A 57,671-nucleotide genomic window follows, 5' to 3' on the forward strand; every position below is an offset into this window, starting at 1 on the left:
GTCGTGGGTGCCTTCGTAGGTGTTCACCACCTCCAGGTTCACGAGATGACGAGCGATGCCAAACTCGTCGGAGATACCGTTGCCGCCCAGCATGTCCCGGGCCATACGCGCGATATCCAGGGATTTGCCGCAGGAGTTGCGCTTCATGATCGAGGTAATTTCAACCGCGGCCGTGCCCTCATCTTTCATACGCCCCAGACGCAGGCATCCTTGCAAGGCCAGGGTGATTTCAGTCTGCATGTCAGCCAGTTTCTTTTGGATCAACTGGGTGGCAGCCAAAGGACGACCGAACTGCTGCCGGTCCAGCGTGTATTGGCGAGCGGTATGCCAGCAGAACTCGGCGGCCCCCAAGGCGCCCCAGGAGATGCCGTAGCGCGCCGAGTTCAGACAAGTAAACGGTCCCTTCAGGCCACGTACATCCGGGAAGATGTTTTCTTCCGGAACGAACACGTTGTCCATGACGATCTCGCCCGTGATCGAAGCACGCAGGCCGACCTTGCCGTGAATGGCCGGCGCACTCAGGCCTTTCCAGCCTTTCTCGAGTACGAAGCCGCGGATATCACCCGCGTCGTCTTTGCCCCAGACGACAAATACATCGGCAATCGGACTGTTGGTGATCCACATCTTGCTGCCCGTCAGGCTGTAGCCGCCTTCCACCTTGCGGGCACGAGTAATCATCGCGCCAGGATCGGAACCATGGTTCGGCTCGGTCAGACCGAAGCAGCCGATCCATTCACCGGAAGCCAGCTTCGGCAGGTACTTCTGTTTTTGCGCCTCGGTGCCAAATTCATTGATCGGCACCATGACCAGCGAGGATTGCACGCTCATCATCGAGCGATAGCCGGAGTCGACGCGCTCCACTTCGCGGGCGATCAGGCCATAGCTGACATAGTTCAGCCCACTGCCGCCGTATTCTTCAGGGATGGTTGCTCCCAGCAACCCTACCTCACCCATCTCACGGAAGATCGCCGGGTCGGTTTTCTCATGGCGGAACGCTTCCAGTACCCGCGGTGCGAGCTTTTGCTGGGCGAACTGCTCGGCAGTGTCGCGAATCATGCGTTCTTCTTCGGTGAGCTGCTGGTCCAGCAACAATGGATCGATCCAGTTGAAGCTCGCTTTACCGGCCATGAAAGAGTCCTCGCCATTTAGATGAAAAATCGTGGGTTGATCCTAGGCGCGGTTTCCTACAAGGGCAAACGAGGATTCCGCATGGTCTTGTGCTAATTTCTCACTCCGTAAATGCCATAAACCCCGTTTACGCCCATCTTGAGTGAGGCTTGTGTATATGCGCCGTAAAATCCCCAGCACCGCCGCCCTGGTCAGTTTTGAGGCCGCCGCGCGCCACGAGAGCTTCACCAAGGCCGCGCAAGAGCTTTCTCTGACGCAAGGGGCTATTTGCCGACAGATTGCCAGCCTGGAAGATTTCCTCAGCGTGGAGCTGTTCCGACGCTCAAGACGCGGAGTCAAACTGACCGAAGCGGGCCTTTCCTATAGCCGTCGGATTGCCACCCAACTGGACGCCGTGGAGCGCGATACGCTTTCGGTGATGGGGCACACCGGCGCGAATGTGATCGAACTGGCCGTGGTGCCCACGTTCGGCACGCAATGGCTGTTACCACGCCTCAAGGATTTCCAGCAGCAGCACCCGGAAGTCACCGTAAACCTGACCAACCGCACACGCCCCTTTCTTTTTGCGGATACGGAGTTTGATGCTGCCATCTATTTCGGTGATGCGGACTGGTCCGGTACCGAATCCCACAAGCTGATGGGCGAAAATCCAATGCCGGTATGCAGCCCCGCCCTACTTGGCAACCAGAACAGTCTGACAGCGCAAACCATCGCCGAACTGCCCTTGCTACAACAAACCACTCGCCCGTATGCCTGGCGTCAATGGTTCAACTCACAGAACCTGAACATCGCACGCGACCTGACAGGCCCGCGTTATGAACTATTCTCCATGCTTGCCCAAGCGGCCATGCATGACATGGGGATTGCGTTGATCCCGCCCTTTTTGATTCAGCGGGAGCTGGCAGAGAAGCGTCTGGTCGTTGCCAACCGCAACGCACTGTCGAGTCTCAAGGCCTATTACCTGATGATTCCCGAGCGAAAGGTGGAATCCGCCTCTCTTCGGGCTTTTCGTGACTGGCTTGTGAGCGAAGCAATGAGCTATCACATTGATTAATAAGGGAAAAGCTAAAACCAACTTAGGTAGTAAACTAAGCAAAGTCGCTACAGATATAACTATATGTCGCATTCAGTCATTCTGTTATGAAGTCAGTGCAGTAGGCTCTAAAGCGTTTAAATACATGGCTTTGAGCCATATCACGCAACGTATCAAGGCTTATTCATCTGGCCGATTGGAAAATTTGACACTTTGAGCTGGAGTCCTTGAAAAGCGCGGCCTACAAGGGATGCGACTCAATAATTGCGACATTCGGTCACAGGGTGACTTGTAGTTAATTTTCCGTCACACGCCATAATCCCTTGAAGGGCTGAATTTTCGCCTGCAAAATGCCGCGCCCCGCCTGGTTTGGCGGGATCGTGCTGATCGGCCGCCCCAACCGCACCATCCGAAGTGCCTGGGTTTACTCAATAAGATCACGCAGGAGATTTGACGTGCACATTGGTGTTCCCCTCGAAACCCAAACGGGTGAAACACGGGTTGCTGCTACCCCGGAAACCATCAAGAAACTGATCGGCCAAGGCCATAAAGTCACTGTTCAAAGCGGCGCCGGCATCAAGGCCAGCGTTATCGACAGTGCTTATGAAGCGGCGGGCGCAACCATTGGCAGTGCCAGTGAAGCGTTCGGTGCCGAACTGATCCTCAAGGTGGTTGCCCCCAGCGACAGCGAACTGACGTTGATCAAGAGCGGCACCGTTCTGGTGGGCATGCTCAACCCGTTCAACAACGAAACCATCGCCAAGCTGGCCGAATGTGGGATTACCGCTTTCGCCCTTGAGGCCGCGCCACGTACCTCCCGCGCCCAGAGCCTGGATGTGCTGTCGTCTCAAGCGAACATCGCCGGCTATAAAGCCGTGTTGTTGGCCGCTCATTACTATCCACGCTTCATGCCGATGCTGATGACCGCTGCGGGTACCGTGAAAGCGGCGCGCGTGCTGATTCTCGGTGCCGGCGTGGCCGGGCTGCAGGCGATTGCCACGGCCAAGCGCCTGGGTGCGGTGATCGAGGCTTCGGACGTGCGTCCGGCGGTGAAGGAACAAATCGAATCCCTCGGCGCCAAGTTCGTCGACGTGCCTTACGAAACCGACGAGGAGCGTGAGTGCGCCGTTGGCGTCGGCGGTTACGCCCGGCCCATGCCCGCGAGCTGGATGCAGCGTCAGGCCCAAGCCGTGCACGAGCGCGCCAAACAGGCCGACATTGTCATCACCACGGCGTTGATCCCGGGCCGCAAGGCGCCGACGTTGCTGAGCGCCGAAACCGTTGCGCAGATGAAGCCTGGCTCGGTGGTCATCGACCTCGCGGCAGCCCAGGGCGGTAACTGTCCGCTGACCGTGGCCGATCAGGTGGTGATCGAGAATGGCGTGACCATTTGCGGCCCGACCAACCTGGCCGGTGAAGTCGCGGCTGACGCTTCGGCGCTGTACGCGCGCAACCTGCTGGACTTCCTGAAGCTGGTCTTCACCAAGGAAGGTCAGTTCGACGTGAACCTGGAAGACGACATCGTCGCCGCGTGCCTGATGTGCCGCGACGGCCAAGTCATCCGTAAAAACGCCTAAGCAGGGATTCAGACAATGGAAGAGCTTATCTCCCCCGGTATCTACAACCTGATCATCTTCGTGCTGGCGATTTATGTCGGTTACCACGTGGTCTGGAACGTGACACCAGCATTGCACACGCCGTTGATGGCGGTGACCAACGCCATTTCGGCGATCGTGATCGTCGGCGCCATGCTCGCCGCCGCGCTGACCGTGACGCCACTGGGCAAGACCATGGGCACCCTCGCCGTAGCCCTGGCCGCCGTAAACGTGTTCGGCGGCTTCCTGGTGACGCGCCGCATGCTTGAAATGTTCAAGAAAAAAGCCCCGAAAGCCGTAAAAGAAGAGGCGCCCAAGTAATGAGCATGAACCTGGTAACGACGCTCTACCTGATCGCGTCGATCTGCTTCATCCAGGCCCTCAAAGGCCTGTCGCACCCCACCACGTCGCGCCGTGGCAACCTGTTCGGCATGCTCGGCATGGCGCTGGCGGTGCTCACTACCGTGGGTCTCATCTATAAGCTGGGCGCTGAGCTTGCGACCGCCGGTATCGGCTACGTCATCGTCGGCCTGCTGGTCGGCGGCACCGCCGGTTCGATCATGGCCAAGCGTGTCGAGATGACCAAGATGCCGGAGCTGGTCGCATTCATGCACAGCATGATCGGCCTGGCTGCGGTGTTCATCGCCATTGCCGCCGTCGTCGAGCCACAGTCCCTGGGTATCGTCAAGCAGCTGGGTGATTCGATCCCGGCCGGTAACCGCCTGGAGCTGTTCCTCGGGGCAGCCATTGGTGCAATCACCTTCTCCGGTTCGGTTATCGCGTTCGGCAAACTCTCGGGCAAGTACAAGTTCCGCCTGTTCCAAGGCGCACCGGTACAGTTTGGCGGCCAGCACAAGCTCAACCTGATCCTGGGCCTTGCCACGCTGGGCTTGGGCCTGACCTTCATGTTCACGGGCAATCTAGGCGCGTTCGCCTTGATGCTGGCCCTGGCCTTTGTGCTGGGCGTGCTGATCATCATCCCAATCGGCGGCGCGGACATGCCGGTAGTAGTGTCGATGCTCAACAGTTATTCCGGTTGGGCCGCAGCGGGTATCGGCTTCTCGCTGAACAACTCGATGCTGATCATTGCCGGTTCGCTGGTGGGTTCGAGCGGTGCGATCCTGTCGTACATCATGTGCAAGGCGATGAACCGTTCGTTCTTCAACGTACTGCTCGGCGGTTTCGGTAACACGCCAGATGCCGCTGGCCCAGCTGGCTCAAAAGAAGCCCGTCCGGTGAAATCCGGCTCTGCAGACGACGCGACGTTCCTGCTGACCAACGCCGACACGGTGATCATCGTCCCAGGCTATGGCCTTGCGGTGGCCCGCGCGCAACACGCACTGAAAGAGCTGACAGAGAAGCTGACCCATCGCGGGGTGACCGTTAAATACGCGATCCACCCGGTAGCGGGTCGCATGCCTGGACACATGAACGTGCTGCTGGCCGAGGCCGAAGTGCCTTACGACCAGGTGTTCGAGATGGAAGACATCAACTCCGAATTCGGTCAGGCCGACGTGGTGCTGGTGCTAGGCGCCAACGACGTGGTCAACCCGGCGGCGAAGAACGATCCGAAGTCGCCGATTGCCGGCATGCCGATCCTCGAGGCCTTCAAGGCCAAGACCATCATCGTCAACAAGCGCTCGATGGCCAGCGGCTATGCCGGTCTGGACAACGAGCTGTTCTATCTCGACAAGACCATGATGGTGTTCGGTGACGCCAAGAAGGTCATCGAAGACATGGTCAAAGCAGTGGAATAATCCCGCCCGCTTCACCCTAACGCCCCGACTTGTCGGGGCGTTTTGATTTGTATCAAGGGCCAATGTTACCGATCTGGTAATAATGTTTTGCCTGAAGCGCCCGTAATAGACGCCCAAAATGCGACTTTTGTAGCGGGTCGGGCACAGTGCGAATTCACTAGACTGCGCATCCTGCATCCAGCCCGAGATAACCTCCCATGTACCGTGACCGCATCCGCTTGCCTTCGTTGTTGGATAAAGTGATGAGCGCTGCCGAAGCAGCCTTGTTGATTCAGGACGGCATGACCGTCGGCATGAGCGGCTTTACCCGCGCCGGTGAAGCGAAAGCGGTCCCCCACGCCCTGGCCGAGCGCGCCAAGGTCACTCCGCTGAAAATCAGCCTGATGACCGGCGCAAGTCTGGGTAACGATCTGGACAAGGAGCTCACCGAAGCCGGCGTGCTGGCGCGACGCATGCCCTTTCAGGTCGACAGCACGCTGCGCAAGGCGATCAACGCAGGCGAGGTGATGTTCATTGACCAGCATCTCTCGGAAACCGTCGAGCAAATGCGCAACGCCCAGCTCAAGCTGCCCGACATTGCTGTAATCGAAGCAGTGGCCATCACCGAGCAGGGTCATATCGTGCCGACCACCTCAGTGGGTAATTCGGCCAGTTTTGCTATCTTCGCCAGGCAGGTGATCGTAGAAATCAATCTGGCGCATAACCCAAACCTGGAAGGGTTGCACGACATCTATATCCCGACCTACCGCCCGACCCGCACGCCGATTCCCCTGGTAAAGGTCGACGACCGTATTGGCAGCTCCGCAATCCCGATTCCGCCGGAAAAAATAGCCGCTATCGTCATTACCAACCAAACCGACTCGCCTTCGACAGTCTTGCCACCGGACAGCGATACCCAGGCCATCGCCGATCATTTGATCGAATTCTTCAAGCAGGAAGTCGCGGCTGGGCGCATGACCAACAAGCTCGGACCGCTGCAGGCCGGTATCGGCAATATCGCCAACGCCGTGATGTGCGGGCTGATCGACTCCCCCTTCGAAGACCTGACCATGTACTCCGAGGTACTGCAAGACTCCACGTTCGATCTGATCGACGCTGGCAAACTGAGCTTTGCCTCGGGCAGCTCCATCACGCTGTCAGCTCGACGCAATACCGATGTCTTTGGAAATCTGGAAAAGTACAAAGACAAACTGGTCCTGCGTCCGCAGGAGATCTCAAACCATCCCGAGGTGGTACGCCGCCTGGGCATCATTGCCATCAACACGGCTCTGGAGTTCGACCTGTATGGCAACGTCAACTCCACCCATGTCTGCGGCACGCGGATGATGAACGGCATTGGCGGTTCGGGAGATTTCGCCCGAAATGCGCACTTGGCGATTTTTGTTACCAAGTCGATCGCCAAGGGCGGTGCGATTTCCAGTGTCGTGCCGATGGTCAGCCACGTGGACCATACCGAGCACGATGTCGACATCTTGGTGACCGAGATCGGCCTGGCCGATTTGCGCGGCCTGGCACCGCGGGAGCGGGCTCGCGTGGTCATTGATAACTGCGTACATCCTTCCTACCGCCAGGCATTGAATGAGTACTTTGAAGCGGCGTGCCTTTTGGGTGGACATACACCGCACATCCTGCGCGATGCACTGAGTTGGCACCTGAACCTGGAAGAAACCGGGCGCATGTTGGCCGTCTGATACAGCTGGTTCACCGCTATGGCAAATACAGTTTCAGCCGCCCTCTGCAATTCTGGCCGATAGTTGCAAAAACTGTACTGCTGTACCGGTGTTTTCTTACAGTCTTTTCCCAGAAAATGCGACTCGATCACCTAAAATGCACCATTATCGTGCGCATAGGTACAGTTGCCTCAATATCGACCAGTACACCGCTCTTAAACAGTTAACTGGTCTCTTACAATACAAGTGAACTGTATCTACAGAGACTCGCCAAACGAGAGGAATATGGGCACCAGTAAACCACTACCTAATCCCGCCATAAGCGGAAGGATGTTCACCATGGAACGTACACTCAGTTCCGAGCTGTTTTTCGAAGACAAAGCTGAAAAAAACCAGGCTTCCCTGCCTCTTCGCGTTATCGCTAACCTGATGCTGTGGCAGCGCCGCATCGCCAGCCGCCACCAATTGGCTCGTCTGGATTCGCGCCTGCTGGCTGACGCCGGTATCAGCGAAGCACAACGCTACGAAGAGCTGAGCAAGCCGTTCTGGCGCTAACTCAGCGTCGCTGGCCCTGACCCACCGGGTCCACCGCCAGCACCGAATTGAACAAACAAGACCCGTCGTGGGAAACCACGACGGGTTTTGTCGTTTCGGGGGCTTGGTTTTGATGCCCACAGCAAAAAATAACAGTTTCAATAGCTCGATAATTTAACCGGTACAGTTTTGTTCCAGCGCCGCTATCAAGTCGCGTCCGGGTATTCAGAGGCTGTCAGCAAGCGCGTTCTGACCTAATATCGAACCTAACGTGGCGAAGCGAGTCGAGCATGCGTCTCCTCTTTCAGCTATACGCACCGGCCTCCCTCATTATCCAAGGAGTTTCATCATGAACCGTCTTCGTCTGCTCAGCGCCGCCGCCCTGCTGGCCGTAGCCTCCCAGTCCAATGCCAGCAGCTTCATCGTCACCACCGACTCCATCGTGGGCGCACTCAAGGCCACATCCGATGTCACCTCCGATGCCACCTCGTCGTTGCGGGACAATAAAATCGTCCAGGCCGCCCGTGATGACGCCGCCAGCTTCGTGGCCAGCGAAGGCGCCATCCGTGGTGTGAAACTGGAAAGCGCCCTGGATTACATCCGCCAGCAAGCGCCGCAGCTCAATGCCACCGACGCGCAGTTGGCCCAGGCCATCCTGGTTATTTGATCCCCACATGAAACATCGGGCCGCCAATGGTGTTCCGATGTTTCAGAGCTGGCTCTGGGCCGGGCGTTTGCGCTAGCCTTCGGACTCGCCATCAAACCTCGAGTCCTATGCGTTTTTACTCAAATCTGTTCATCGCATCTTTCTTTAGCGTTTTCTGCTGGTCTGTCCCGGCCCGTGCCTTCGATGTGTCCACCCAGCAAGTGGTGGTCAGCGGCTATGCCACGAGCATGGTGACCTCCGCGCCCTTCGACCATAAACTGATCGTCGCCGCTCACGATGACGCGGCGGCATTCATCGCCAGTGACGGGCAGCTACGAGGGGCACAACTGGAGTCGGCCCTGGATTACCTACGCCGGACCCGGCCAAAACTTCACGTCAGCGACCTTGAACTGGCACAAGCAATTCTCGTCCAATAGTTATCTTTATTCTCCGGAGTCGTTCCATGCGTAGCCCGCTGATTGCTGCCACCCTAGGCCTGCTGGTGTTGGCCGATGTGGCCCAGGCACATACCCTGGTAGCCACCAGTAACATCATCGTCCGTGCCTCCCAGCGCACGATCGATTTCACGTCCGACACCAGCACATCCATCCGTGATTCGAAAGTCGTCCGTGAAGCCCATGACGATGCCGCCAGTTTTGTCGCCAGCAATGGTGAAATTCGTGGCGCTCATCTCGAGGCTGCCTTCGACACCTTGCGCACTCGCGTGCCGGAAGCGCGCGACGCCAGTGACCAGGTTCTCGCCGAAGCCATCCTCGCATTGTGAGGCGGCTCGCCGCCTGGCTGACGGCCGGGGCGTTGCTGCTCATGGGCAGCACCGTCCAGGCCGGCCTGCAACTGCACCTCAACGGCGAAGGCTTGAGCCCGGCGCAACAGCAGGCCAGCCAGGCCCTACTCGATGAAGCCATGCGGGCCCTGCCGCCGCGCTTCATCGAGCGGCTGGACCGGCGCATCGATGTCGGCTGGACCGACCAAATGCCCGCCAACGCCTACGGCCAGGCCTCGCTGGTGTCGCAGCTGGACCTCAACAGCAATTTGCTCGACAGCCTCACCGACGGCAGCGCCGCGACGCAAAAGACCCATCGTCCCCACGGCACGGTGCGGCGAGAAATGCTCGCCACGGTCCTGCATGAACTCACCCACATCTACGACCGCTCGCGCCTATGGCCGGACGCCGAACGGGCACTGATCCAGCGCTGTACCCGACGCAACAGCAGCGCCGGGCTGATCGGTCTTCCCGATGAATGCCGAGGGCAGAACGACCGCCGCTTCACCCTCAGCGATGATCCCCGTTTGCTGGACCTCGCCGGTTGGCCGCAATACGTCGGCCGTCGCGGTGAACGGGAACAGCACAACCGCCAGGTTGCCCGCAGCCCGGACCTCTACGAGACGAGCAGCCCCAAGGAGTTTGTCGCGGTCAACATGGAGTACTTTCTCCTGGATCCCAGCTACGCCTGTCGACGGCCCGCTCTGTATCGCTATTATCAGGAACACTTCGGCTGGGCGCCTGCCGCCAAGGATACCTGCGCCAAGTCATTCGCTTTTCTGAACGCTGGCAACGATTTCGCCAAGACGCCCCTGGGCAAAGTCGATCCTGAGCGGGTCTATGCCGTCGATTATCTGTTGGCCGAAGCCAACCAGAATTGGGTCAGCCGCTGGGGCCATAGCATGCTGCGGTTGGTGATCTGCGCGCCAGGTCGCCCGCGTGGCCCGGATTGCCGATTGGATCTGGATCAACACTTGGTGCTGTCGTATCGCGCCTTCGTGGGCGATGTGCAATTGTCGAGCTGGGACGGGCTGGTGGGCAAATACCCGTCGCGCCTGTTCGTACTGCCGCTGGCCCAGGTGATTGATGAATATACCAAGACTGAACTGCGCAGCCTGGCGTCGGTGCCGCTGAACCTGTCGCGGACCGAAATCGAGGAAACCGTCGAGCATGCCGCCGAAATGCACTGGAGCTACGACGGTAACTATTACTTCCTGTCCAATAACTGCGCGGTGGAAAGTCTGAAACTGCTGCGCAGCGGCAGCAATAACCAGCAGCTCAAGGGCCTGGACAGCATCATGCCCAACGGCTTGCTGGAAGTGCTCAAGGGGCGAGGCCTGGCCGATACTAGCGTACTCGATGATCCCAAGGAAGCCTTGCGCCTGGGCTACCGCTTCGACTCATTCCGCGATCGGTATCAGGCCATGTTCAACGTGCTGAAGAAGTACCTGCCGATCAAGCAACAGACTGTGGAGGACTGGCTGGCCCTGGACGCGGCCGAACGCCGCGTCTGGTTTGAGCAAGCTGACTTGCGCACCAGCGCGGCGTTGTTGCTTCTGGAACAGGCCAGTTATCGTCGGCAGTTGCTGCTGGCTCAAGATGAAGTCAAGCAGCGTTACCTCGGCGCCCGTGAACTGCAGAACGGGGGCATGGAAAGGGCCAACGCGACGCTGCAGCAGATCCTTGCCAACAGTGGTTTCCTGAGCCGTCCCGCCGAGTTGCTGGGCAGCAGCGGTTACGGGCTGCCGCAACCTAGCGAGTGGCAACGACTGGAATCGGAAAGCAGCTTGCGCCAGAAACAGCTTCAGACGCTGACAGGCGATTTGGATAAGGAAGTCAGGGCCTTGCTTGAGCCAAGCCGCGCGGCTGAAATTGCCGCGAGTGAGGCCAACGTCAAGGAGATCGGCGAGCATTTACGCAAACTGCACAAGGCCGGCGGAGGGCTGGAGTTGCCCTGACAGGCCGCTCCCTCGCCACAAGAGCCGCGCTTTAAGCACACACATAAAAAAGGACACCCGACTTCATCGACGTGTCCTTTTTGGCTATCGCTCCTCCCTCATCTGCGAGGAGCTCGCAGCAATTACGGGTTAACACTGTCCTTCAAAGATTTACCCGGCTTGAAAGCCACAGTGTTGCTCGCCTTGATTTTCACAGGTTCGCCGGTTTGTGGGTTTTTGCCGGTGCGGGCGCCGCGGTGGCGCTGCAGGAAAGTGCCGAAGCCTACCAAGGTGACGCTGTCCTTGCGGTGCAGGGCGCCGGTGATTTCTTCGAGAACCGCGTTGAGCACGCGGTTGGCTTGTTCTTTGGTGAGGTCTGCTTTTTCCGCGATGGCGGCGGCGAGGTCTGGTTTACGCATGAATGAAGCCCCTTTGACGGTTTTTTTGTTGTTATGTCCGTGCTGTTCTCTTTGGAACAGCCCCTAAGGCGCCGCAGGCTCTACTCTGCGGCAGACGGGAGTGAGGATGGCACGGGGCCGCAGGCGGCGCCAGTGTCCCAACGACCTTTGTGGCACCAAAAGTAGGGTTTTTGCGACAGAACGACCAGTATTTACGCCAGCAGGGGCGGAAGCTCTTTGTTCAGCGCCAGTTTTTCCATCACCGCGGCACCTGTCAGGGCGTAGCCCAGCAGGTTGCCTTGGGCGTCCCGACACAGAGCCTTGATGTCGGCACCCTGCCCTTCGACGCTCCACTCGCCTTCGCTACCGCGCGGTGGCGGCGACACCACCAGCGGGCACACCGGGGTTTTTACCGTAATCGGCATGGCGCCGTAGCTGACGGCGGTCGGGTTGCCAGCCAGGGTTTGAGCCAGAGCGCGGGCGCAGCTCATCAGCGGCATGACGTATAGCAGGTTCAAGCCATCGACCTCGGCGCAGTCGCCCAGGGCGTAGATGTTGGCGTGGGAGGTTTTCAGGTGACGGTCGACCACCACGCCTCGATTGACCACCAGGCCAGCGGCGGCGGCCAGGTCAATGCGGGGGCGCAGACCGATGGCCGAGACGACCAGGTCGCAGGCAATCACCTGGCCGTCGGACAGGTGGGCTTCCAACCCGTCGGCTACCCGTTGCAGGCGGTTGAGAACGGGCCCCAGGTGGAAGCGCGCACCGAGGCTTTCCAGCCCGGCTTGCACGGCAGCAGCGGCAGCCGGGTGCAGCAGGGTCGGCATGATTTGCTCGCACGGCGCCACCAGTTGCACTTCGTAGCCGCCGAGGATCAGGTCATTGGCGAATTCGCAGCCAATCAGGCCGGCGCCAAGCAGCAGAACCCGGCGCTTGCCAGCCGCCGCCGCGCGAAAGCGTGCGTAGTCTTCCAGGTCGTTGATGGGGAAGATCAGGTCCGAGGCATCGCCCTGCACCGGCACGCGCACGGTTTCTGCGCCCCAGGCCAAGACCAGATCGCGGTAGTTCACCGCTTCTTCGCCGATCCACAGCCGTTTGTGGCCCGGGTCGATGCCGCTGATGCGAGTGTGGGTGCGCACTTCGGCCTTCAGTTGCTCGGCCATGGCCCCAGGCTCGGCCATGCTCAAGCCGTCGGCATCCTTGTTTTTGCCAAAGCCGGTGGAGAGCATGGGTTTGGAGTACGAGCGGCCGTCATCGGCGGTGATCAGCAGCAAAGGGGTTTCGCTATCGAGTTTGCGAAACTCCCGGGCCAGGTTGTAACCGGCAAGGCCAGTCCCGACGATGATGACAGGTGCGCTCATGCTGCTCTCCATGTGGTGCTTTCCATGCGTGTGGGAAACGATCAGTTGATTTCGATCATTTCGAAATCCATTTTGCCGACGCCGCAGTCCGGGCACAGCCAATCTGCCGGTACGTCTTCCCAGCGGGTGCCGGGGGCGATGCCATCATCCGGCCAACCATCGGCTTCGTTGTAGATCAGGCCGCAGACGATACATTGCCACTTCTTCATTCAGGTACTTCCTCAGGTGTCAGGCATTTGCCGGTATGGGGTCGCTCAAGGCTCTTTTCCGGCTCAGGGCGTTTTGTACTGATCGGTCGCCGTAGATGCAAGCATGATCGGCAGTGCAGCAGGCCGGCGCCGTCAAAATCGGCGACCGTCATGATAAGCTCGCGACCTCATTTGTTGCCTATCAAGACCCTCGTGCCGCAGACAAATTCGATATTTCCTACACTCCAATGGCTGCCTCAGCAACTGCTCGCACCACGCCCCGATGCCTGTGTGCTCGACTGGCTGTTTGACGAAGGCTCGTTGACCCGTCGTCTGACACGCTTGTCGGACGACCACTTCAGTGTGACGCCGTTGTTCGAGGGCTGGCAGCCGTTGCGCGCTGACGAATGTGCCGCGCTGGATCTGGCCGAAGGCAGCGAGGGATGGGTACGCGAGGTGTACCTGCGCGGCCACGGCCAGCCTTGGGTGTTTGCTCGCAGTGTGGCGGCGCGTAGCGCGTTGCAGGGCGATGGATTGCAGATGGATGAGCTGGGTAGCCGTTCCCTGGGGGAGCTGCTGTTTTGCGACCAGGCGTTCCAGCGCCGGGCCATCGAGGTTTGCCATTACCCAGCGCCATGGTTGCCGGACGAGGTTCGCGCCACGCAACTATGGGGTCGCCGTTCACGTTTCGATCGCGGCGCATTGAGCGTGCTGGTGGCGGAAATCTTCCTGCCGCGCTTGTGGACCGTCGCCCGCGCCTATTCGGAGAATTGCTGATGTACACGCAACTGCTCAAGTCCTTGAACCGCCTGAACCCGAGGGCCTGGGACTTCGTACAACTGACTCGCATGGACAAGCCCATCGGCATTTACCTGCTGCTGTGGCCGACCCTGTGGGCATTGTGGGTTGCCGGTGAAGGTTCGCCGTCTCTGGCCAACGTCGTGATTTTTGTCCTCGGCGTGGTGCTGACCCGTGCTGGCGGTTGCGTGATCAACGATTGGGCCGACCGCAAGGTGGACGGCCACGTCAAACGCACCGAACAGCGCCCGCTGGTAAGCGGGAAGATCAGTTCGAAAGAGGCGCTGGTGTTCTTCGCCGTGCTGATGGGCGTGAGTTTCCTGCTGGTGCTGTGCACCAATGCGCCGACCATTTTGCTGTCCCTTGGCGGGCTGGCGCTGGCGCTCAGTTATCCGTTCATGAAGCGCTACACCTACTACCCGCAAGTGGTGCTGGGGGCGGCGTTTTCCTGGGGCATGCCGATGGCGTTCACCGCCGAAACCGGTCATCTGCCGGCAGCTGCATGGCTGCTGTACATCGCCAATCTGCTGTGGACGGTCGCCTACGACACCTATTACGCGATGACCGACCGGGACGATGATTTGAGGATCGGCGTGAAGTCCACGGCGATTCTGTTTGGCGATGCCGACCGGGTGATCATCCTGACACTGCAAGGCCTGGCCCTGGCCTGCCTGCTGCTGGCCGGGTCGAAGTTCCAGTTGGGCGGCTGGTTCCACCTCGGGCTGGTGGCCGCTGCCGCGTGCTTTGCCTGGGAGTTCTGGTACACCCGCAGCAAGGACCGGATGCGTTGCTTCCAAGCGTTTTTGCACAACCATTGGGCCGGATTGGCGATTTTCGTCGGGATTGTGCTGGATTACGCGTTGCGGTGAGGCCGCTGACCCAGCACTAAGCTGGGATCAAGAACAGAACCCTGTGGCGAGGGAGCTTGCTCCCGCTCGGTTGCGCAGCGACCGCAAGATCTTGGGGCCGCTGCGCAGCCCAGCGGGAGCAAGCTCCCTCGCCACAAGAGCACCCGCTCGGCGCCGTGCCCGTCAGTCGGGCTTGGCGATCTTCCAGGCGCCGTCCATTTTGCCGTCACCGGTCACATCTCCGGCTTTTTTGTCCATGATGAAGGTGTACAACGGCTTGCCATCGTAGGCCCACTGCTTCTTGCCGTCGTCACGGGTGATCACGGTCCATTTGCCCATGGGCTTGTCGCTTTCTTCGGCCATGAGCGGCGGCCAGTTGACCGCGCATTTGTCGTTGCACATCGACTTGCTGCCCGAGTCTTTGGCAAACGTATACAGCGTCATCTCCTTGTGGTCAGTCAGCACCCCCTTGTCTGAGACCATCGCCGGCTCAGCCGCGAATGCCCATGTCGGCAGCGCCAGGGCAGCCGTGATCGCCAGCGCCTTGATGGATTGGGTAAGGTAAGTCATGGAAACCTTCTTGTGTGGTTGTCAGGATTCGGACTAAAAAGCGTAGCCCAGGATCCCCTTCGCTGCCGGCTCAGGAAATAACTGTCACACGACTGCAATAATTCCGTTATCTAATGCGGCGCAAGACAGTTAAATGACAAGAGGATTACCCCATGGTTGGCAGGAGCATTCTGATCGTCGACGACGAGGCGCCCATCCGCGAGATGATTGCCGTTGCGTTGGAGATGGCCGGCTATGACTGCATGGAAGCAGAAAACTCTCAGCAGGCCCATGCCATCATCGTCGACCGCAAGCCCGACCTGATCCTGCTGGACTGGATGCTTCCCGGCACGTCAGGCATCGAGTTGGCGCGACGCCTCAAGCGCGATGAGTTGACCGGCGATATTCCGATCATCATGCTCACCGCCAAAGGTGAAGAGGACAACAAGATTCAGGGCCTGGAAGTGGGCGCTGACGACTACATCACCAAGCCGTTCTCCCCACGCGAGCTGGTAGCGCGCCTGAAGGCCGTGCTGCGCCGCGCCGGCCCAACCGATGGCGAAGCGCCGATCGAGGTCGGCGGCCTGCTGCTGGACCCCATCAGCCACCGCGTGACCATCGACGGCAAGCCCGCCGAGATGGGCCCGACCGAATACCGCCTGCTGCAATTTTTCATGACCCACCAAGAGCGCGCCTACACGCGCGGCCAGCTGCTGGACCAAGTCTGGGGCGGTAACGTCTACGTGGAAGAGCGTACCGTGGATGTGCACATCCGGCGCCTACGCAAGGCCCTCGGCGAGGCCTATGAGAATCTGGTACAAACCGTGCGCGGCACCGGTTATCGTTTTTCGACCAAGGCCTGATCCGAGCCCTCACCGCCCGACAAGCTGACAAGGACGCGCGTCACGTGAATCAAAACTGGCATGGCACCCTGATTCGCCACATGTTGTTGCTGGTGACCGGCTGCCTGGTGATCGGCCTGATCAGCGGTTACTACGGCTGGAGCCTGGCGGCTGGCCTGGGGCTTTACCTGGCCTGGACCCTCAAGCAACTGCTGCGCCTGCATGAATGGCTACGCCTGCACCAACCCGACGAAGCCCCGCCCGACGGCTATGGATTGTGGGGTGAGGTGTTCGACAGCATTTACCACCTGCAACGGCGCGACCAGCGCGTTCGCGGACGCCTGCAAGCGGTGATCGACCGGGTCCAGGAGTCCACTGCAGCGCTGAAAGACGCCGTGATCATGCTCGACAGCGATGGCAACCTGGAATGGTGGAACCGCGCCGCCGAAACCCTGCTGGGCCTCAAGACGCCACAGGACAGCGGTCAACCGGTGACCAACCTGGTGCGCCATCCGCGCTTCAAGGAATATTTCGAGCAGGACAATTACGCCGAACCCCTGGAGATTCCTTCGCCCACCAATGATCGGCTGCGCATCCAGCTGTACATCACCCGCTATGGCAACAACGAGCACTTGATGCTGGTGCGGGACGTAACGCGTATCCATCAGCTGGAGCAGATGCGCAAAGACTTCATCGCCAACGTTTCCCACGAACTGCGCACACCGTTGACAGTGATCTGCGGTTACCTGGAAACCCTGCTCGACAACGTCGAGGAAGTGAACCCGCGCTGGAGTCGGGCGTTGCAGCAGATGCAGCAACAAGGTGGGCGCATGCAGACCTTGCTCAATGACTTGCTGTTGCTGGCGAAGCTGGAAGCCACCGACTACCCGTCGGACAATCAGCCGGTGCACATCGACGACCTGCTGCAAACCATCGCTGAAGATGCACAGGAGCTGTCCGGCGCCAAGCAGCAGAGCATCACGCTTGACGCCGACCCGACCGTGCAACTCAAAGGCAGCGAAGCGGAACTGCGCAGTGCCTTCTCCAATCTGGTGTTCAACGCGGTCAAATACACTCCCGAGCAGGGCCAGATCCGCGTGCGCTGGTGGGGCGATGAGCAAGGCGCGCACCTGAGCGTGCAGGATTCCGGCATCGGCATCGACAGCAAACACCTGCCACGCCTGACCGAACGTTTCTACCGCGTCGACTCCAGCCGCAACTCCAACACCGGCGGTACAGGGTTGGGCCTGGCGATCGTGAAACACGTGTTGTTGCGTCATCGCGCACGCATGGAAATCAGCAGCGTGCCCGGCCACGGCAGCACGTTTACCTGCCATTTCGCCCCGGCGCAGGTGGTTCGCGCGCGCCTGGCCAATCGCGCCGATTGATACCGACCAGCACTCGCCACTAGGCAACCGTCGAGTCAGCCGCTACATTGGCTGACTTGTGCCTGCCTTTTCAGGCACTCATCTCTAACTTCTACGAACATACGGAACCCGCAAAACTCCATCATGGACCCTTCCCCTGGCTTGTCCCTCGCAACACTCTTCGCCGAATTCGGCATGATCCTTTTTGCTCTGATCCTGGTTTTGCTCAACGGTTTTTTCGTTGCAGCCGAATTTGCCATGGTCAAGCTGCGCTCGACCCGCGTCGAAGCCATCGCCGAACAGAACGGCTGGCGCGGGCATATCCTGCGCACCGTCCACAGCCAGCTCGACGCTTATCTGTCGGCCTGCCAGCTGGGTATCACCCTCGCCTCCCTCGGCCTGGGCTGGGTCGGAGAGCCGGCGTTCGCCCATGTCCTCGAACCGCTGCTGGGCGCGGTCGGCGTCGAGTCGCCGGAAGTGATCAAGGGCGTGTCGTTCTTCACGGCGTTTTTCATCATTTCGTACCTGCACATCGTGGTCGGTGAGCTGGCGCCCAAATCCTGGGCGATCCGCAAGCCCGAGCTGCTGTCGCTGTGGACCGCCGTGCCGCTGTACATGTTCTATTGGGCCATGTACCCGGCGATCTACCTGCTCAACGCCAGCGCCAACGCCATCCTGCGCATCGCTGGCCAAGGCGAGCCCGGCCCGCATCACGAGCATCATTACAGCCGTGAAGAACTGAAGCTGATCCTGCACTCCAGCCGGGGCCAGGATCCTAGCGACCAGGGCATGCGCGTACTGGCCTCGGCCGTGGAGATGGGCGAGCTGGAGGTGGTGGACTGGGCCAACTCCCGGGAAGACCTGGTGACGCTGGAATTCAACGCGCCACTCAAGGAAATCCTGGCGATGTTCCGTCGCCACAAGTTCAGCCGTTATCCGGTGTACGACAGCGAGAGCCAGGAGTTCGTTGGCCTGCTGCACATCAAGGATCTGCTGCTGGAACTGGCGGCCCTGGACCACATTCCCGAGTCGTTCAACCTGGCCGAACTGACCCGGCCACTGGAGCGCGTGTCGCGGCACATGCCGCTCTCACAGTTGCTGGAGCAGTTCCGCAAGGGCGGCTCGCACTTCGCCTTGGTCGAGGAGGCTGACGGCAACATCATCGGCTACCTGACCATGGAAGACGTGCTGGAAGTGCTGGTGGGCGACATCCAGGACGAACACCGCAAGGCCGAGCGTGGCATCCTGGCCTACCAGCCGGGCAAGCTGCTGGTGCGCGGCGACACGCCGCTGTTCAAGGTCGAGCGCCTGCTGGGGATCGACCTGGACCACATCGAAGCCGAAACCCTCGCCGGGCTGGTCTATGAAACCCTCAAGCGGGTGCCGGAAGAGGAAGAAGTACTGGAGGTCGAAGGCCTGCGGATCATCATCAAGAAGATGAAAGGGCCGAAGATCATTCTGGCGAAGGTGTTGATGCTCGGTTGAGTATCAAGTTGAGAGTGGGGGACACGACCCTCTGTGGCGAGGGAGCTTGCTCCCGCTGGGTCGCGAAGCGGCCCCAAAAGCGACGACTGCTTCGCAGCCGAGCGGGAGCAAGCTCCCTCGCCACAACAGCCCGCTTCGCTATTGCTTGCCCACCGCAAAGTTGGGCAAGTCGCCCACCGGTTGATTGAACTGGTAAGGGATCGACACCAGCCCCAACCCGGTATTGCGCTGCACCACGAAATGCAGGTGCGGGCCGGAGCTGTTGCCGGTGTTGCCCGACAACGCCAACGGCGTGCCCACCACGACCCGCTGCCCTTCCCGCACGCTCACCGAGCCTTTCTGCAAGTGCAGGTACACGCCCATGGTCCCGTCATCGTGCAGCACCCGCACGAAGTTTCCCGAGGGATCGTCCCCCCGGCCGGTCTGCTCGTTTTCAGTCTTGATGATCACACCGCCCCGCGCCGCAATAATGGGTGTGCCTTCGGGCATGGCAATGTCCATGGCGTAGCGGTTTTTCGGGCCGTAGTGGCTGTACTGACCGTTGGCACCCTGGCTTAGCCGGAACGGCCCGCCACGCCACGGTAATGGGTAGCGATAGGCCTGCGCGGCGCCCGCAGGGTCGCCCAGGGAATACTCGAACCTTGGGGTATACGCCAGCGGCCTGCCGGGACGCGTGGCCGTGAGCAGCGCCAGGCGCAGGTTGCTGCGCGCCGGCAGCACCCGACGAATCGGCCGGCTCGGGGCCCCACTGACGTTCCTGAGCCCGGCGAAACTCAACTCGATCTCCACCGGCGCGTACAAGTCATTGCGCACGAACACCGCATCGGCGCCGTTCTGCTTCTTGATATCGAGGAACACCTGCCGCTCCAGCCGTTCGACCATGCGATCGCGGAACACGAACACTTGGGCGCCCTTGCTGGGGCGGTCACTGTAGGAAACCACGCCATTGGCGTCGGTGGATTTGTAGATAGTCATCGCCACGGCCGAGGTGGAGGCCAGGACAAGACCACAGGCAAACAGCAAAGGCACGAGCATGGGCAAGGATTCTGTCGAAAAGTGAAGGCCTGCACAGCAGCCTAGCAGCTGGGATTGACCTGCGTAGTCGACGGATGTTTCAAAATAGGTAGGCAGATGGTGCTTTGCTGGGGCTGCTGGCCCCATCGCGAGCAAGCTCGCTCCCACAGAGGTCTGTGACACAGGAAAACCAATGTGGGAGCGAGCTTGCTCGCGATGGCGGACTGACAGGCGTCGCCGAATCAGGCGCCAGGCACGAAGTGTTTCTGCGCCGTGCCGCGGGCGATCAGGCGGGAGATGTAGTCGAGTTTCTGCGGGTCTTTGTCGACGAAGCGGAAGGTCAGTTGCAGCCATTCGCTGTCAGGCGTCTGCTCATGGGCGACGATGGCGTGCAGGTATCCATTGAGGCGAGCGGTTTCAGCGTTGTCGCCCTGCTCCATGTCCAGCACCGCGCTTTCGAGCACTTGCGGCAGGGTGTCGGTGCGTTTGACCACCAGCAGCGCTTCCTTGAGGCTCAGGGCCTTGATCACGCATGGCTGGGTGCCGCTGGGCAGACGCAACTGGCCCTGGCCACGATTGGCGCCCTGCGCGGCGGAGGCCGGGGCTTTGACGGGCGGGGTGTTGAGCAAACCGCGGGCCGGCGCAGCGGCGGCGGGAGCGGCAGCTGCAACAACGGAGGGTTTGGCAAAAGGGTTCACTGCAGGCGCCGACGCCACCGCGGCAACCGGAGCCGCCTTACCGCCGGTCAGGGCGCTGAGGGAGTCATTGCCGAATGCCGAATTCATTTTGGTCGGGGCGCTGTTCATCAGGGTGTCGAGCTTTCCGACCTTGTGCAGCGCCTGCTTGACCTTGCCCAGCAACTGCTCGTTGGTGAACGGCTTGCTGACATAACCGGAAACGCCGGCCTGAATCGCCTGGACGACGTTTTCCTTGTCTCCACGGCTGGTGACCATCACAAACGGCATGCCCTTGAGGTTGTCCTGCTGACGGCACCAGGTCAGCAGTTCCAGGCCGGACATTTCCGGCATTTCCCAATCGCACAGCACCAGGTCGAACGCCTCACGGGCCAGCATGGACTGCGCTTTCTTGCCGTTCACGGCGTCTTCGATGCGGATGCCCGGGAAGTAGTTGCGCAGGCACTTCTTCACCAGGTCACGAATGAACGAAGCATCGTCCACGACCAACACACTGACCTTACTCATCCAGATACACCTCTAAAAAATCCCGGCAAGCATACCGCTTTTACTGGTGGCATATTGCCAAAAACCTTCAGCCACGCCGGGACTCTTCGTTCGCGGGGTGCTGCTTTCGATTAAAAAAGACCACAAAAAAAAGCCCGGCCAGAAGGCCGGGCGCTTTTCTCGGGCAATCTTACTTATCGTCAGTTTCGCCCGGAACATTAGCAGTTTCGGACAGTGTGCCCTCAACTTCTTCCTTCATTCGCTTGAGCCCCAAGTGCCGCACATCGGTACCTCGCACCAGATAGATCACAAGTTCCGAGATGTTGCGCGCATGATCGCCGATCCGCTCCAGGGAACGCAGCACCCAGATAATGCTCAGCACCCGGGAGATGGAACGCGGGTCTTCCATCATGTAGGTCGCCAGCTCGCGCAGGGCTGTCTTGTATTCGCGGTCGATGATCTTGTCGTACTGGGCTACCGAGAGCGCCAGGTCGGCGTCGAAGCGCGCGAAGGCGTCCAGGGCATCGCGGACCATGTTGCGCACCTGGTCGCCAATGTGGCGAACCTCGACGTAACCGCGCGGCGCTTCACCTTCTTCGCATAACTGGATGGCACGACGGGCGATCTTGGTGGCTTCGTCGCCGATCCGCTCCAGGTCGATCACCGATTTGGAAATGCTGATGATCAAGCGCAGGTCGGAAGCGGCCGGTTGACGACGGGCCAGGATGCGCAGGCATTCCTCGTCGATGTTGCGCTCCATCTGGTTGATCTGGTCGTCGATCTCGCGCACTTGCTGGGCCAGGCCCGAGTCGGCCTCGATCAGCGCAGTCACTGCGTCGTTGACCTGCTTTTCCACCAGCCCGCCCATGGCCAGCAGGTGGCTGCGCACCTCCTCCAACTCGGCGTTGAACTGGGCGGAAATGTGGTGAGTAAGGCCTTCCTTCGAAATCATGGTTTTGCTCCGCAAAAGCTGTGAGCTGCAAGCTTTAAGCTGCAAGCTGATGTATGTCGTTACCCGGATCGCTTTTACTTGCCGCTTGCAGCTTAAAGCTTGCGGCTCTACGGCTAGCCGTAGCGACCGGTGATGTAGTCCTCGGTCTGCTTCTTGGCCGGGTTGGTGAACAGGGTGTCGGTATCGCCGAATTCCACCAGTTTGCCCATGTACATGAACGCGGTGTAGTCCGAAACCCGCGCCGCCTGTTGCATGTTGTGGGTCACGATGACGATGGTGAACTTGGACTTGAGCTCGTAGATCAGCTCTTCGACTTTCAGCGTCGAGATCGGGTCCAGGGCCGAGCAAGGTTCATCGAGCAGCAACACTTCCGGCTCCACGGCGATGGTGCGGGCGATCACCAGGCGCTGTTGTTGACCGCCGGACAAACCCAGTGCTGACTCGTGCAGGCGATCCTTGACCTCATCCCACAATGCCGCGCCCTTGAGCGCCCACTCCACTGCTTCGTCGAGAACGCGCTTCTTGTTGATGCCCTGGATGCGCAGGCCATAGACCACGTTCTCGTAGATGGTTTTCGGGAACGGGTTGGGCTTCTGGAACACCATGCCCACGCGACGGCGCAGCTCGGCCACGTCTTCGCCCTTGCGGTAGATGTTGTGGCCGTAGAGGTTGATTTCACCCTCGACGCGGCAACCGTCCACCAGGTCGTTCATGCGGTTGAAGGTGCGCAGCAAAGTCGACTTGCCGCAGCCCGACGGACCGATGAACGCGGTGACGCGCTGTTTCGGGATGTTCAGGCTGACGTCATACAGCGCCTGCTTCTGACCGTAGAACAGGTTCAGGCCGGGCACTTCGATGGCGACGGTTTCCTGGGCCAGGTCCAGGCTCTGCTTGTCGCGGCCCAGGGCCGACATGTTGATCCCGCGTGCTTGTACTTCGTGTTGCATGGGAGGCTCCCTGTGCTAACAAATTCGGTTCGGAACGCCTTTACGGCGGCTCCATAAAATTCCAGTGAACACAGATCAGTGTGGGAGCGAGCTTGCTCGCGAAGGGGCCATCAAGGCCGCCAAAAGCTTCGCGAGCAAGCTCGCTCCCACAGGATCCGCGTGGACCATTAACTATCCAGTGCCTTGTACTTCTCGCGCAGGTGGTTACGGATCCACACCGCCGACAAGTTGAGCGTGGCGATCACCAGCACCAGCAACAGCGCCGTGGCGTACACCAGCGGTCGTGCCGCTTCAACGTTCGGGCTCTGGAAGCCGACGTCATAGATGTGGAAACCCAGGTGCATGATTTTCTGGTCCAGGTGCAGGTACGGGTAATTGCCGTCCAGCGGCAACGACGGGGCCAGTTTCACCACGCCTACCAGCATCAACGGCGCCACTTCACCAGCGGCGCGGGCCACGGCGAGGATCATGCCGGTCATCATCGCCGGGCTCGCCATGGGCAGCACGATTTTCCACAGCGTCTCGGCTTTGGTCGCGCCGAGGGCCAGGGAGCCTTCGCGCACGGTCCGCGGGATCCGCGCCAGGCCTTCTTCGGTGGCCACGATCACCACCGGCACCGCCAGCAGCGCCAGGGTCAGGGACGCCCAAAGCAGGCCCGGGGTACCGAAGGTCGGCGCCGGCAAGGCTTCGGGGAAGAACAGGCGATCCACCGAACCACCCAGTACATAGACGAAGAAACCCAGGCCGAACACGCCGTAGACAATGGCCGGTACGCCTGCCAGGTTGTTCACCGCGATGCGGATCAAGCGAGTCATCGGTCCTTGCCGGGCGTATTCGCGCAAGTACACCGCTGCCAGCACGCCGAATGGCGTCACGATCATCGCCATGATCAAAGTCATCATGACAGTGCCGAAAATCGCCGGGAAGATCCCGCCTTCGGTATTGGCCTCACGAGGATCGTCGCTGAGGAATTCCCAGACCTTGCTGAAATAGAAACCGATCTTGGTGAAGGTACCCATGCCGTTCGGCTGGTAGGCGTGCACCACTTTGCCGATTTCGATTTCCAGTTCTTTGCCATTGGCATCGCGGGCGGTGAGGCTGTCGCGGTTGAACTGCGCGTGCAGGTCACCCAGACGGGCTTCGATGTCCTTGTAGCGGGCATCGAGCTCAGCGCGGTCAGCGTCCAGGTCCGCTTGTGCAGCAGCGTCCAGTCTACCTTCCAGCTCCAGCTTGCGTCCTTTGAGACGAATGCGCTCAAGCCCTGCGTTGATTGCACCGATGTCGGATTTTTCCAGGGTCTTGAGTTCGGCCGCGAGTTGGTTGACGCGGGCCACACGCGCTTGCAGCTGCGGCCATGCCGCTTCGCCTTCGGCAATGACTTTGCCGTTTTCTTTGACGTTGACCAGGTAGCCGTAGAAATTACCCCACTCACGACGCTCAATGGCCATCAGCTCTGGCGGCGTGGTCTGGCTGGTCAGCCAGTCACCGACGATCCAGGTGAAATCTGTGCCGTTGAGGTCCCGGTTGCCGACCTTGATCAACTCGCGGGTCATGAACTCGGGGCCGTCGTCCGGCACTGGCAGGCCAGCGCTTTTCAGGCGCTCGCGAGGCACTGACTCCTTCTGCACCACTTCGCCAACCACCAAATGCGCGGGCATGCCGGGCACGTTGTAGCTGGCGTGGATCAGGTCCGCCGGCCAGAAATGGCCCAGACCGCGCACGGCAATCACTGCCAGCAGGCCAATGGTCATGATGACCGCGATGGACACCGCGCCACCGCTGATCCAGACGCCGGGGGCGCCGCTCTTGAACCATCCTTTCAGGGAGTTCTGTTTCACAGACTTCTACCTTTCTTAAAGCGACGAATATTTCTTGCGCAGACGCTGACGGATCAGCTCGGCGAGGGTGTTCATGATGAAGGTGAACAACAGCAGGACCAGCGCCGACAGGAACAGCACGCGGTAATGGCTGCCGCCGACTTCCGATTCAGGCATTTCCACCGCCACGTTGGCCGCCAGGGTGCGCAGACCTTCAAACAGGTTCATTTCCATGACCGGCGTGTTGCCGGTGGCCATCAGCACGATCATGGTTTCACCGACCGCACGGCCCATGCCGATCATCAGCGCCGAGAAGATGCCGGGGCTGGCGGTGAGAATCACCACGCGGGTCATGGTCTGCCACGGCGTGGCACCGAGGGCCAGCGAGCCCAGGGTCAAGCCACGCGGAACGCTGAACACGGCGTCTTCGGCGATGGAGTAGATGTTCGGGATGACCGCGAAGCCCATCGCCAGACCGACCACCAGGGCGTTGCGCTGGTCGTAGGTAATGCCCAGGTCATGGGAAATCCACATGCGCATGTCGCCGCCGAAGAACCAGGCTTCCATGTACGGGCTCATGTACAGCGACAGCCAGCCGACGAACAGGATCACCGGGATCAGCATCGCGCTTTCCCAGCCCTCCGGGACCTTCAGGCGAATGGATTCAGGCAAGCGGCTGAAGACGAAACCCGCCACCAGGATCCCAATCGGCAGCAACATCAGCAGGCTGAAAATGCCCGGCAGATGCCCTTCGACGTACGGTGCCAGGAACAGGCCGGCAAAGAAGCCGAGGATCACCGTCGGCATCGCTTCCATCAGCTCGATCACCGGCTTGACCTTGCGACGCAAGCTTGGGGCCATGAAGTACGCGGTGTAGATCGCGGCAGCAATCGCCAGCGGCGCAGCCAGCAGCATCGCGTAGAACGCCGCTTTCAGGGTGCCGAAGGTCAGCGGCGAAAGGCTCATCTTGGGTTCAAAATCGGTGTTGGCCGCGGTCGATTGCCAGACGTATTTAGGCTCGTCGTAGTTTTCGTACCAGACCTTGCCCCACAACGCACTCCACGACACTTCCGGGTGCGGGTTATCCAGCTGCAACGGTTGCAGTTTGCCACCCTGCTCGACGATCAGACGGTTGGCCCGAGGCGACATGCCGAACAGACCTTGGCCATCGACCACCTGGTCCACCAACAGGGTGCGGTGAGCAGTGCTGTGGAACACGCCGAGCTTGCCGGCAGCGTCGAGGGCGACAAAGCCTTTGCGACGTTCTTCAGCACTGATCTCAATAATGGGCGCACTGCCCATCTGGAAGGTACGAATCTGTTTGAAGCGCAATTCGCCGTCCGGATCGCGGGCCATGAACCACTGGGCCAGGCCACCCTTGGAGTCGCCGATGATCAGCGAAATCCCGCCCACCAGTTGGGTCGTGGCGGTGACTTGGGCTTCGCCGTCTTCCAGCAACTTGTAGCGACCATTAAGGCTTTTGTCCCGCAGGCTGAACACGTCGGCCTGGGCACGCCCGTTGACCACATACAGCCATTGCTGGCGCGGGTCGACGAAGATGTTCTTCACTGGCTCTGTCATCTGCGGCAGATCAATGCGCGTCTGCTCGCTAGTGATCTCACCGGTCATCATGTTTTCTTCGCTGCTGAGCGACAGCACTTGCAGTTGGGCACCGCTGGAACCGGCTAGCAGCAGGGTTGAGTCGGTGGCATTGAGGCTGACATGCTCCAGGGCGGCACCTTGCTCGTTCAGCACGATCGGCGTCTCGCCATAAGGGTATTCGACGGCCGGCGAGATGGTTTTCTTGCCGTCCGGATAGGTGACGTTATAGGTGTGTCGGAATACCAGGGCCTGACCGTTGGACAGACCGATCGCCACCAGCGGGCTGCCGGGTTGATCTTCACCAATGGAGGTCACGCTGGCGCCAGCGGGAATCGGCAGGTCGACCCGGCGCAGTTCGGCGCCACTGTCGATGTCGAAAAACAGCGCCTGGCCCTTGTCGGAAACCCGCATGGCCACCTGGTTCTGCTCTTCGATGGAGATCATCAGGGGTTTGCCAGCGTCTTGCATCCAGGCCGGGGTAATCGAGTCCTTGGCGGTCAGGTCCGCGCCTTGGAACAGGGGCAGCACCACGTAGGCCAGGAAGAAGAAGATCAACGTGATGGCGGCCAGGACGGCGAGGCCGCCGATCAGGACGTACCAGCGGGTCAGGCGATCCTTGAGCGCGCGAATACGGCGCTTGCGTTGAAGCTCAGGCGTATTGAAATCAATGCGCTTGGGAGGGGAAGTCGTAGTCATTGTGGAATTGGCCAGATCATTCATGCGCACACCCTAGCGATCCTGTATGACAGAAAGATGACAATGCAGTGACGCAACAAATCCGCCGCCAAGGGTATTGGCAGCGGACAGGAATTGGGTTGTGGGGCGCCTGCTCGAAAGTATTGGGTCAGTCAACATCCATATTGACCGCACTGTCCTCTTCTCGAGCAAGCCTGCTCCCACAGAGTCCGGGTTTGGCCCGGCTCAGGTTTTACTTCTTGGCGACGTTACCGCCTTCCGACAGCCCCAGGTCAGCCAGTGCCTTGGCGGCAACCTTGGCTGGCAGTGGGATGTAACCGTCCTTGACCACGACTTCCTGACCTTGCTTGGACAGGATCAGCTTGACGAACTCGGCTTCCAGCGGGGCCAGAGGCTTGTTCGGCGCCTTGTTCACGTAAACGTAGAGGAAGCGCGACAGTGGGTACTTGCCGTTCAGGGCGTTTTCTTCGGTGTCTTCGATGAACTCGCCGCCTTCTTTCTTGGCAAGGGCAACGGTTTTTACGCTGGCGGTTTTGTAGCCAATGCCCGAGTAGCCAACGCCGTTGAGCGAGCTGCTGATCGATTGCACAACCGAGGCCGAACCTGGCTGTTCATTGACGTTTGACTTGTAGTCGCCTTTGCACAGGGCTTCTTCTTTAAAGTAGCCGTAGGTGCCGGATACCGAGTTACGACCGAACAACTGAACTGGCTTGTTGGCCAGGTCCCCGGTCACACCCAGGTCACCCCAAGTCTTCACGTCGGCTTTAGCGCCGCACAGACGAGTGGACGAGAAAATCGCATCGACCTGAGCCATGGTCAGGCCTTTGATCGGGTTGTCCTTGTGTACGAATACAGCCAGGGCATCGACAGCCACCGGGATGGCGGTAGGCTTGTAGCCGTACTTGGTTTCGAAGGCCTGCAGCTCGTTGTCCTTCATCTTACGGCTCATCGGGCCCAGGTTGGAGGTGCCTTCGGTGAGCGCGGGTGGCGCGGTGGACGAACCAGCGGCCTGAATCTGGATATTTACGTTCGGGTATTCTTTCTTGTAGTTCTCGGCCCACAAGGTCATCAGGTTGGCCAGGGTATCGGAGCCGACGCTGGACAGGTTGCCCGACACACCAGTGGTCTTGGTGTAGCTCGGGATCGCTGGGTCAACAGCAGCAACCGCGTTGGCAGTTGCAACGCCAGCAGCGACAAATGTCATTGCCGCCATCAAACGCTTCAGTTTCATGCCTTACTCCTAGCAGATAGGGTGTGTTAAGTCGGCAAAGTATCGGTAAGCCGTGTGAACACTCTATGGCTGAAATATGACAATTGGATGAAAGGCCAGCATTGGGTTTTACAACATGATTGGCACCAATAAAGGAGTCAGGGAGAGGACCCGCTCATTTACAGAGACGAATGAACCCGTGGCGAGGGAGCTTGCTCCCGCTTGAGTGCGCAGCACTCATAAAGAAGGGGTTGCTGCGCAACCCAGCGGGAGCAAGCTCCCTCGCCACAATGAATCGCAACCGCCTTAAGCTTAGCGACCTTTCTTCCAGAGATAACCGCCCACCGCAATCCCTACCCCGCAAATGACCGCCACGTAATACGCCGGCCCCAGCGGGCTTTCCTTGAGCAGCAGGGTGACGATCATCGGGGTCAGGCCGCCGAAGATCGCATACGCCAGGTTGTAGGAGAACGACAGGCCACTGAAGCGCACCACGGCCGGGAATGCCTTGACCATGACGTAAGGCACCGCGCCGATGGTACCCACCAACAACCCACTCAAGGCATAGAGCGGAAACAGCCACTCGGGGTGGTCGAACAGGCTGTGATAGAAGGTCCAGGAGGTGATCAACAGCAACGCGCTGCCAAACACAAACACCCGTCCGGCGCCGAAACGGTCAGCCAGCACGCCGGAGCCGATGCAACCAAAGCTCAGGAACACGATCGCCAGGCTGTTGGCCTGCAACGCGGTGGTGGGGCTGAAGTGGTACACGGTCTGCAGCACTGTCGGGGTCATCAGGATGATCACGATGATGCCGGCCGACAGCAGCCAGGTCAGCAGCATCGAGATGGCGATGGCGCCACGATGATCACGCAGCACGGCCCGCAGCGGTATTTCCTCGGCCAGGGCCTTGCGCAGTTGCAGCTCGGCGAACACCGGGGTTTCGTGGAGCCAGCGGCGCAGATACACCGAAAACAGGCCGAACACACCGCCCAGCAGGAACGGAATCCGCCAGGCGAAATCCGCCACTTCTACTGGCGTATAAATGCTGTTGATGGCTGTGGCGACCAGCGAACCCAACAGAATCCCCACGGTCAGGCCGCAGGTCAGCGTGCCGCAGGCATAGCCGATGTGGCGCGCCGGAACGTGTTCGGAGACGAATACCCAGGCCCCGGGCACTTCGCCGCCAATGGCCGCGCCCTGGATCACCCGCATCAGCAACAGCAGGATCGGCGCCCACATGCCGATCTGGGCATAGGTGGGCAGCAGGCCCATGATCAGGGTCGGCACAGCCATCATGAAAATGCTCAGGGTGAACATTTTCTTGCGCCCCAGCAGGTCGCCGAAGTGGGCCATGATGATCCCGCCCAGCGGCCGGGCCAGGTAACCGGCGGCAAAGATGCCGAAAGTCTGCATCAAGCGCAGCCACTCAGGCATTTCGGCCGGGAAGAATAATTTGCCGACCACGGTGGCGAAGAACACGAAAATGATGAAATCGTAGAACTCCAGCGCACCGCCCAAGGCGGAAAGCGACAGCGTCTTGTAATCGTTGCGGGTCAGTGGACGTGCGAGTTGTGCGGGCGTCGCTGTGCTCGAAGGCGCAGGGGTCATGGCAAGGGCTTCTCTTATTAGTCGGTTCTGCAACCCTGACAACACGGGTTAGGGCCTGGGCAGGTTCGGCACGATAACAAATTGTTCGAAAAAGCACATAGAGGTGCGTAATTGACGGTCGAAATCAGAACCGAGTGGTCGTCTCGACGTCTATCGCCCGATATACTCGCAACGTTGCAACACTCTGTAAGGGGTTGCTGTGCGAAAACGTCGTTGGTGGCGTAGTAATAGAACCAGCCGGTTTCGCAGAGTTTCCCTTTGGCACGCCTTTACGAAAAACGTGACGAACGTAGTAAGTTCGGGCTGAATCGTTTTTTACAAAGACGGCTATTCACCTGCAACACAAGACAGCGTTACGGGTCAGAGGCACCCCCGGCATGATAGAGCTCGAACAAGAAGATCCAATCCCGCAAGGCGACCTGGCCCTGCAAATCACCGCGCTCCCCCGCGAGACCAACGGCTTCGGCGATATCTTCGGCGGTTGGCTGGTGTCTCAGATGGACCTGGCCGGCACCGCCATGGCCAGCAAAGTGGCCGGTGGACGCGTGGCCACCGTGGCGATCGATCGCATGGCGTTCCTGGTGCCGGTGGCGGTGGGTGCGCAGCTTTCCTTTTATACCCAGGCGCTGGAAATCGGCCGCAGCTCGATCCAGATGATGGTCGAGGTCTGGAGCGACGATCCGCTGTCCAGTGAATGGCGCAAGGTGACCGAGGCGGTGTTTGTCTTCGTCGCCATCGACGGCAGTGGTCGTACCCGCTCGGTTCCGCCGCGCGCCCGTTAAACACGGCGGCCGTTTTGCGGTCCATTGCAGTTCCTGTTCCTGAGCGAGATTTGCAACATGCCAACGCCCCATGTCGAAGCCGTCAAACTGGATGAACTGAACGGTTGGCGAATCCGCCACGGTCAGGCCGAGTTGCTGGTGACCCAGCAAGGCGCGCACATCCTCAGCTATCAAGTGGACGGCCAGCCGCCGCTGATCTGGCTCAACGACCAGGCCACGTTCAAGGCCGGCAAGAGCATCCGCGCCGGCGTGCCGGTGTGCTGGCCGTGGTTCGGCAACCTGACGCGCAACCCCGACAGCGTGCAGGCCATGCGTGTGACCAACGATCCGGCCACGGCCCATGGCTTGGTACGGGCGATGGATTGGGAATTGAAGGGCATCGAAGCCGAAGGCGAAAGCCTCAAGGTGGAGTTCGTGCTGCCCTACCCCGAAAACGGCCTCTCGGGCTGGCCTCACCAAGTGGACCTGACGCTGACCATCGTGATGGACGAGCAGTTGCACATCCGCCTCACCAGCCATAACCGTGGCAGCGAGACCGTCAGCCTCAGCCAGGCGCTGCACAGCTACTTCGCCGTGAGCGATGTGCGCAACGTACATGTCGATGGGGTGGATGGCTTGAGCTACATCGAGACCCTCGACGACTGGAAAATCGCCACCCAGGCCGGTGATCTGCACTTCGCCGGCGAGACCGACCGCGTCTACCTCAATACCCCGCCGACGCTGAGCATCGTTGATCCGCAGTGGGAACGCCGGATCGAACTGACCAGCAGCGGTTCGCGCTCGGCAGTGATCTGGAACCCCTGGACCGAACGCGCCAAGGCCTTCAGCGACATGGCCGACGATGGCTGGCAGCGCATGTTGTGCATCGAGACGGCGAATGTGATGGACGACGTGGTGACGCTGTTGCCCGAGGCCAGCCATACCCTTGGCGTGAGCATCCGCAGCAAGCCGCTTTAAGCCACACCATAAAACCATTGTGGGAGCGAGCTTGCTCGCGATAGCGGGATAACAGTCAACATCAGCGTCGACTGACACACCGCCATCGCGAGCAAGCTCGCTCCCACATTGGGATTTGTGTCAGGCCAACCGGCCTATTACAAATCCGCCTCCTGCACCACCCTCACCTTTTCGGCCTCCAGTGCATACGCCGCGCTGGCCAGGTCGTTGTCGACCTTTTCGATCTTCAGCGTGCCGGTCACCCACAGCGGCGTGTAGATGTCGTCCAGCTTCAGGCCCTTGGGGTAGCGCACCAGCACCAGTTGATTCGGCGGTGGTGGCGGGACGTGGATGCAGGCGCCGGGGTAAGGCACCAGGAAAAACAGCGTGCTACGGCCCTTGGCGTCGGATTCCAGTGGCACGGGGTAACCGCCGATGCGAATGTGTTTATCGCTCATCGACGCCACGGTCTTGGTCGAATACATCACCGCCGGCAAGCCTTTGCTTTGTTTCAGGCCACCTTTTTCGGTGAAGGTGCCACTGGCTTCGGGGGAGTCATGATCGATCTCGGGCATGGCCTCGAGGGCTTTCTGGTCCGACTTGGGCATCAATTCGAGCCAGTCGGTTTCCGGCAGTTCGGCGGCATGGGCCAGGCCACTGCCCAGCAGAAGAAGGGTCAACACTAGACGGCGCATGAAAGGGCTCGGCAATGAGTAGGAAGTGCAACGCCGGCATTCTAGCCCTCTCTGCGCGCCACGCAGAGAGGGTGTTGTCTTTGTATCAGTTTCTTTTGATCAGGCCGTAGATCACCAGCAACACCACCGCGCCCACCAGGGCACCGATGAAGCCCGCGCCTTGGCCCGCCTGGTAGATGCCCAGGGCCTGGCCGCCATAAGTGGCTGCCAATGAACCGCCGATACCGAGCAGGATGGTCATGATCCAGCCCATGCTGTCATCGCCCGGTTTCAGGAAGCGCGCCAGCAGGCCAACGATCAAGCCGATAAAGATGGTTCCAATGATTCCCATGGCAATTCCCCGTTTGGTTGGATGCTATGCCAAAGCCTAGTCAGACTTTGGCACCTTGCCATGAGAGAAGCCGGCCGACGAATGGTTCCACCCATGTCTCAGTTTATTGCTCGGCGATCAGCGTCTCGACCTTGATGATCTGCTGGGCCAGGGTCGCCCGGTCAGCGCAGCGCAGATTGGCGTGACCCACTTTGCGCCCAACCTTGAACGCCTTGCCATAGTGATGCAGATGGCAATCGGCAATGGCCAGGACTTTCTCGCTGTCCGGGACCTTGCCGATGAAGTTGAGCATCGCGCTTTCGCCGACCTTGGCGGTCGAGCCCAGCGGCAGTCCGGCCACCGCCCGCAGGTGGTTTTCGAACTGGCTGCACTCGGCGCCTTCAGTGGTCCAATGCCCGGAGTTGTGCACCCGAGGCGCGATTTCGTTGGCCTTGAGGCCGCCGTCCACTTCAAAGAACTCGAACGCCATCACGCCGACATAGTCGAGCTGCTTGAGCACCCGGCTGGAATAGTCTTCGGCCAGGGCCTGCAACGGATGGTCGGTGCTGGCGACGGACAGCTTGAGGATGCCGTCCTTGTGGGTGTTGTGCACCAACGGGTAGAAACGGAGCTCACCGTCACGGCCACGCACAGCGATCAGCGAGACTTCCCCGGTGAACGGCACGAAGCCTTCCAGCAGGCAGGCCACGCTGCCCAGCTCGGCAAACGTGCCGACCACGTCCTCAGGCTTGCGCAGGACTTTCTGGCCCTTGCCGTCATAACCCAGGGTGCGGGTCTTGAGCACGGCTGGCAGGCCGATGGCGGCCACCGCGGCGTCCAAGTCGGCCTGGGACTGAATGTCGGCGAAGGCCGGCGTGGGAATGCCCAGGTCCTTGAACATGTTCTTTTCGAACCAACGGTCCCGGGCAATACGCAAGGCTTCGGCGCTCGGGTAGACCGGGACGAACTGGGACAGGAAAGCAACGGTTTCGGCCGGGACGCTTTCGAACTCGAAGGTCACCAGATCGACTTCGTCGGCCAATTGGCGCAGGTGATCCTGGTCGCCGTAGTCGGCCCGCAGGTGTTCACCCAGCGCGCTGGCGCAGGCGTCCGGTGCCGGGTCCAGGAAAGCGAAGTTCATCCCCAGCGGCGTACCCGCCAGGGCCAACATGCGACCCAACTGGCCGCCACCGATTACACCGATCTTCATTCGTCAACAACCTCAGGCAATGCGTGGGTCTGGATTGTCCAGGACGCTGTCTGTCTGTTCAGCGCGGAATTTTTTCAACACGCTATGAAACTGTGGATGCTTGGCGCCCAAAATGCTCGCCGAGAGCAGGGCCGCGTTGATTGCGCCAGCCTTGCCGATGGCCAGGGTCGCCACCGGAATGCCGGCCGGCATCTGCACGATCGACAGCAGCGAATCGACGCCCGAGAGCATCGACGACTGCACCGGCACGCCCAGCACCGGCAGGTGGGTCTTGGCCGCACACATGCCGGGCAAGTGGGCTGCGCCGCCGGCACCGGCGATAATCACCTCGATGCCTCGGGACTCGGCTTCTTCAGCGTACTGGAACAGCAGGTCCGGGGTACGGTGGGCGGAAACCACTTTCACCTCGTAAGGGATGCCGAGCTTTTCCAGCATATCGGCGGTGTGGCTAAGGGTGGACCAATCGGACTTGGAGCCCATGATCACGCCAACCAGTGCACTCATCGTCGTGCCTCATCTCTCTGGGCGCCCGCAGGCGCGTCAAAAAACAACAAGCCACGCAGGAGACCGGCGTGGCTTGTTGTACGAATTCTGGCCGGGCGAACCGACCGAAGGCCGGGCAGTATACCGAAAATGGTGCGTTAAACGCACTTTCGCCGACCATCTGTCATTTGGGCTGAAGCGGCGGTTTTATTGACTCGCAGGTCAGCGAGGGAACAGCATAAATCCCTGTGGGAGCGAGCTTGCTCGCGATAGCGGCAGATCAGTCTATGCAGCTGTGAGTGTCAGGTCGTCATCGCGAGCAAGCTCGCTCCCACAAGGGGTTCTGCGCTGTCTTCAGGATCCGGCCACACCCTGCGCCACACCGCCCTCGAGCTTGCGCCACAACAACCGCACATTGGCCTTGCGCACCAGGGCGCAGCGGTACAGGCGAATCTCCAGGGGGACGTGCCATTGCGTGCCGCCACAGATCACCAGTTCACCCCGGGCCAGTTCGGCGCGCACGCTCAGGTGCGGCACCCAGGCGATGCCCAGGCCTTCCAACGCCATGCTTTTCAGGCTGTCGGCCATGGCCGTTTCGTAGACCGTGGTGAAACGCAGCGCCCGTTGGCGCAACAACTGGTTAACCGAACGGCCGAGGAACGCGCCGGCGCTGTAGGCCAGCAGCGGCACGCTGGCCTCGCCTTCTGGGTCGAACAGCGGCTTGCCGTCAGCATCGGCCGCACACACCGGGAGCATTTCGGTCTGGCCCAGGTGCAGCGACGGAAAGATTTCCGGGTCCATCTGCATCGCCGAATCCGGATCGTAGAAGGCCAGCATCAGGTCGCAGCCACCTTCACGTAATGCATGGACCGCATCGCCGACGTTGGTCGCCACCAGCCGCGTGGCGATGTTCATCCCCTCGTTGCGCAATTGCGCGATCCAGCGCGGGAAGAAACCCAACGCCAGGGAGTGGGCCGCAGCCACCTGAATGACTTCGCCCTGTCCGCCTTCCAGATGATGTAAATGACGCAGCACTTCACCCAATTGCTCAACCACCGTGCGCGCCGTCACCAGAAACAACTGGCCCGCCGCCGTCAGTTCAATGGGCGTGCGGGAGCGGTTGACCAGGGTCAGCCCGAGCGCCGCCTCGAGGCTGCGAATCCGCCGACTGAAAGCCGGCTGCGTCACGAAGCGCCGCTCAGCCGCCTGGGAGAAACTGCGCGTCGCAGCCAGGGCACTGAAGTCCTCGAGCCATTTGCTTTCAAGATTCATCACGTCCTCCCTTTGCACGCACCAAAACAGGTCACACGTTCGCCACACCGTCGACGTCACACCGGCATTATGCCGAATATGCATAGGCCAGTGCTTAACAGCATTGGCCCTAATTTTCTCGAGAGCCTAGGATTCGCAGCGTTCCGGCTCAGACCGGGTCCTTATCGAGATGATTTCTATCATGTCCTCCGCTGCATCATTCCGCACAGAAAAAGACCTGCTTGGCGTACTCGAAGTACCGGCGCAAGCGTATTACGGCATCCAGACCCTGCGAGCGGTGAACAACTTCCGTCTCTCCGGCGTTCCGATCTCGCATTACCCCAAGCTGGTGGTCGGTCTGGCAATGGTCAAGCAGGCCGCCGCTGACGCCAACCGCGAGCTGGGCCAGCTCAGCGAAGCCAAGCACGCCGCCATCAGCGAAGCCTGTGCACGATTGATCCGCGGCGATTTCCACGAAGAGTTCGTGGTGGATATGATTCAGGGCGGCGCTGGCACGTCGACCAACATGAACGCCAACGAAGTCATCGCCAACATCGCGTTGGAGGCCATGGGCCACAACAAAGGCGAATACCAGTACCTGCACCCGAACAACGACGTGAACATGGCGCAGTCCACCAACGACGCCTACCCGACCGCGATTCGCCTGGGCCTGCTGCTGGGTCACGATGCGTTGCTGGCCAGCCTCGACAGCCTGATCCAGGCGTTCGCTGCCAAGGGTGAAGAATTCAGCCACGTCCTGAAAATGGGCCGCACCCAGCTGCAAGACGCTGTGCCGATGACCCTCGGCCAGGAATTCCGCGCCTTCGCCACCACCCTGAGCGAAGACCTGGCGCGCCTGAAAACCCTGGCGCCTGAACTGCTCACCGAAGTGAACCTGGGCGGCACCGCCATTGGCACCGGCATCAACGCCGACCCGCGCTACCAGGCCCTGGCCGTACAACGCCTGGCGACCATCAGCGGCCAGCCGCTGGTTCCAGCCGCTGACCTGATCGAAGCCACCTCCGACATGGGCGCCTTCGTGCTGTTCTCCGGCATGCTCAAGCGTACTGCGGTCAAGCTGTCGAAGATCTGCAACGACCTGCGCCTGCTGTCCAGCGGCCCGCGCACCGGCATCAACGAAATCAACCTGCCGGCTCGCCAGCCGGGCAGTTCGATCATGCCGGGCAAGGTCAACCCGGTGATCCCGGAAGCGGTCAACCAGGTTGCATTCCAGATCATCGGTAACGACCTGGCCCTGACCATCGCGGCCGAAGGCGGCCAACTGCAGTTGAACGTGATGGAACCGCTGATCGCCTTCAAGATCTTCGACTCGATCCGCTTGCTGCAACGGGCCATGGACATGCTGCGCGAGCACTGCATCGTGGGCATCACCGCCAACGAAGCGCGCTGCCGCGAACTGGTCGAGCACTCGATCGGCCTGGTCACCGCCCTGAACCCGTACATCGGCTATGAAAACGCCACCCGCATCGCCCGTGTTGCCCTGGAAAGCGGCCGCGGCGTGCTGGAGCTGGTGCGCGAAGAAGGCTTGCTCGACGACGCGATGCTCGACGACATCCTGCGCCCGGAAAACATGATTGCTCCGCGTCTGGTTCCGCTGAAAGCGTGATCACCGCAACTAACGCTCACCAGGTCGAGGGACTAGACACCTCTCACCTTTTGAGGGCTTGGGGACCTTCCCCAAGCCCTTTTTTTAATTGAAAACCACAAAGGATGACCGAACCTGTGGGAAGGAACCTGCTCGCGATAAACGACGACGTGCTGCCGTTGTATACCGCGTCATCAGCGATCGCGAGCAAGCTTTTTCCCACAAAAACCTGACCGAAAGGCCAGGTGAAATGAAGGGTCCGTTTCGTCGGACGCACCACAATCGTGCAGACGGGCACCGCACTGATAGGTATAGTGCCGCCCCTCTTCGCGTGAGCGGTCGTCAGTAGAGAGACCCTAAAACATGCGAAAACCGAACTAATAACAAACCCGCGAAAATGGACCGGGACGAAACATCGCCTCACCTGTTTGGCCGAGCGCCGACCGATGTAACGCGATATTTCCAAATGGCCAGCATTTGCTTAAACAAAAAACAGCGAGGAATACTCATGCTTGAAGTCATCAACGACTTCCTTTCAGGGAAAGTGCTGATCGTGCTCATTGTCGGGCTCGGTAGCTACTTCACGATCCGCTCGCGTTTCGTCCAGTTCCGTCATTTCTTTCATATGTTCGCGGTGTTTCGTGACAGCCTAAAAAGCAGCACTGACCAGCTCAGCTCGTTCCAGGCCTTGATGCTCAGCCTGGCCGGCCGTGTTGGCGCGGGCAACATCGCGGGGGTTGGCATCGCCGTGACCCTCGGCGGCCCCGGTGCCGTGTTCTGGATGTGGGTGACCGCACTGGTCGGCATGTCCAGCAGCTTCTTCGAGTGCTCCCTCGGCCAGCTCTACAAGCGCTGCGACTCCGAAGGCCAGTACCGTGGCGGCCCGTCCTATTACATCCAGCACGGCCTGCAGAAACGCTGGCTGGGCATGATCATGGCGTTCCTGCTGCTGGTCACCTTCGGCTTCGCCTTCAACGGCCTGCAAGCCCACGCGGTCACCCATTCCCTGAACAACGCCTTCGGCTTCGACACCACTTACACAGGCCTGGGCCTGGCGGTGCTGCTGGGCCTGGTGTTCATTGGCGGGATCAAGCGTATCGCCAAGGTTGCCGACCTGCTGGTGCCGGTCAAGACCCTGGCGTACATCGGCGTGACCCTCTATGTGATCGTGCTGCAGTTCGAACACGTACCGGACATGCTGGCGACCATCGTCAGAAGCGCCTTTGGCCTGGACCAGGCCTTTGGTGGCTTGATCGGCGCCGCCATCGTCATGGGCGTCAAGCGTGGCGTGTTCGCCAACGAAGCCGGCCTGGGCAGTGCGCCTAACGTGGCCGCCGTGGCGTCGGTCGAGCACCCAGTGGCTCAGGGTGTGATTCAAGCGTTCAGCGTATTCCTGGACACCTTCTTGATCTGCACCTGCACCGCGCTGTTGATCCTGCTGTCGGGCTTCTACACCCCAGGCTTCGAAGGCGACGGCATTGCCCTGACCCAGAACTCCCTGGCGGCGGTAGTGGGTGACTGGGGCCGGATTTTCATCTCCGTGGCGCTGTCGTTGTTCGTGTTCACCTCGATCCTCTACAACTACTATCTAGGTGAGAATAGCCTGCGCTTCATGATCGGCGAAAACCGCAAGGCGCTGATGGGCTACCGCGCGCTGGTGCTGGTCCTGATTTTCTGGGGCGCCATCGAAAACCTTGGCACCGTGTTCGCCTTCGCCGACATCACCATGACGCTGCTGGCGTTCGTGAACCTGATCGCGCTGTTCCTGCTGTTCAAGGTCGGCATGCGTATCCTGCGTGACTACGATGACCAGCGTTCGGCCGGTATCAAGGTTCCGGTCTTCGATTCCAGCAAGTTCCCGGACCTGGACCTTGACCGCAACGCCTGGCCAGCCAATCCGTCGGCGCCGGTTGCCCAGTCTGACGCCGCTAAGGCTGGCGTGACCGCAGCGCAACGCTGACCGGTAACAAGCTGTCTGGAAAAAACCGGGCGCACCCCCTGCGCCCGGCGTGACACAGCCTAAGGTCGGCGTCATGCTCGGCCTTATGTTGTGGCAGCGAAGTAAAGCTGCCGTTTTCGTCCTCGGAGAACACCCATGAATTCCTCGACCTACCCTGCCGCCCAGCACGTCATGGTGCTCTACACCGGTGGAACCATCGGCATGCAGGCCAGCGCCCACGGCCTGGCCCCGGCATCCGGTTTCGAAGCGCGGATGCGCGATTACCTGCACAGCCAACCTGAACTCGTCATCCCGTCATGGCGCTTCCGGGAAATGTCGCCGCTGATCGACAGCGCCAACATGACCCCGGCCTATTGGCAGCAACTGCGCGAAGCGGTGGTCGATGCCGTGGATGTGCAGGGCTGCGACAGCGTACTGATCCTGCACGGCACCGATACGTTGGCCTACAGCGCGGCCGCAATGAGCTTCCAACTGCTGGGTCTGCATGCGCGGGTGTGCTTCACCGGTTCGATGCTGCCCGCTGGCGTGACCGACAGCGACGCCTGGGAAAACCTCAGCGGCGCGTTGGTTGCCCTCGGCCAGGGTCTGGCGCCGGGCGTGCATCTGTACTTCCACGGTGAATTGCTGGCGCCGACTCGTTGCGCCAAGGTGCGCAGCTTCGGTCGTCATCCGTTCAAGCGCCTGGAACGCCAGGGCGGCGGTGTCAAAGCCGCTTCGCTGCCGGCGCAATTGAATTACAACCAGCCCAAGCAACTGGCGAATGTCGCGGCACTGCCACTGTTTCCCGGCATCAGCGCCGAGATTCTCGATGGCCTGCTCGGCAGCGGGATCCAGGGCCTGGTGCTGGAGTGCTACGGCAGCGGCACCGGCCCGAGCGACAACCCAGCCTTCCTCGCCAGCCTCGAGCGGGCGCGGGACAGCGGCGTGGTGGTGGTGGCGGTGACCCAATGCCATGAAGGCGGCGTGGAGCTGGATGTGTACGAGGCCGGCAGCCGTTTGCGTGGCGTCGGCGTGCTGTCCGGCGGCGGCATGACCCGCGAGGCGGCGGTTGGTAAGTTACAGGCGTTGATTGGCGCGGGGTTGCCCGTGGCAGAGGTGCGGCGGTTGGTTGAACTGGATCTGTGCGGCGAGCTTATCTGACACCCGGCAAATCCTGTGGGAGCGAGCTTGCTCGCGATAGCGGGCTGATAGTCAACATCAGCGTCGACTGACACACCGCCATCGCGAGCAAGCTCGCTCCCACATTGGGTGTTGTGTTGAACTTCCGATTTTCATCCGGCATACAACTTGCTCCGTTTCCAGCCTCCCCAGGCTGGAACCGAACATGCTTCATTCCCACCTCACCACCCTCAACGCCGTCTCCCTGGTGCTCAATGCCTTCAAAAACGAAGGGCTATCCAGTGAGGCGTTGCTGGCCGGCAGCGGCATCAGCGCGGCGGATCTGAGCCGGGCCGACACGCGCATCACCACCAATCAGGAAATGCAGGTCTGTGCCAACGCCGTGGCGCTCAGGCGCGATATCGGCCTGGAACTGGGTCTGCGCATGCACGTGTCGTGCTACGGCATACTCGGCTATGCCCTGCTCACCAGTGCCACCTTAGGTGACGCTTTGCGCCTGGCGCTGCGCTATCCGGCGCTATTGGGAACACTCTTCGAACTGAACCTGGAGGAAGACGATGAGGTGGTCTGGCTCAGCGCCAGCGATTATCGGGAGAACCCGGCCTTGGCCGCGTTCAATGCCGAGTTCTGCATGGTTTCGTTGAAAGTCATCTGCAATGACCTGCTTGGCCATGTGCTGCCGTTACGCGCGGCGCGTTTCGAACATCCGGCGCCCGATTACCAGGTGCGCTATGGAGCGCATTTTGATTGCCCTGTACGGTTCGACAGCATCGATAACGCCTTTGCCTTCGACCGCCACTGGCTCGAACAGCCCCTGCCCCTGGCCGATCCCATCACCCACCACGCCATGGCCGAACGCTGCCGCCGACAGAACACCGAATTCACCGGGCGCCAGGCCTGGCTGGGGCGGATCCGCCAACTGCTCGACGCACAACTAAACGCCGCCCCCGGCCTCGAGGGCCTGGCCGAACAAATGAACTGCTCGGCGCGCACTTTGCGCCGGCACCTCAAGGAGCAGGGTTGCAGTTATCAGGAGCTGCTCGACGACCTGCGTTTCGAGCGGGCCAAGCAGATGCTCTGCGAGGATCAATTGCCGATCTATCGGATTGCCGAAAGGCTGGGCTTCAGTGAAACGGCCAGTTTTCGCCATGCGTTCGTGCGCTGGAGCGGCGTGGCGCCGAGTCAGTTCAGATCCTGAACCTCCTGGACAAACGCCGCTTTCATGTACAACACCAACCCCTGTGGCGAGGGAGCTTGCTCCCGCTGGGTGGCGAAGCCGCCCCAATAAGGCTGACGCATGCTGCCAGGCACACCGCATCGACCGGTCTACGACGGCTGCGCCGCCGAGCGGGAGCAAGCTCCCTCGCCACGAGTCTCAGGGCGTTGCGAATGCCTTGTTTATTCCCTCTCTGCCACGTTTCCGCCAACCCACGCATTCTTGCGCCATTGCCTACAACTACGCCAGAAGCCGCCCGCTTGTGCGCCCTGCCCTCACCACCTATCGTCTCCCTGTCGCTGACACCAGCGAACGGGTTTGGCGGCCCGGTTGACGAAAGTTCCTCATGTGAAAGGAGCTTCACTATGTTCAAGAGCAAACCAAACCCAGCAGAAACAGATCCCAACTCCCCCTACTTGGACGGCCTCAACGCAAAAAAGCTCGACGAAGCCTCCAAGCGCGCACTGGACTATTACCTGGCGCCAAAACCGGCAAAACCTGCGGAAACCATTCAACCCGGCCAGCTCTTCACCGTCATAAAAGACATCGACAACGAAAGCCTCCTGGCCAACCTCAGCGAAACCCTGGCTTCAGCCGATGCGATGGTCAACGATCTGGCTTTCGAACTGGAGGGCTCCCGCCGTCACGTTGCCTTAGGCATCCTGCAGCTGATCGAACTGAGTTCATTGCTGGCGAACCGGGCGCTGGATAACGTCGACCCACGATAGCCGCTACACCCTCGCCACGGGTACAACAAAAATCATTGAGGCATCACTCACGCCCCAATCCCACGCACACCCGCGCCAACAAGGGGCGATTTACGGTCAAATCTTTTGGCCATTTCGATCCCCTTTTGGCCTCTCCTGCCGTTCTCTGAAACGCCCCGCGCCGCAAGACTGTGATTCAACGAATCAGCCCTGCGGAGAACAACAATGCTGACGATCTACTCAGACGATCACCACCTGCACCACGGACGCTGCGAGTTGATGGACGGGCAGTTGATGCCTTGCTTCGAAATGCCGTCCCGGGCCGATCATGTGCTGGATCGGGTCAAGGCTCAGGCACTGGGCCCGGTGGAGGCGCCGCAGGATTTCGGCCTAGCGCCGATCCAGCGTATCCACAGCGCGGCGTACCTGGAATTCTTCAAAGGGGCTTGGGATCGCTGGGCGGAACATCACCGCGACGGCGATTTGCTGCCCTTCACCTGGCCGGCGCGGACCCTGCGCGCGGTCATTCCGAAAAGCTTGCACGGTCAGCTCGGCTATTACAGCTTTGACGGCGGCGCGCCGATTACCGCAGGCACTTGGCAAGCGGCGTATAGCGCCGCCCAGGTTGCCCTCACCGCCCAGGCTGAAATCCAGCGCGGCGCCCGCAGTGCCTTTGCGTTGTGCCGGCCACCGGGACATCACGCCGCCAGCGACTTGATGGGCGGCTATTGCTACCTCAACAACGCCGCCATCGCCGCCCAGGCGTTCCTCGACCAGGGCCATAAAAAGGTCGCGATTCTCGATGTCGATTACCACCACGGCAATGGCACCCAATCGATTTTCTACGAACGCAGCGATGTGTTGTTCACCTCGATCCATGGCCACCCGGAATTCGAATTTCCGTTCTTCCTCGGCTATGCAGACGAGCGCGGTGAAGGCGCCGGCGAGGGTTTCAATTTCAACTACCCTTTGCCCGCAGGCTCCGGCTGGGATACCTGGAGCGCTGCGCTGGAGCAGGCCTGCGGCGAAACCCAAGCCTACGACGCCGATGTCATCGTCGTGTCCCTGGGCGTGGACACCTTCAAGGACGACCCGATCTCCCAGTTCAAGCTCGACAGCCCGGACTACCTGGCGATGGGCAAGCGCATCGCAGCGCTCGGCAAGCCAACCCTGTTCGTGATGGAAGGCGGCTATGCGGTGGCAGAAATCGGCATCAATGCGGTGAACGTTCTCGAAGGTTTTCAAAGCGCCCAATGAGGAATAAAACATGAAAAGACTCAAGCGTTTAATGGCTCCCGCCCTGTGCGCCGCCCTGCTCTGCGGTGCCGCCCAGGCCGAAGAGCGCACCCTGCGTGTCTACAACTGGTTCGACTACATCACCCCCAAGGCCCTGGACGATTTCAAGGCGCAGAACAGCCAGGTCAAGCTGGTCTACGACATCTTCGACACCAACGAGGCCCTGGAGGCCAAGCTGCTGACCGGCAATTCCGGCTACGACGTGGTGGTGCCGTCCAACGTGTTCCTGGCCAAGCAGATCGAGGCCGGCGTATTCCAGCCCCTGGACCGCAGCAAACTGCCGAACTGGAACCACCTCGACCCCAAGCTGATGAAGCTGATCGAAGCCAATGACCCGGGCAACAAATTCGCCGTGCCCTACATGTACGGCACCATCCTGATCGGCTTCAACCCGGACAAGGTCAAGGCCGCCCTGGGTGACAACGCGCCGGTGGACAGCTGGGACCTGATCTTCAAGGAAGAGAACCTCAGCAAACTCAAGCAATGCGGCGTGGCGCTGCTCGATTCGCCTTCGGAAATCCTGCCCCTGGCCTTGCAGCATCTGGGCCTGGATCCCAACAGCAAGCAGCCGGCGGACTACGCCAAGGCCGAAGCGCTGATGATGAAGATCCGCCCATACATCACCTATTTCCACTCGTCCAAGTACATGGCCGACATCGCCAACGGCGACATCTGCGTGGCAGTGGGTTACTCCGGCAGCTTCTCCCAGGCTGCCAATCGCGCCAAGGAGGCCAAGAACGGCGTGACCGTCGACATGCGCCTGCCCAAGGAAGGTGCGCCGATCTGGTTCGACATGCTCGCCATTCCCAAAGGGGCCGCCAATCCGAACGACGCCTACACCTTCATCAACTACCTGCTGCAACCGAAGGTGATCGCGCCGGTCAGTGACTTCGTCGGCTATCCGAACCCGAACAAAGACGCCACGGACATGGTCGACCCGGCGATCCGCAACAACCCCAACCTGTACCCGACCGAGGCGGCGATGGCCACGCTCTACACCTTGCAACCCTTGCCCAGGGACGCCGAGCGAGCACGGACACGGGCCTGGACACGGATCAAGTCCGGCCAATGAAGGCCGCAATAACCTCGGCTGCATATACATAGTTACCACCCTCCCTGCCTTGCGCGCTCCTAGCATGGGGTCCCCGAAGTGTCCGGCTTCGGGGATTCCATGTATCGCGAGACAGGGAGACTCAGATGACGCAAACCTCTACCAACACCCCCCCTACGCCCGACGCGAGCGTCGGCGATGCGGTGCTCAATCAGTTGCTGGCGGGCCCGACCTCCCCGGAGGTGGCCGCCGCTCTTCTGCGCAGGGCCCTCAAGCAGCTATACCCCCATTTGCATCTTGATCCGAACAACACGGTGGTCGGCGAGCCGGATTGGGACATTGTCGACGGCGAAATCGTGGAACGCCCCACTCGCTACCAGACTCTCAGCAATATGCTGGCGGCACGGGTGAACGAAAGTTATTCGACCCTGCTGGTCGAAGGGTTCCACTTTTTGACCCACCTGCCGCTGACCACCCCTGAAGTGCATCTGCCGGTCCGCATCGGCCAGATCGGGACACTGATCAACGAACTCACGCCCGTCATGGTGTCCGCCTGCCAGGAACAACAACTGGTGTACTGGAACACCGCACTTGGCACCGCGCCGCCTCGCTGGCATGGGCTTTCCGGCATGCTGCACAGGCTCTGGGATGTTAAGCAGGTCAAGGGTTGGACGGCGACTGAATGCGAGATGGCCCGACAACTGTTTCTTTACCCCGACTTGCAGGACCGCAAGGCCAATGACCCTTATGACACCCACGCGTATCTGATCGACATCGATGAAATTGACGGCGATAAAGTGACCCGCCTGATCGACAATTCACTGGTGGTGCTGATTGGTAAAATCGACAAAAAGCAAACCATCCTCACTTACTCGTTGCGCAGGAGCCATGAGAAGTTCGATTCGCTGCAAGCACTGGGGCAGACGCTGCCGGATCACCTGGGCAACCTGAACGGCAAGAAGATCCAGTGGCGGCTCTACGAGCCCGACGGCAACATCTTCGACTACAAGGCTTGCGGGCTGATCGCCACCCAGGTGCAGATCCTCGGTTCGCCGGAGATCCTGAACGGGTTCCTGCTCGATGACGATGAGCAGCTTGCTACCAGCGGGCAGGACACCGATGTCGGACCTGACGCAGCCTGGTTCGCGAAACAGATGCCCGACTGGCTGCAGGAAGCGTCGGCGTCCGATCAGGTCTTGTTCGCCCAGCACATGAAAAACCTGTCGGCACTGAGCAGCGCCCATGCCGGCAAAACCTATCTGGACGATATCCCGTCCATCAGGAACTATGCGCTGGCCGCGCTGAAGCGGCAGATGCAATCGGAACATGCCGACGCCGCAACGCTCGACCCACAACGGATCGAGATGCAGATACGCAGCCCCGTCGTCTGGGGTACGTTCGTGGTTCCGGGCAAAATCGAGATCACCCGGCTCAACCTCGTTGACCTTGCCTTGCAAAACCTGATTGCGCTTCCCCTTGGCGACAAGGTTGTCCGCTCCCTCGATGGCGATACATTGCCCACATGGATGACGGTCGACTACATCGAAAACCTCGTCACCACGGTCGATGTCGGTCGCTTTTATCCCGAGCTGGTCAAGGGCAAGCTGCTGGGTGATACGGTCGAATCAACCCGTCGTGAAAACCTGTATGTCTCTCAACTGCGCATCCAGCTATCCATGCTGGCGCTGGAGAGCAAGATTCGTGGCCAGGGCAACATAGACGAGCGAGGCTACCGCTATGTCGTCGCCCTGATGGAAGACGAAGAAACCGAGCGCAAGGTCGACGGCCAGGCCATTGTCCTGCGCAAGCTGGCGTTTTTGTCGGGCCAGTCGCCGGGAGACGGAGGAGACGTCGTCACCAACATGTTCGTGATTGGTCCGCAGGATCTTGGTGCAGGTCCCTGCGTGCTCTACCGCCCCCTGCTCGAACCGCAGTTGAGCCAATATCCGACGCCCAGCAACCTGATCTATGCGATCAGGCAATCCGCTTCCCTGCGCCAGTCGGTGCTGGCATGGCTGCCCGATGGGGCCCGCGAGAGTTACAGTCGATACGTGTTTCCGGGCCCCATGCCTTCGCCCTGGATGATCGTGGAATTCGCGACAGACCCGTTCTCGGCATGGACCAACAGCGCCCCCGTCAGTTTGAGCGACCTGGCCTTGGGAACGGACTTCCTGCCGCATCTGTTCAAGTCCAATGCCCAGGCCCTGGCCGAGCTTGCCGATCGCCAATCAGTGTCCAACAGCGAAAACCGCTGGCAGACCTTCAAGCAGGCCAGTTGGCTGATCTTTAACCTGGCCCTGCCCTATCTCGGCGCCGCCGCAGGCACCGCGACCTGGCTCTGGCAGATCCTCGATGACGTCGAAACGCTGACCCAGGCTGATGAGGCGTCCAACAGCCAGGCCACTTGGGAAGCATTTGTCGACCTGTTGCTGAACATGTCCATGGCAATCACCGCCCATGCCATCGACCGCGCCAGGGAAAACACCCGCAGCCGCCAGACAGAGGCGCTGCAGGTGGTGCCCGAACTGGAAAACCTGGCAAAACCCGAACCCATCATCGAACAGCTTCCCGCTTACAAAAGCACCGAACTGCCCCCTGAACACTATGGCGTCATCCATTCCAGCGGCGCCCTGGCAGGCAAGTCCGGCGAGCGGGCGAAGCTGCTCAAGACCTTCAGCACCAGCAAGCCTGAACACGCCGAACAACTCAAAAGCGAGGGCCCGCTCAAGGGGCTCTACAAAGCGGGCGAGGACTGGTACGCCAAGATGGCCGACAAATGGTTCAAGGTGACCGTGGAGGGCGACCATGTCGCCATCGTCGATGAGAGGAATCCCGCCCGTACAGGCCCCGCCCTGATGAGGCATGCGTACGGCGAGTGGCAAGTCGACACGCGCCTGCGTCTACGCGGCAGCGGATCCAAAGGTGTCAGGCAACAAGTCATTGCCAATGCCAAGAGCCTCGGCATCCAACTGTTGGCGGAACTGAACCGCTTTGAAGAAAGAAAGCCGGAGGATCAGAAGCTGCTGACCATGAACGCCGAGGAGATGAACAAGGCAGCGGGCTCGACCAAGGAGCTCAAACGCATCATTTACCTAAGTACCTTGAAGACACAGCGGGAAAGCTATGAAGACGCATTGAAAATACTGACCGAGTGGCCCGTCTTCCAGTCAAGGCCCGACGCCCCGCAAGCCAGGCTCGGCTACCTGAATGCGCAGATAAATTTTACCTTCGAGGAAATGGACGCACTGAAGGAACGGTTCACCCCGGCCCTGAGGGAGGCTCTGGACATGGCCACCTCGGGCATCGAGGAAGTGGAGCAGCAACACGTCGACGCCGCCGATGCCATGGTCCGGGTCGGTGACGACATGGTCGAACGCCTGGATTACATGGAAACCCGCTTTTCCAGGCTCAAGAAGCAAGGGCGCGAAGGGTTTGAATTCCTGCGCGAGCATCGTGCAAGGATGCCGGCCTACAAGAGTGACGCTATCCGGCTTGTCCAGTTGGACATGTATCGCCACCTTTGCCTGTCACTGGAAAGCGTCAACATCGTGCCGGAGGGTTGGGCAGACGTTAACCAGGTTGTCGATAACATCACGGTCGCCTTCCAGAGCTTGCACGATGCCATCGAGGAACGCAGCGTGATCCGGCTGGACGAGCAGATCGACACATTTGGCAGCCTGACAGAACAGTTCACCGCCATCGAAGAGCACCTTGAATACCTGGGCAACGAATACAAGGACAGCGTCCGCCCGGCCGAGCTCAGTCGACTGGGCAAACAGATCGACATGATCAAGAAACGCGCCTTGCGTCACCTGGCCTGGGCCCTTGACGAGCGAAGCAACCGACGAAGCACCGGCGGCCCCTATGAGGAGCGCCCCAGGCCTCGGAAAAAATTCATCAGGGCACGCTTCTGGGGCCTCGTCAGCGGCGAACCCCGCCTCTCGAAAACGAAAGAAGAAACCGGCTGGGTCGATGTCAGGAATCCCCTCTCGGACAAGATCATTGCCACGTTCCATCGCAAGGACAACGGCGAGTGGGTACCTCACCTGAATGCCGAGATGCCCCCGGTCGTCCCGGCCTTGGCCACCAGCGTCTCCAAGGGCAAGGCGCTGGTCGACGGCTTGGCGACGTTCAAGGCACAGATCCAGACCTACATGAAAGAGCCAAGCCGATCCCCCACGGGCATCGGGATCATTCTTAACGCCCATGCCGGCCGGATGGAGAAAGTCGCCATTGCCATTACCAAGGCGCTGGACAATGCGTCGAACGAAACGGTTGGAATAGCGGCAGACGTGCAGCGTGCAGCCGAATCCACGCGTTCGGCACTCAAGAAAGCCTCCAAAGCCCTGTATGAAGAAGGATTCGAGACCGTACTGAGCGTCATCAAGCAACGGCCACCGACCATGAGCAGCGTCATGTGGCTTAAAAGCCGAAACCAGATATCCATCACCAAACAGAAAACCCGACAACGACTCAAGGGCCCGCTTTACGGCTATCTCGACCGATATGAGATCAAGGACCTGAAGGAAAACAGAACCCTGTGGTTCGCCGATTTCCGCTATTCGACAGACTGGGTACCGGCACACACGTTCCTTTCAGCACGCTTGAAGACCGCGGAGCAAATCGTCCTGGAAAGTGCGCTCGATTCGACCAGGGAGCTCAATCAGCGCCAGCTGATCGACCGCTATCGCAGCGAAATTGCCGTGGACCAGGCCAAGGACGTGTTCTTTCCAAAACGGCTGTCATAAGGCAAACATCGGGCATCCACGGTGCCCAGACCGTCAGGTTTTCCAGGCCTTCGCCAGCCCCGCCAGCGCGATGCCAATCGCCGCTGGCGGGACGGCCGCGAACCCGAGTACCAACCCGGCACGCACAGGCGTCGTTGTGGTGGGCAACCAATAACCACTCAAGCCATTGATCTCGACACCGGCACCGCTGGCGTGGGCGATCAGTTCGCGCTCCCGCTCAAGGCTGTCCACCGGTACGGTGACATGCAACCCGGCCACGACCGTCGGCATGGCGCCGACGCCCGCAACGTCCTTCGGCCACCCGGCCAGCAGCGCATCACGCCGCGTCAGCGCGGCCCGTCGCATGCGCCTGATGTGCCGCTGAAAATGCCCGGTAGCCATGAATTCGGCCATGACCACTTGGGTACTGACTTCAGAGTGGCGCACATCCACGGCGCGCCGTCGGGCAAACGCACTGACCAGGCCGGGCGGCAACACCAGGTAGCCCAGGCGCAGGGCCGGGAACGCCACTTTGCCGAACGTGCCGACGTAGAGCACACGGCCCTGGCGATCCAGTGCCGCCAACGGCGCCAGCGGCGCGCCGCTGTAGCGGTACTCGCCGTCATAGTCGTCCTCGACAATCCAGCCGTCGTTGCGTTCGGCCCAGGCCAGCAGTTCCAGCCGCCGCGCGAGGCTCATGACCACCCCGGTCGGGTATTGATGGGACGGTGTGACGTAGGCCAGCCGGCAGTGGTTCAACGCACCGAGCGCCGTGCAATCGAGACCATCGCTATCGACTGGCACGCCCCTCACCTCGGCACCGGCGACGGCAAATGCATGGCCGGCCGCACGGTAGCCGGGATTTTCCACCGCAACGATGTCGCCAGGGTCCACCAACAGCTGTGCACAAAGGCTGATGCCCTGCTGTGCACCACTGGTGATCACAATTTGTTCAGCCGTGCAGTGCAGGCCGCGGGAGCTGCGCAAGTAAGCCGCAATCAGACCGCGCAAGCGTGCGTCACCTTGCGCGTCGCCATAACACAGCTGTTGCAGATCCGGCTTGCGCCAGAAAGCCGCATTCAGCTTGGCCCAGACGTCGAAAGGGAACAGATCGAACGCCGGAACGCCGACCCGAAACGCCTTGGGCGGGCCACTGGGCGGCTGGGGTAAATGGTGTTTTTCGACGCGGTTCAACCCGTCACTGTGGATAACTTTACTGGATGGGTCCACAGGTAAATCGAGCCAATCTGTGGATAAAGCTGTGGGTAAGCCTGTTGAAAAGCCTGTGGACACTTTTGTGGATATGTTTTTCAACGGCAGCGTCGTCGAAGACAGTTTTGCCACATAAGTCCCATCACCCACGCGCCCTTCGATGAAACCCTCGGCATAGAGCTGATCGTAGGCCCGTACCACGCTGTTGCGTGAAATCGACAAGGCCGCTGCCAAGTCACGGCTGGCGGGCAAACGCGTGCCACTGGCCAGGCGCCCGTCCAAGACCCGGGCGCGTAAAGCCTGATAAAGCTGGCGACTGAGCCCCTGACGGCGGTCCAGCTCGATTCCGGCGGGGTTGAACGACAGTGGCGGCACGGCGTTGTGCATGACAACCCTCGCAAATGGATCTATTGAATTGGTCATAAGTGGCTCTTACAACAGACCAATAGCCTGCCTAGGATGCACCCATTCGCCAAGGAAAATCGTCATGTACAACCCTAAAGCCTTTGCCGCCGAAGACCTGCCCCAACTGCATGGCATGATGAATGATTGCCGTCTGGCCGTATTGATCACGCACGGTGAAGACGGCTTGCAGGCCAGCCACTTGCCGCTGTTGCTGGACACGCAGCAGGGCCCCAACGGCAGCCTTTACGGGCACATGGCCCGGGCCAATCCACAATGGCGCGACCTGGAAGCCGGCGCCGAAGCCTTGGTGGTCTTCGCGGGGGCCGATGCCTACGTCAGCCCGGGTTTCTACCCCAGCAAGGCCGAACACGGCAAAGTCGTGCCGACTTGGAACTACCTGGCCGTGCATGCCTACGGCACGGCCGAGGTGTTCAGCGACCCCCATCGTTTGCGCAATCTGGTCGGCGCCCTCACCGACCGCCACGAAAGCGGCCGCGCCCAGCCGTGGACAATCGACGACGCGCCAGCCGAGTACGTCGACAGCATGCTCAAGGCCATCGTCGGCTTCGCCCTGCCGATCCAGCGCCTGGAAGGCAAGCGCAAGCTCAGCCAGAACCGCAGCCTGGCGGATGTCGCCGGGGTGCGCAACGGTCTGGCCGCCAGCCTCGACCCACAGGACCAGACGCTCGCGCGGCTGATGCCTGATCCATCGTCCAAGGAGTGAACATGAGCCAGATTGAAATCCGCCTCGTCGGCGCTGACCATCACGCCGCATGGCTGCCGTTGTGGCAGGCGTACCTGCGTTTCTACAACACCGAATTGCCAGACGCGGTCAGCCAAAGCACCTGGCAACGCATACTCGATGACCGCGAGCCAACCCACGCGGCCCTCGCCTGGGGCGGCGACACAGCGGTGGGGCTGGTGCATTTCATTTATCACCGTTCGAACTGGAGCATTGAAAACTCCTGCTACCTGCAAGACCTGCTGGTGACGGAGCAGAGCCGCGGCACCGGTGTCGGTCGCCAGCTCATCGAGTTCGTCTACCGCACGGCCAAGGCCGACGGTTGCTGCAAGGTGCACTGGTTGACCCACGAAACCAACGCGACCGCGATCCAGCTCTACGAGCGCATCGCCGAACGCCCAGGCTTAATCCAATTTCGCAAAGCCCTGTAAGGAGCGCAGCATGTCGACTTCACTCGCCGATTGGAAAGGTGTCCCGGCGCCGTCTACACAACTGATCGAAGGGCGTTTCATCCGCCTGGAAAAACTCGACCCGGCGCGCCATGCCGATGGCCTGTGGCAAGCCCTTGAAGGCCCCGGGGCCGATCCGAAACTCTGGGACTATTTGCCCTACGGCCCGTTCAAGGACCGCGGCGCTTTCGATGCCTGGCTGGAGAATCATGCCGCCAATACCGACCCGTACTTCTTTAGCGTGATCGACCGTATCAGTGGCGACGTGCAAGGCATTCTCAGCCTGATGTCCATCGTGCCGGCCCAGGGCCGCATCGAGATCGGCCACGTGACCTTCGGCGCGCCGATGCAGCGTTCGCCGAAAAGCACCGAGGCGGTGTACTTGTTGGCCAAGGAGTCTTTCGCCCTGGGTTATCGTCGCCTGGAATGGAAGTGCAACAACGGCAACGCCCGCTCCAAATATGCCGCCGAACGGCTGGGGTTCACCTTTGAAGGCGTGTTCCGCCAGCACATGGTGGTCAAGGGGCAGAACCGCGACACCGCGTGGTACTCGATGCTCGACTCGGAATGGCCAGCGATTGGGGCGGGATTCGAGCGGTGGCTGAGTGAGGAGAACCAGCGCGAGGGTGGGCAGGTGCGGGGGTTGGTGGAGTGTCGGTCTTAAATGGTGGGTGACTGATAGTCCGCCATCGCGAGCAAGCTCGCTCCCACAGGGGATTTGCGGTGAACATTGGATCTGTGGACACTGAAGCCCCCCTGTGGAAGCGAGCTTGCTCCCACAAGGGATCTGCGGTGAACACTGGGTCTGTGGACTCTGAAGAACCACTGTGGGAGCGAGCTTGCTCGCGATGGCGGCGGCACAATCAACATCACCGCCCGACCATCACGAGCCCCTCACGTCACTCAGGTTTCGGCTTCACCTCACCAATCTTCTTGAGTGAATCGGCGGTCACACCCCGCCTTGCGTACTGCCAGGCCCACTGCGGAATGGTCAGGTGGCTTTCCACGTACACGGCAAAATCCAGGCGGCTATGGCCCAGGCGATCGGTCGGGAAATCGAAGTTGTACAGATACTGCTGGGCCCGCCGTTGGCCGATGGAAAGCAGGCGCTGGATAATCTGGTTCGCGCGGAATTCTTCCGGTGTGAGGCTGCCTCTCAAAGCCAGGGCAAGATGCAATTCGGAATTCAGCGCCCTGGGTTCGGCCAGTGCCTTTCGGATCGTGGCGTCGCTGAAATGCGGCCCAATCAGGTCGGCCCAGATCTGGCTGGCGTACTCCTGGCGAAGCTTTTGCAGAGAGCCCCAGAGATTCGGGGTGTCGAATAACAGGGCAACCCTGGCGTTGGACGGAGGCTGTCCCGCAAAGCTGAACAGTTTTGCGACCGCGGGGATGTCGTTGTCCATGATGTTCCCCCACGCGCCACCCAGGAACACCAGGAAATCCGCCAACGCTTCTTGATGCACGACGATGTTCTCCAGGTTCCGGTCGTCAAACAGCTGCATCCAATCGACGTCGATGTTTCTCGTGCGCTGCAATTCGGTGGACCGGGTACTGGCATACTCCGCGAGAAGCTGGAATCGCCTGTCGGACAAGCCCGGGTTACGTATCCACCTGGCCACTTCACTGACACGCAACAGGCCTCCCAGGTTATGGGAGATGATCGGCGACCTGAGGAGCAGGTTCGCCCGCCTCAGCAAGTTCGGGAAACGCCCGAGGGCGGTCTTGAGCAGGTCCACGGTCTTGTCCGCCGTGTCGAAGTAGATGAAATGCTCGAACAACTCCGCAGTGTCATCCACATACCTGCCGGCATCACTGACCAATAGATCCTTGGCATCATCCAGATCGTCGCTGGTGACCAGATAGGCGCCATCGAGCAGCGCTTCAATCTGATCCTCGTCAAGACGGCCGTGCAGCGCATCGTCATATAGGACATAAGCCGAACTGTTACGCGGGTGATGACTGATCAACTGCCGTGCGCTGACGCCATACTCCAGCAGGATATGGGCCACGTCGTTGGACATCAGGAGGTACTGGTTATCGAGCAGTCGCTGGACAAGCTCAGGCTCCGCAGGCTCCACCAGGAGGTCCTCGAACAGTTGCTGCATGGCTTGTCGCTCCTGCCCGGAATAAGGCGCGTTGACGCTGGGCGCCAGTCTGGCCGGGGGTCGCTGCGACAGTATGCGCCCGACTTGCTGGAGGATTTCTGGCGGCAATCTAGAGGCCGGATTGGCAGTGATCGCCGTACGCACCGAACTGTTCGCATGCAACTCCAGGTAACGCAAGGCCGGCTGGAACAGGTGATACGGGTTGGGTGCGCCATAGACGATCCGGGTGAGATCGAGCATCGCCGCCGAGCCCAACAGGTTGTCCAGCGAAGACGCATTCTCGAAGAGCGCCTGTTGTATCCCGGTGGGTGGCGACGCCACGTATTGTTCGATCTGCGGATGCTGGTCGATGTAGTCGGCCACTGCATTTCGCAAGCCTTGCATGGAGGAGGTTTCCTGGGCCTGTCCTTCATTCAGCCCGCGGGTAACGGCATTGAAGAAACAATCGCCGTCGGCAGGGATCTCCACGACTTCCCCATTCAGTTCCAGACTGTAATGGTCCTGGGTCAGGCGCGTCAGGACGATATCCGTATCTGCTCTGTTCGGGTGGCTTTCCATCGGATAGATGGTTTCTTCCTGTCCGACAGTAAAACGCACCGACCAGACATGTTCAGGTACCTGTCGATTGATGATCAGCAGACTGCGGTTTTGCGGCCAATTGGCCAGGCGCGTCATGATCGACGGAATCAGGTCCATCAGCTGATTGTTCCAAGTGCCTGGCGTACGAATCTGCGCGGAAAGCGCGGAAGACGAGATGGCCGCTTTCTTGGGTTTCGAAGGGCCTGGCTGGGGGTTCAAATCCCCCGGCCGTTTTCCACCGCCCCGGCCAAATCCTACGGCACGCCATTCGCCATCGGGCATTCGCGCCACGGTACTTCTCATCACCCCACTGGAGCGTAGGCTCAAGCCCGTTATCGGGTCGACCAGAATGGCATCGCTCGCGTTCAGTTTCGTCGCGTCGTGCACCCGGAATACCGTGCCATCGGGTTGGCGTACGTACACGGGGCGGGCCATCACGCGCCCCGTCGCCACGTCGCTGATCGTCCCACGATAGAAGCCCCGGGCGTCGGCGGTCAGGCCTTGTATCACCGAGGTATCCGCCACGGCATAACGGCCATAGATCGCGCTATCCAACGGCAGTCCGGTCAGTGCCTCGTCCGGGCTCTGGCGCGCCGTCACCGCGCGGAAAAACGACTGGCTTCGCGTGGGCACCGCCACGCCCGCGGACAGGCGCCATCCACCGTGGTTCGCCACGGCGTGCACCAGCGCCAGAGTTTTCAAGTTCAGCGGAATAGCCCCGGTCCTGAATATCAGCAAACCGGTCTTGATGGCGCTCTTGAGCATCTGGATACCGGGCGCCAGGAACATACCGGCCAGTTCCAGGACAATCTCGATCACCACCTGTCCGAACCGGCCATAGGTTTGATGGCGAACATCCCGGTTGCTGTTGGAACGGTGATCGGCATGGGCGCTGTGAAAGTGCACGTGCGCCCGATGCAGCTCCTCAAACAGGTCGCCGGTGATCAACGCGCCGCGAATCAACGGACGACCACCCTGCTGCCCCAGTGTCCGTTTGATCTCTGCCGGGTTGCTGGTGGATATGCGCGCACGAAAATAGGCCTGCCAATCCTCACGGGGCAACAGCTGCGCAATGCCATCGCTCAGATCGGCAAACTCATGGAAGTCCTCCCCCTCCGGCGCATCCGGGAAATAAACACCAACGATGCCCTTGATATCCGGCCCGGCCTGATCGGAAAAAATCAGCGCGCCATCGATGCTGATCGCATTGGCCTGCCTGGCGTGCTGCCCGCCCGCCGCCATGCTGCCGCCCAGCAGAAGACCGTAGACGTGCACCGTGCGCCCCATGACCGGTGCACGATGTCCGGCTGATGGCGAGCGCAGGACAGCGTCGAGCCAGAGCGCGAGTGTCTTTGTCGGTTTCGGTGGACTGAAAGCCTTATCCATCAGGATGGTCTTGAATACTTCGTCGCCCTTGAGCGACGCCTCGTAGCCTTTGAATTTCAAATTGGCCAGATACGCGGTCTGCCAGGTCTTTTTATAGTCCGGTTTATTCATCGCCTCCTTGAGCATGACTTGATAGCTGCCACCGGCATCGATGCTCGTCACCATTCGGGCCAGTTCACGCCCCGTCAACGTGATGAAATAGCCGTTGGCCGGATTCCGGATGCGTTGACCGTCCTCATCGACCAGGTAGGCGCTCAGCACTTCGCGCATGCCGTTCGGGTATTGAGCCGGGCGCAGGTTGTCGAGTAACAGTTGGGTCAGGCTGATGCTGCGGGACTGCCTTGGATTGGCGCGTTTGCCATAGAAAAACGTGACTTGGGTCTGGTCCGGATCGGGATCGATGCCGGGGTGCACGGTTTTTTGCAGGTACGCTTTGACCTTCTGGCGGGTGAACTGCAACAAGGTCTGGATATCGCTGCTGCCTAATTGATAGGCCGCCTCCAAGACCTGCGCTTCCAGGCTGCGATAGTTCGACTTCTCCGAACGCGTGGCGGTTTTATAGAAATCGCCGCGACTGTTTTCAACCAGGATTTCCTGACGGACCGCCAGTGGCCCGGCCAGCGACAACAGGGGGAGGTCCAGCGAATCTTCAGCGCTCAGGGCAAAGGCCGTCAAAGCGACCGTCTCGTTTTCCGGAGCATTCAAATACCTTTCCAGGGCGACGCTTTGGACCTGCAGCAGATCATCTGCCGCCACTTCAAACACAGGCCCGGACAATTCAGAGGAGATATCCCGGATCGCACGCTTCTGCCCTTCGTAGACGGGGCTCACTTTATTGATCAGGTCTTGGACAGAATTGAATCGCTGTATTCCGCCTTCCAGGGAGTACAGGAACAAGAAGGGTTGATCGGTCCGTTTGATCACCATCGCCGCCGGCCATTTCTGCGGCGCCGCGCTGCCCATATCGAGCATGACGGCATAGACATGGGGAATGGGGGCCCGCAGCAAGCGGTTTCTGTCGGCCATGGAAGGATGGGTGGTCATGAGGTCCAACAGGCGATCTTCCTCAGCCTGCCGGTTTCGCTCAGTTTGGCTCAGTTGGAGGGTTGGATCGCGATCGACTTTGTACAGGTCGAAAAGATGCAAAAACCGTCGGGACAGCAGATGAGCGAGCGTCGCCCGCACGGTGGACGGGGTGGGCGTGTCGAGGACGTCCGGGGCGTTTTTCTGATTGCGAAAGTGGATGAGGTCATCGCGGAACTGGCGCTTCAATTCTTCATTAACGGTGGGCTGGGCGATATAGAACACGGCCTCCATGGTCGCTGCCGTTTTCGTATCCAGCGGGCCGGCAAAAATGCTATCGACCTCTTCCACCGAGTCTGGACGACTGAAGAACCCCACGCTGCCGACCGAGTAAGTGGGCGGGGTATCCGTCACCAGGCAGTCCAACATCACATCGGAAAAACGCTGCGACGAGGTCAATGAACGGCCGCC

The 57,671-nt window shown here is 60.4% G+C and carries 48 protein-coding genes (2 of these 48 running past the window's edge); 28 read left to right on the forward strand and 20 right to left on the reverse strand.

Annotation, left to right across the window (positions count from 1 at the left end):
* A protein-coding gene (locus tag QNH97_RS28355; protein ID WP_283554872.1) for an acyl-CoA dehydrogenase crosses the window boundary here: on the reverse strand, positions 1-1,128 show its 5' portion. 54 nt of this gene lie to the left of the window's left edge; the window shows 1,128 of its 1,182 coding nt (coding positions 1-1,128); it begins with the start codon at positions 1,126-1,128; the stop codon falls past the left edge of the window.
* 157 nt (positions 1,129-1,285) lie between these two features.
* Between QNH97_RS28355 and QNH97_RS28360 the strand changes: the two genes are divergently transcribed.
* The 10 genes from QNH97_RS28360 to QNH97_RS28405 all read left to right on the forward strand — a co-directional run bounded on the left by QNH97_RS28360 (position 1,286) and on the right by QNH97_RS28405 (position 11,105).
* Positions 1,286-2,182, forward strand: coding sequence for a LysR family transcriptional regulator (locus tag QNH97_RS28360; protein WP_283554873.1), 897 nt, complete (start codon positions 1,286-1,288; stop codon positions 2,180-2,182).
* 434 nt (positions 2,183-2,616) lie between these two features.
* Positions 2,617-3,738 (forward strand): Re/Si-specific NAD(P)(+) transhydrogenase subunit alpha, encoded by a 1,122-nt coding sequence (locus QNH97_RS28365; protein ID WP_283554874.1) that lies wholly within the window; start codon positions 2,617-2,619, stop codon positions 3,736-3,738.
* A 15-nt stretch (positions 3,739-3,753) separates the two neighbouring features.
* Complete coding sequence (locus QNH97_RS28370; protein WP_003187010.1) at positions 3,754-4,077, forward strand: NAD(P) transhydrogenase subunit alpha part 2; 324 nt, start codon at positions 3,754-3,756, stop codon at positions 4,075-4,077.
* A complete protein-coding gene (locus QNH97_RS28375) occupies positions 4,077-5,513 on the forward strand; it encodes an NAD(P)(+) transhydrogenase (Re/Si-specific) subunit beta (protein ID WP_283554875.1) in 1,437 nt (478 codons plus the stop codon). The genes QNH97_RS28370 and QNH97_RS28375 overlap by 1 nt, the downstream gene beginning before the upstream one ends.
* Before the next feature lie 197 nt (positions 5,514-5,710).
* On the forward strand, positions 5,711-7,204 hold the full coding sequence (scpC, locus tag QNH97_RS28380) for a succinyl-CoA:acetate CoA-transferase ScpC (protein ID WP_283554876.1): 1,494 nt from the start codon (positions 5,711-5,713) through the stop codon (positions 7,202-7,204).
* Between the two features lie 318 nt (positions 7,205-7,522).
* On the forward strand, positions 7,523-7,738 hold the full coding sequence (locus QNH97_RS28385) for a DUF1127 domain-containing protein (protein ID WP_003187014.1): 216 nt from the start codon (positions 7,523-7,525) through the stop codon (positions 7,736-7,738).
* A 328-nt stretch (positions 7,739-8,066) separates the two neighbouring features.
* Positions 8,067-8,384, forward strand: a complete 318-nt coding sequence (locus tag QNH97_RS28390) for a DUF2388 domain-containing protein (RefSeq protein ID WP_283554877.1) — start codon at positions 8,067-8,069, stop codon at positions 8,382-8,384.
* Between the two features lie 107 nt (positions 8,385-8,491).
* Entirely contained in the window at positions 8,492-8,800 is a 309-nt protein-coding gene (locus tag QNH97_RS28395; RefSeq protein ID WP_283554878.1) for a DUF2388 domain-containing protein, read from the forward strand.
* A 26-nt stretch (positions 8,801-8,826) separates the two neighbouring features.
* Positions 8,827-9,147: a DUF2388 domain-containing protein gene (locus QNH97_RS28400; RefSeq protein ID WP_283554879.1), complete on the forward strand. Its 321-nt coding sequence runs from the start codon at positions 8,827-8,829 to the stop codon at positions 9,145-9,147.
* Positions 9,144-11,105 (forward strand): DUF7844 domain-containing protein, encoded by a 1,962-nt coding sequence (locus QNH97_RS28405; RefSeq protein WP_283554880.1) that lies wholly within the window; start codon positions 9,144-9,146, stop codon positions 11,103-11,105. Before QNH97_RS28400 ends, QNH97_RS28405 begins: the two co-directional genes overlap by 4 nt.
* Before the next feature lie 122 nt (positions 11,106-11,227).
* Here the strand turns inward: QNH97_RS28405 and QNH97_RS28410 are convergent, their stop codons facing one another.
* The 3 genes from QNH97_RS28410 to QNH97_RS28420 form a co-directional block, all read right to left on the reverse strand.
* Entirely contained in the window at positions 11,228-11,503 is a 276-nt protein-coding gene (locus QNH97_RS28410; protein WP_003195589.1) for an HU family DNA-binding protein, read from the reverse strand.
* Positions 11,504-11,694: 191 nt separating this feature from the next.
* Entirely contained in the window at positions 11,695-12,843 is a 1,149-nt protein-coding gene (locus QNH97_RS28415) for an NAD(P)/FAD-dependent oxidoreductase (protein WP_283554881.1), read from the reverse strand.
* 41 nt (positions 12,844-12,884) lie between these two features.
* Positions 12,885-13,052, reverse strand: a complete 168-nt coding sequence (locus QNH97_RS28420; RefSeq protein ID WP_003177199.1) for a rubredoxin — start codon at positions 13,050-13,052, stop codon at positions 12,885-12,887.
* A 192-nt stretch (positions 13,053-13,244) separates the two neighbouring features.
* Between QNH97_RS28420 and QNH97_RS28425 the strand changes: the two genes are divergently transcribed.
* Positions 13,245-13,808, forward strand: a complete 564-nt coding sequence (locus tag QNH97_RS28425; protein WP_283554882.1) for a chorismate--pyruvate lyase family protein — start codon at positions 13,245-13,247, stop codon at positions 13,806-13,808.
* Positions 13,808-14,698, forward strand: coding sequence for a 4-hydroxybenzoate octaprenyltransferase (ubiA, locus tag QNH97_RS28430; RefSeq protein ID WP_283554883.1), 891 nt, complete (start codon positions 13,808-13,810; stop codon positions 14,696-14,698). Before QNH97_RS28425 ends, ubiA begins: the two co-directional genes overlap by 1 nt.
* A 162-nt stretch (positions 14,699-14,860) precedes the next feature.
* Here ubiA and QNH97_RS28435 read toward each other — a convergent pair whose 3' ends face one another.
* Positions 14,861-15,247, reverse strand: a complete 387-nt coding sequence (locus QNH97_RS28435) for a COG4315 family predicted lipoprotein (protein ID WP_283554884.1) — start codon at positions 15,245-15,247, stop codon at positions 14,861-14,863.
* A gap of 152 nt (positions 15,248-15,399) precedes the next feature.
* On the opposite strand from QNH97_RS28435, the gene phoB reads away from it, so the two are divergent.
* From phoB to QNH97_RS28450, 3 genes are all read left to right on the forward strand, one after another.
* Positions 15,400-16,089: a phosphate regulon transcriptional regulator PhoB gene (gene phoB, locus QNH97_RS28440; protein ID WP_186633116.1), complete on the forward strand. Its 690-nt coding sequence runs from the start codon at positions 15,400-15,402 to the stop codon at positions 16,087-16,089.
* A gap of 80 nt (positions 16,090-16,169) precedes the next feature.
* Entirely contained in the window at positions 16,170-17,456 is a 1,287-nt protein-coding gene (phoR, locus tag QNH97_RS28445) for a phosphate regulon sensor histidine kinase PhoR (RefSeq protein ID WP_283557569.1), read from the forward strand.
* Positions 17,457-17,579: 123 nt separating this feature from the next.
* Positions 17,580-18,920, forward strand: a complete 1,341-nt coding sequence (locus QNH97_RS28450; RefSeq protein WP_283554885.1) for a hemolysin family protein — start codon at positions 17,580-17,582, stop codon at positions 18,918-18,920.
* A gap of 138 nt (positions 18,921-19,058) precedes the next feature.
* Here QNH97_RS28450 and QNH97_RS28455 read toward each other — a convergent pair whose 3' ends face one another.
* From QNH97_RS28455 to QNH97_RS28490, 8 genes are all read right to left on the reverse strand, one after another.
* The gene (locus QNH97_RS28455; RefSeq protein WP_283554886.1) at positions 19,059-19,955 is read right to left on the reverse strand and encodes a peptidoglycan DD-metalloendopeptidase family protein; all 897 of its coding nucleotides are present in this window, start codon (positions 19,953-19,955) and stop codon (positions 19,059-19,061) included.
* Positions 19,956-20,176: 221 nt separating this feature from the next.
* Positions 20,177-21,136: a response regulator gene (locus QNH97_RS28460; RefSeq protein WP_283554887.1), complete on the reverse strand. Its 960-nt coding sequence runs from the start codon at positions 21,134-21,136 to the stop codon at positions 20,177-20,179.
* 169 nt (positions 21,137-21,305) lie between these two features.
* On the reverse strand, positions 21,306-22,067 hold the full coding sequence (gene phoU / locus QNH97_RS28465) for a phosphate signaling complex protein PhoU (RefSeq protein WP_025216204.1): 762 nt from the start codon (positions 22,065-22,067) through the stop codon (positions 21,306-21,308).
* A gap of 113 nt (positions 22,068-22,180) precedes the next feature.
* Positions 22,181-23,014, reverse strand: coding sequence for a phosphate ABC transporter ATP-binding protein PstB (gene pstB, locus QNH97_RS28470; protein WP_283554888.1), 834 nt, complete (start codon positions 23,012-23,014; stop codon positions 22,181-22,183).
* 167 nt (positions 23,015-23,181) lie between these two features.
* Positions 23,182-24,852, reverse strand: a complete 1,671-nt coding sequence (gene pstA, locus QNH97_RS28475) for a phosphate ABC transporter permease PstA (protein WP_283554889.1) — start codon at positions 24,850-24,852, stop codon at positions 23,182-23,184.
* A 15-nt stretch (positions 24,853-24,867) separates the two neighbouring features.
* Complete coding sequence (locus tag QNH97_RS28480) at positions 24,868-26,901, reverse strand: ABC transporter permease subunit (protein WP_283557570.1); 2,034 nt, start codon at positions 26,899-26,901, stop codon at positions 24,868-24,870.
* A 460-nt stretch (positions 26,902-27,361) separates the two neighbouring features.
* Complete coding sequence (locus QNH97_RS28485) at positions 27,362-28,360, reverse strand: phosphate ABC transporter substrate-binding protein PstS family protein (RefSeq protein ID WP_283554890.1); 999 nt, start codon at positions 28,358-28,360, stop codon at positions 27,362-27,364.
* 291 nt (positions 28,361-28,651) lie between these two features.
* Complete coding sequence (locus tag QNH97_RS28490) at positions 28,652-29,950, reverse strand: MFS transporter (RefSeq protein ID WP_283554891.1); 1,299 nt, start codon at positions 29,948-29,950, stop codon at positions 28,652-28,654.
* 377 nt (positions 29,951-30,327) lie between these two features.
* Between QNH97_RS28490 and QNH97_RS28495 the strand changes: the two genes are divergently transcribed.
* Both QNH97_RS28495 and QNH97_RS28500 read left to right on the forward strand, forming a co-directional pair.
* A complete protein-coding gene (locus QNH97_RS28495) occupies positions 30,328-30,732 on the forward strand; it encodes an acyl-CoA thioesterase (protein ID WP_003177184.1) in 405 nt (134 codons plus the stop codon).
* A gap of 57 nt (positions 30,733-30,789) precedes the next feature.
* On the forward strand, positions 30,790-31,689 hold the full coding sequence (locus tag QNH97_RS28500) for a D-hexose-6-phosphate mutarotase (protein ID WP_283554892.1): 900 nt from the start codon (positions 30,790-30,792) through the stop codon (positions 31,687-31,689).
* A gap of 137 nt (positions 31,690-31,826) precedes the next feature.
* Here QNH97_RS28500 and QNH97_RS28505 read toward each other — a convergent pair whose 3' ends face one another.
* From QNH97_RS28505 to QNH97_RS28525, 5 genes are all read right to left on the reverse strand, one after another.
* The gene (locus QNH97_RS28505) at positions 31,827-32,363 is read right to left on the reverse strand and encodes a DUF3299 domain-containing protein (RefSeq protein ID WP_283554893.1); all 537 of its coding nucleotides are present in this window, start codon (positions 32,361-32,363) and stop codon (positions 31,827-31,829) included.
* Positions 32,364-32,448: 85 nt separating this feature from the next.
* On the reverse strand, positions 32,449-32,694 hold the full coding sequence (locus tag QNH97_RS28510; protein ID WP_003196372.1) for a GlsB/YeaQ/YmgE family stress response membrane protein: 246 nt from the start codon (positions 32,692-32,694) through the stop codon (positions 32,449-32,451).
* 103 nt (positions 32,695-32,797) lie between these two features.
* Positions 32,798-33,883 (reverse strand): 5-(carboxyamino)imidazole ribonucleotide synthase, encoded by a 1,086-nt coding sequence (locus tag QNH97_RS28515; RefSeq protein WP_283554894.1) that lies wholly within the window; start codon positions 33,881-33,883, stop codon positions 32,798-32,800.
* A gap of 12 nt (positions 33,884-33,895) precedes the next feature.
* Positions 33,896-34,387, reverse strand: coding sequence for a 5-(carboxyamino)imidazole ribonucleotide mutase (gene purE, locus QNH97_RS28520; RefSeq protein WP_283554895.1), 492 nt, complete (start codon positions 34,385-34,387; stop codon positions 33,896-33,898).
* Between the two features lie 333 nt (positions 34,388-34,720).
* Positions 34,721-35,638 (reverse strand): LysR substrate-binding domain-containing protein, encoded by a 918-nt coding sequence (locus tag QNH97_RS28525; protein WP_283554896.1) that lies wholly within the window; start codon positions 35,636-35,638, stop codon positions 34,721-34,723.
* 181 nt (positions 35,639-35,819) lie between these two features.
* Here QNH97_RS28525 and aspA point away from each other — a divergent pair, with 181 nt between their 5' ends.
* The 8 genes from aspA (at position 35,820) to QNH97_RS28565 (ending at position 49,320) form a co-directional block, all read left to right on the forward strand.
* The gene (aspA, locus tag QNH97_RS28530) at positions 35,820-37,244 is read left to right on the forward strand and encodes an aspartate ammonia-lyase (protein ID WP_025216214.1); all 1,425 of its coding nucleotides are present in this window, start codon (positions 35,820-35,822) and stop codon (positions 37,242-37,244) included.
* A 487-nt stretch (positions 37,245-37,731) separates the two neighbouring features.
* On the forward strand, positions 37,732-39,183 hold the full coding sequence (locus tag QNH97_RS28535) for an alanine/glycine:cation symporter family protein (protein WP_283554897.1): 1,452 nt from the start codon (positions 37,732-37,734) through the stop codon (positions 39,181-39,183).
* A gap of 135 nt (positions 39,184-39,318) precedes the next feature.
* Positions 39,319-40,323 carry an asparaginase gene (locus QNH97_RS28540; protein ID WP_283554898.1) on the forward strand — a complete coding sequence of 335 codons (1,005 nt, stop codon included), beginning with the start codon at positions 39,319-39,321 and terminating at the stop codon, positions 40,321-40,323.
* 184 nt (positions 40,324-40,507) lie between these two features.
* The gene (locus tag QNH97_RS28545) at positions 40,508-41,500 is read left to right on the forward strand and encodes an AraC family transcriptional regulator (RefSeq protein ID WP_283554899.1); all 993 of its coding nucleotides are present in this window, start codon (positions 40,508-40,510) and stop codon (positions 41,498-41,500) included.
* A 383-nt stretch (positions 41,501-41,883) separates the two neighbouring features.
* Positions 41,884-42,246, forward strand: a complete 363-nt coding sequence (locus tag QNH97_RS28550; protein WP_283554900.1) for a DUF6124 family protein — start codon at positions 41,884-41,886, stop codon at positions 42,244-42,246.
* Positions 42,247-42,450: 204 nt separating this feature from the next.
* Positions 42,451-43,482, forward strand: a complete 1,032-nt coding sequence (locus tag QNH97_RS28555) for a histone deacetylase family protein (RefSeq protein ID WP_283554901.1) — start codon at positions 42,451-42,453, stop codon at positions 43,480-43,482.
* 10 nt (positions 43,483-43,492) lie between these two features.
* Positions 43,493-44,593 (forward strand): polyamine ABC transporter substrate-binding protein, encoded by a 1,101-nt coding sequence (locus tag QNH97_RS28560; RefSeq protein WP_283554902.1) that lies wholly within the window; start codon positions 43,493-43,495, stop codon positions 44,591-44,593.
* Between the two features lie 125 nt (positions 44,594-44,718).
* Complete coding sequence (locus QNH97_RS28565) at positions 44,719-49,320, forward strand: dermonecrotic toxin domain-containing protein (RefSeq protein WP_283554903.1); 4,602 nt, start codon at positions 44,719-44,721, stop codon at positions 49,318-49,320.
* A 33-nt stretch (positions 49,321-49,353) separates the two neighbouring features.
* On the opposite strand, the gene pdxR is transcribed toward QNH97_RS28565, so the two are convergent.
* On the reverse strand, positions 49,354-50,898 hold the full coding sequence (pdxR, locus tag QNH97_RS28570; RefSeq protein WP_283557571.1) for a MocR-like pyridoxine biosynthesis transcription factor PdxR: 1,545 nt from the start codon (positions 50,896-50,898) through the stop codon (positions 49,354-49,356).
* A gap of 100 nt (positions 50,899-50,998) precedes the next feature.
* On the opposite strand from pdxR, the gene QNH97_RS28575 reads away from it, so the two are divergent.
* The 3 genes from QNH97_RS28575 to QNH97_RS28585 are packed head-to-tail and all read left to right on the forward strand — an operon-like array spanning position 50,999 to position 52,771.
* Positions 50,999-51,640: an FMN-binding negative transcriptional regulator gene (locus QNH97_RS28575; RefSeq protein ID WP_283554904.1), complete on the forward strand. Its 642-nt coding sequence runs from the start codon at positions 50,999-51,001 to the stop codon at positions 51,638-51,640.
* A 2-nt stretch (positions 51,641-51,642) separates the two neighbouring features.
* Positions 51,643-52,089 carry a GNAT family N-acetyltransferase gene (locus QNH97_RS28580; RefSeq protein ID WP_283554905.1) on the forward strand — a complete coding sequence of 149 codons (447 nt, stop codon included), beginning with the start codon at positions 51,643-51,645 and terminating at the stop codon, positions 52,087-52,089.
* Between the two features lie 10 nt (positions 52,090-52,099).
* Complete coding sequence (locus QNH97_RS28585) at positions 52,100-52,771, forward strand: GNAT family N-acetyltransferase (RefSeq protein ID WP_283554906.1); 672 nt, start codon at positions 52,100-52,102, stop codon at positions 52,769-52,771.
* Positions 52,772-53,006: 235 nt separating this feature from the next.
* On the opposite strand, the gene QNH97_RS28590 is transcribed toward QNH97_RS28585, so the two are convergent.
* A protein-coding gene (locus QNH97_RS28590) for a dermonecrotic toxin domain-containing protein (RefSeq protein ID WP_283554907.1) crosses the window boundary here: on the reverse strand, positions 53,007-57,671 show its 3' portion. 702 nt of this gene lie beyond the right edge of the window; the window shows 4,665 of its 5,367 coding nt (coding positions 703-5,367); its start codon lies off the right edge, out of view; its stop codon occupies positions 53,007-53,009.

The organism is Pseudomonas sp. G2-4 (assembly GCF_030064125.1).
In the GTDB taxonomy this organism is placed as follows: Bacteria; Pseudomonadota; Gammaproteobacteria; order Pseudomonadales; family Pseudomonadaceae; genus Aquipseudomonas.

Bases quoted from the DNA above. Each gene is read 5' to 3' on its own strand.
- QNH97_RS28525 (WP_283554896.1), bottom strand. From the start codon at position 35,638: ATGAATCTTGAAAGCAAATGGCTCGAGGACTTCAGTGCCCTGGCTGCG.
- QNH97_RS28370 (WP_003187010.1), top strand. From the start codon at position 3,754: ATGGAAGAGCTTATCTCCCCCGGTATCTACAACCTGATCATCTTCGTG.
- phoU (WP_025216204.1), bottom strand. From the start codon at position 22,067: ATGATTTCGAAGGAAGGCCTTACTCACCACATTTCCGCCCAGTTCAAC.
- QNH97_RS28395 (WP_283554878.1), top strand. From the start codon at position 8,492: ATGCGTTTTTACTCAAATCTGTTCATCGCATCTTTCTTTAGCGTTTTC.
- QNH97_RS28460 (WP_283554887.1), bottom strand. From the start codon at position 21,136: ATGAGTAAGGTCAGTGTGTTGGTCGTGGACGATGCTTCGTTCATTCGT.
- QNH97_RS28510 (WP_003196372.1), bottom strand. From the start codon at position 32,694: ATGGGAATCATTGGAACCATCTTTATCGGCTTGATCGTTGGCCTGCTG.
- QNH97_RS28485 (WP_283554890.1), bottom strand. From the start codon at position 28,360: ATGAAACTGAAGCGTTTGATGGCGGCAATGACATTTGTCGCTGCTGGC.
- QNH97_RS28505 (WP_283554893.1), bottom strand. From the start codon at position 32,363: ATGCGCCGTCTAGTGTTGACCCTTCTTCTGCTGGGCAGTGGCCTGGCC.
- QNH97_RS28515 (WP_283554894.1), bottom strand. From the start codon at position 33,883: ATGAAGATCGGTGTAATCGGTGGCGGCCAGTTGGGTCGCATGTTGGCC.
- pdxR (WP_283557571.1), bottom strand. From the start codon at position 50,898: ATGCACAACGCCGTGCCGCCACTGTCGTTCAACCCCGCCGGAATCGAG.
- QNH97_RS28435 (WP_283554884.1), bottom strand. From the start codon at position 15,247: ATGACTTACCTTACCCAATCCATCAAGGCGCTGGCGATCACGGCTGCC.
- QNH97_RS28490 (WP_283554891.1), bottom strand. From the start codon at position 29,950: ATGACCCCTGCGCCTTCGAGCACAGCGACGCCCGCACAACTCGCACGT.
- ubiA (WP_283554883.1), top strand. From the start codon at position 13,808: ATGTACACGCAACTGCTCAAGTCCTTGAACCGCCTGAACCCGAGGGCC.
- QNH97_RS28400 (WP_283554879.1), top strand. From the start codon at position 8,827: ATGCGTAGCCCGCTGATTGCTGCCACCCTAGGCCTGCTGGTGTTGGCC.
- QNH97_RS28575 (WP_283554904.1), top strand. From the start codon at position 50,999: ATGTACAACCCTAAAGCCTTTGCCGCCGAAGACCTGCCCCAACTGCAT.
- QNH97_RS28455 (WP_283554886.1), bottom strand. From the start codon at position 19,955: ATGCTCGTGCCTTTGCTGTTTGCCTGTGGTCTTGTCCTGGCCTCCACC.
- scpC (WP_283554876.1), top strand. From the start codon at position 5,711: ATGTACCGTGACCGCATCCGCTTGCCTTCGTTGTTGGATAAAGTGATG.
- aspA (WP_025216214.1), top strand. From the start codon at position 35,820: ATGTCCTCCGCTGCATCATTCCGCACAGAAAAAGACCTGCTTGGCGTA.
- QNH97_RS28560 (WP_283554902.1), top strand. From the start codon at position 43,493: ATGAAAAGACTCAAGCGTTTAATGGCTCCCGCCCTGTGCGCCGCCCTG.
- QNH97_RS28550 (WP_283554900.1), top strand. From the start codon at position 41,884: ATGTTCAAGAGCAAACCAAACCCAGCAGAAACAGATCCCAACTCCCCC.
- QNH97_RS28480 (WP_283557570.1), bottom strand. From the start codon at position 26,901: ATGCAAGACGCTGGCAAACCCCTGATGATCTCCATCGAAGAGCAGAAC.
- QNH97_RS28580 (WP_283554905.1), top strand. From the start codon at position 51,643: ATGAGCCAGATTGAAATCCGCCTCGTCGGCGCTGACCATCACGCCGCA.
- QNH97_RS28375 (WP_283554875.1), top strand. From the start codon at position 4,077: ATGAGCATGAACCTGGTAACGACGCTCTACCTGATCGCGTCGATCTGC.
- phoB (WP_186633116.1), top strand. From the start codon at position 15,400: ATGGTTGGCAGGAGCATTCTGATCGTCGACGACGAGGCGCCCATCCGC.
- QNH97_RS28390 (WP_283554877.1), top strand. From the start codon at position 8,067: ATGAACCGTCTTCGTCTGCTCAGCGCCGCCGCCCTGCTGGCCGTAGCC.
- QNH97_RS28540 (WP_283554898.1), top strand. From the start codon at position 39,319: ATGAATTCCTCGACCTACCCTGCCGCCCAGCACGTCATGGTGCTCTAC.
- QNH97_RS28500 (WP_283554892.1), top strand. From the start codon at position 30,790: ATGCCAACGCCCCATGTCGAAGCCGTCAAACTGGATGAACTGAACGGT.
- QNH97_RS28585 (WP_283554906.1), top strand. From the start codon at position 52,100: ATGTCGACTTCACTCGCCGATTGGAAAGGTGTCCCGGCGCCGTCTACA.
- QNH97_RS28535 (WP_283554897.1), top strand. From the start codon at position 37,732: ATGCTTGAAGTCATCAACGACTTCCTTTCAGGGAAAGTGCTGATCGTG.
- phoR (WP_283557569.1), top strand. From the start codon at position 16,170: ATGTTGTTGCTGGTGACCGGCTGCCTGGTGATCGGCCTGATCAGCGGT.
- QNH97_RS28415 (WP_283554881.1), bottom strand. From the start codon at position 12,843: ATGAGCGCACCTGTCATCATCGTCGGGACTGGCCTTGCCGGTTACAAC.
- QNH97_RS28385 (WP_003187014.1), top strand. From the start codon at position 7,523: ATGGAACGTACACTCAGTTCCGAGCTGTTTTTCGAAGACAAAGCTGAA.
- QNH97_RS28545 (WP_283554899.1), top strand. From the start codon at position 40,508: ATGCTTCATTCCCACCTCACCACCCTCAACGCCGTCTCCCTGGTGCTC.
- purE (WP_283554895.1), bottom strand. From the start codon at position 34,387: ATGAGTGCACTGGTTGGCGTGATCATGGGCTCCAAGTCCGATTGGTCC.
- QNH97_RS28420 (WP_003177199.1), bottom strand. From the start codon at position 13,052: ATGAAGAAGTGGCAATGTATCGTCTGCGGCCTGATCTACAACGAAGCC.
- QNH97_RS28360 (WP_283554873.1), top strand. From the start codon at position 1,286: ATGCGCCGTAAAATCCCCAGCACCGCCGCCCTGGTCAGTTTTGAGGCC.
- QNH97_RS28565 (WP_283554903.1), top strand. From the start codon at position 44,719: ATGACGCAAACCTCTACCAACACCCCCCCTACGCCCGACGCGAGCGTC.
- QNH97_RS28450 (WP_283554885.1), top strand. From the start codon at position 17,580: ATGGACCCTTCCCCTGGCTTGTCCCTCGCAACACTCTTCGCCGAATTC.
- QNH97_RS28555 (WP_283554901.1), top strand. From the start codon at position 42,451: ATGCTGACGATCTACTCAGACGATCACCACCTGCACCACGGACGCTGC.
- QNH97_RS28495 (WP_003177184.1), top strand. From the start codon at position 30,328: ATGATAGAGCTCGAACAAGAAGATCCAATCCCGCAAGGCGACCTGGCC.
- pstB (WP_283554888.1), bottom strand. From the start codon at position 23,014: ATGCAACACGAAGTACAAGCACGCGGGATCAACATGTCGGCCCTGGGC.
- QNH97_RS28410 (WP_003195589.1), bottom strand. From the start codon at position 11,503: ATGCGTAAACCAGACCTCGCCGCCGCCATCGCGGAAAAAGCAGACCTC.